This is a genomic window from Pantoea sp. YR525 (genome assembly GCF_900116775.1).
Lineage (GTDB): Bacteria > Pseudomonadota > Gammaproteobacteria > Enterobacterales > Enterobacteriaceae > Pantoea > Pantoea symbiotica.
Map to the genome: position 1 here is coordinate 115343 of NZ_FPBU01000004.1, position 56900 is coordinate 172242.

General features: G+C 56.1%; 56 protein-coding genes (1 of these 56 cut by a window edge). 35 read left to right on the forward strand and 21 right to left on the reverse strand.

The window, feature by feature from the left end; all coding sequences use genetic code 11:
• Positions 1–53 precede the first annotated feature (53 nt).
• Both guaA and BM323_RS09405 read left to right on the forward strand, forming a co-directional pair.
• On the forward strand, positions 54–1634 hold the full coding sequence (gene guaA / locus BM323_RS09400) for a glutamine-hydrolyzing GMP synthase (protein WP_008108317.1): 1581 nt from the start codon (positions 54–56) through the stop codon (positions 1632–1634).
• Between the two features lie 169 nt (positions 1635–1803).
• Positions 1804–2580: a DUF3750 domain-containing protein gene (locus BM323_RS09405; protein WP_008108318.1), complete on the forward strand. Its 777-nt coding sequence runs from the start codon at positions 1804–1806 to the stop codon at positions 2578–2580.
• A 26-nt stretch (positions 2581–2606) separates the two neighbouring features.
• On the opposite strand, the gene BM323_RS09410 is transcribed toward BM323_RS09405, so the two are convergent.
• Together BM323_RS09410 and BM323_RS24480 are read right to left on the reverse strand one after the other, a co-directional pair.
• Entirely contained in the window at positions 2607–2786 is a 180-nt protein-coding gene (locus BM323_RS09410) for a hypothetical protein (protein ID WP_008108319.1), read from the reverse strand.
• A 47-nt stretch (positions 2787–2833) separates the two neighbouring features.
• Complete coding sequence (locus BM323_RS24480; RefSeq protein ID WP_154190488.1) at positions 2834–2989, reverse strand: hypothetical protein; 156 nt, start codon at positions 2987–2989, stop codon at positions 2834–2836.
• A 13-nt stretch (positions 2990–3002) separates the two neighbouring features.
• Between BM323_RS24480 and BM323_RS24630 the strand changes: the two genes are divergently transcribed.
• The gene (locus tag BM323_RS24630; protein ID WP_071531665.1) at positions 3003–3260 is read left to right on the forward strand and encodes a hypothetical protein; all 258 of its coding nucleotides are present in this window, start codon (positions 3003–3005) and stop codon (positions 3258–3260) included.
• 13 nt (positions 3261–3273) lie between these two features.
• Positions 3274–3774, forward strand: coding sequence for a helix-turn-helix transcriptional regulator (locus BM323_RS09420; RefSeq protein ID WP_008108320.1), 501 nt, complete (start codon positions 3274–3276; stop codon positions 3772–3774).
• Here the strand turns inward: BM323_RS09420 and mgtE are convergent.
• The 5 genes from mgtE to ppk1 all read right to left on the reverse strand — a co-directional run bounded on the left by mgtE (position 3771) and on the right by ppk1 (position 9883).
• Positions 3771–5204 (reverse strand): magnesium transporter, encoded by a 1434-nt coding sequence (gene mgtE, locus BM323_RS09425; protein WP_008108321.1) that lies wholly within the window; start codon positions 5202–5204, stop codon positions 3771–3773. The two genes, BM323_RS09420 and mgtE, sit on opposite strands and share 4 nt — an antisense overlap.
• A gap of 119 nt (positions 5205–5323) precedes the next feature.
• On the reverse strand, positions 5324–5509 hold the full coding sequence (locus BM323_RS09430) for a YfgG family protein (RefSeq protein WP_008108322.1): 186 nt from the start codon (positions 5507–5509) through the stop codon (positions 5324–5326).
• A 154-nt stretch (positions 5510–5663) separates the two neighbouring features.
• Positions 5664–6269, reverse strand: a complete 606-nt coding sequence (tehB, locus tag BM323_RS09435; protein ID WP_071531666.1) for a tellurite resistance methyltransferase TehB — start codon at positions 6267–6269, stop codon at positions 5664–5666.
• Positions 6270–6290: 21 nt separating this feature from the next.
• A complete protein-coding gene (ppx, locus tag BM323_RS09440) occupies positions 6291–7817 on the reverse strand; it encodes an exopolyphosphatase (protein WP_008108324.1) in 1527 nt (508 codons plus the stop codon).
• A 5-nt stretch (positions 7818–7822) separates the two neighbouring features.
• Positions 7823–9883, reverse strand: a complete 2061-nt coding sequence (ppk1, locus tag BM323_RS09445; protein WP_008108325.1) for a polyphosphate kinase 1 — start codon at positions 9881–9883, stop codon at positions 7823–7825.
• A gap of 182 nt (positions 9884–10065) precedes the next feature.
• On the opposite strand from ppk1, the gene BM323_RS09450 reads away from it, so the two are divergent.
• From BM323_RS09450 to pstB, 3 genes are read left to right on the forward strand one after another with little or no spacing between them, the layout of a single operon-like run.
• Complete coding sequence (locus BM323_RS09450) at positions 10066–12159, forward strand: ABC transporter permease subunit (RefSeq protein ID WP_008108326.1); 2094 nt, start codon at positions 10066–10068, stop codon at positions 12157–12159.
• Complete coding sequence (gene pstA, locus BM323_RS09455; protein WP_008108327.1) at positions 12156–13754, forward strand: phosphate ABC transporter permease PstA; 1599 nt, start codon at positions 12156–12158, stop codon at positions 13752–13754. The genes BM323_RS09450 and pstA overlap by 4 nt, the downstream gene beginning before the upstream one ends.
• An 11-nt stretch (positions 13755–13765) precedes the next feature.
• Entirely contained in the window at positions 13766–14533 is a 768-nt protein-coding gene (gene pstB / locus BM323_RS09460) for a phosphate ABC transporter ATP-binding protein PstB (RefSeq protein WP_008108328.1), read from the forward strand.
• A gap of 43 nt (positions 14534–14576) precedes the next feature.
• On the opposite strand, the gene purN is transcribed toward pstB, so the two are convergent.
• Both purN and purM read right to left on the reverse strand, forming a co-directional pair.
• Complete coding sequence (gene purN / locus BM323_RS09465; protein WP_008108329.1) at positions 14577–15215, reverse strand: phosphoribosylglycinamide formyltransferase; 639 nt, start codon at positions 15213–15215, stop codon at positions 14577–14579.
• A complete protein-coding gene (gene purM, locus BM323_RS09470; RefSeq protein WP_008108330.1) occupies positions 15212–16252 on the reverse strand; it encodes a phosphoribosylformylglycinamidine cyclo-ligase in 1041 nt (346 codons plus the stop codon). The genes purN and purM overlap by 4 nt, the downstream gene beginning before the upstream one ends.
• 229 nt (positions 16253–16481) lie before the next feature.
• Here purM and upp point away from each other — a divergent pair, with 229 nt between their 5' ends.
• The 3 genes from upp to hda all read left to right on the forward strand — a co-directional run bounded on the left by upp (position 16482) and on the right by hda (position 19377).
• Positions 16482–17108 (forward strand): uracil phosphoribosyltransferase, encoded by a 627-nt coding sequence (gene upp, locus BM323_RS09475; protein ID WP_008108331.1) that lies wholly within the window; start codon positions 16482–16484, stop codon positions 17106–17108.
• 190 nt (positions 17109–17298) lie between these two features.
• On the forward strand, positions 17299–18582 hold the full coding sequence (gene uraA, locus BM323_RS09480) for a uracil permease (protein ID WP_008108332.1): 1284 nt from the start codon (positions 17299–17301) through the stop codon (positions 18580–18582).
• Between the two features lie 93 nt (positions 18583–18675).
• Positions 18676–19377, forward strand: coding sequence for a DnaA inactivator Hda (gene hda, locus BM323_RS09485; protein ID WP_036649513.1), 702 nt, complete (start codon positions 18676–18678; stop codon positions 19375–19377).
• On the opposite strand, the gene arsC is transcribed toward hda, so the two are convergent.
• Entirely contained in the window at positions 19374–19721 is a 348-nt protein-coding gene (gene arsC, locus BM323_RS09490; RefSeq protein WP_008108334.1) for an arsenate reductase (glutaredoxin), read from the reverse strand. The genes hda and arsC overlap by 4 nt on opposite strands.
• 63 nt (positions 19722–19784) lie before the next feature.
• Positions 19785–21248: a beta-barrel assembly-enhancing protease gene (locus BM323_RS09495; RefSeq protein ID WP_008108335.1), complete on the reverse strand. Its 1464-nt coding sequence runs from the start codon at positions 21246–21248 to the stop codon at positions 19785–19787.
• A 640-nt stretch (positions 21249–21888) separates the two neighbouring features.
• Here BM323_RS09495 and BM323_RS09500 point away from each other — a divergent pair.
• The 10 genes from BM323_RS09500 (at position 21889) to BM323_RS09545 (ending at position 31766) form a co-directional block, all read left to right on the forward strand.
• A complete protein-coding gene (locus tag BM323_RS09500; protein ID WP_008108336.1) occupies positions 21889–22494 on the forward strand; it encodes a DsrE family protein in 606 nt (201 codons plus the stop codon).
• Between the two features lie 23 nt (positions 22495–22517).
• Complete coding sequence (locus BM323_RS09505; protein WP_008108337.1) at positions 22518–23126, forward strand: DsrE family protein; 609 nt, start codon at positions 22518–22520, stop codon at positions 23124–23126.
• 126 nt (positions 23127–23252) lie between these two features.
• Positions 23253–24278, forward strand: a complete 1026-nt coding sequence (locus BM323_RS09510; protein WP_008108339.1) for a substrate-binding domain-containing protein — start codon at positions 23253–23255, stop codon at positions 24276–24278.
• Positions 24275–25288 carry an ABC transporter substrate-binding protein gene (locus tag BM323_RS09515; RefSeq protein ID WP_008108341.1) on the forward strand — a complete coding sequence of 338 codons (1014 nt, stop codon included), beginning with the start codon at positions 24275–24277 and terminating at the stop codon, positions 25286–25288. Before BM323_RS09510 ends, BM323_RS09515 begins: the two co-directional genes overlap by 4 nt.
• The gene (locus BM323_RS09520; RefSeq protein ID WP_008108342.1) at positions 25288–26151 is read left to right on the forward strand and encodes an ABC transporter permease; all 864 of its coding nucleotides are present in this window, start codon (positions 25288–25290) and stop codon (positions 26149–26151) included. The genes BM323_RS09515 and BM323_RS09520 overlap by 1 nt, the downstream gene beginning before the upstream one ends.
• Positions 26148–26960 (forward strand): ABC transporter permease, encoded by an 813-nt coding sequence (locus BM323_RS09525; protein ID WP_008108344.1) that lies wholly within the window; start codon positions 26148–26150, stop codon positions 26958–26960. The genes BM323_RS09520 and BM323_RS09525 overlap by 4 nt, the downstream gene beginning before the upstream one ends.
• Positions 26957–27940, forward strand: a complete 984-nt coding sequence (locus BM323_RS09530) for an ABC transporter ATP-binding protein (RefSeq protein WP_008108346.1) — start codon at positions 26957–26959, stop codon at positions 27938–27940. The genes BM323_RS09525 and BM323_RS09530 overlap by 4 nt, the downstream gene beginning before the upstream one ends.
• A 118-nt stretch (positions 27941–28058) precedes the next feature.
• Complete coding sequence (locus BM323_RS09535; RefSeq protein WP_139221413.1) at positions 28059–28877, forward strand: phosphodiesterase; 819 nt, start codon at positions 28059–28061, stop codon at positions 28875–28877.
• Positions 28878–29042: 165 nt separating this feature from the next.
• Positions 29043–30635, forward strand: coding sequence for a sensor domain-containing diguanylate cyclase (locus BM323_RS09540; protein WP_008108348.1), 1593 nt, complete (start codon positions 29043–29045; stop codon positions 30633–30635).
• A 57-nt stretch (positions 30636–30692) separates the two neighbouring features.
• The gene (locus tag BM323_RS09545) at positions 30693–31766 is read left to right on the forward strand and encodes an AI-2E family transporter (RefSeq protein ID WP_008108349.1); all 1074 of its coding nucleotides are present in this window, start codon (positions 30693–30695) and stop codon (positions 31764–31766) included.
• Between the two features lie 34 nt (positions 31767–31800).
• Here BM323_RS09545 and bcp read toward each other — a convergent pair whose 3' ends face one another.
• Both bcp and BM323_RS09555 read right to left on the reverse strand, forming a co-directional pair.
• The gene (gene bcp / locus BM323_RS09550) at positions 31801–32268 is read right to left on the reverse strand and encodes a thioredoxin-dependent thiol peroxidase (protein WP_008108351.1); all 468 of its coding nucleotides are present in this window, start codon (positions 32266–32268) and stop codon (positions 31801–31803) included.
• 141 nt (positions 32269–32409) lie between these two features.
• Positions 32410–32976, reverse strand: coding sequence for a glycine cleavage system transcriptional repressor (locus BM323_RS09555; RefSeq protein WP_036649519.1), 567 nt, complete (start codon positions 32974–32976; stop codon positions 32410–32412).
• 143 nt (positions 32977–33119) lie between these two features.
• On the opposite strand from BM323_RS09555, the gene dapA reads away from it, so the two are divergent.
• The 6 genes from dapA to ypfH all read left to right on the forward strand — a co-directional run bounded on the left by dapA (position 33120) and on the right by ypfH (position 39787).
• Positions 33120–33998, forward strand: coding sequence for a 4-hydroxy-tetrahydrodipicolinate synthase (dapA, locus tag BM323_RS09560; RefSeq protein ID WP_007884824.1), 879 nt, complete (start codon positions 33120–33122; stop codon positions 33996–33998).
• Positions 33999–34012: 14 nt separating this feature from the next.
• Positions 34013–35041 carry an outer membrane protein assembly factor BamC gene (gene bamC, locus BM323_RS09565; protein WP_008108357.1) on the forward strand — a complete coding sequence of 343 codons (1029 nt, stop codon included), beginning with the start codon at positions 34013–34015 and terminating at the stop codon, positions 35039–35041.
• Between the two features lie 266 nt (positions 35042–35307).
• Complete coding sequence (purC, locus tag BM323_RS09570) at positions 35308–36021, forward strand: phosphoribosylaminoimidazolesuccinocarboxamide synthase (protein ID WP_061718438.1); 714 nt, start codon at positions 35308–35310, stop codon at positions 36019–36021.
• 166 nt (positions 36022–36187) lie between these two features.
• Positions 36188–37060, forward strand: a complete 873-nt coding sequence (locus tag BM323_RS09575; protein WP_008108361.1) for a KPN_02809 family neutral zinc metallopeptidase — start codon at positions 36188–36190, stop codon at positions 37058–37060.
• A complete protein-coding gene (locus tag BM323_RS09580) occupies positions 37060–39018 on the forward strand; it encodes a tRNA(Met) cytidine acetyltransferase TmcA (protein WP_036649523.1) in 1959 nt (652 codons plus the stop codon). The genes BM323_RS09575 and BM323_RS09580 overlap by 1 nt, the downstream gene beginning before the upstream one ends.
• A gap of 73 nt (positions 39019–39091) precedes the next feature.
• Positions 39092–39787: an esterase gene (gene ypfH, locus BM323_RS09585; RefSeq protein ID WP_008108366.1), complete on the forward strand. Its 696-nt coding sequence runs from the start codon at positions 39092–39094 to the stop codon at positions 39785–39787.
• Positions 39788–39833: 46 nt separating this feature from the next.
• Here ypfH and BM323_RS09590 read toward each other — a convergent pair whose 3' ends face one another.
• The 3 genes from BM323_RS09590 to BM323_RS09600 are packed head-to-tail and all read right to left on the reverse strand — an operon-like array spanning position 39834 to position 41541.
• Positions 39834–40022 carry a YpfN family protein gene (locus BM323_RS09590; RefSeq protein ID WP_008108368.1) on the reverse strand — a complete coding sequence of 63 codons (189 nt, stop codon included), beginning with the start codon at positions 40020–40022 and terminating at the stop codon, positions 39834–39836.
• Positions 40023–40043: 21 nt separating this feature from the next.
• A complete protein-coding gene (gene dapE, locus BM323_RS09595; RefSeq protein WP_091003710.1) occupies positions 40044–41171 on the reverse strand; it encodes a succinyl-diaminopimelate desuccinylase in 1128 nt (375 codons plus the stop codon).
• Between the two features lies 1 nt (position 41172).
• Entirely contained in the window at positions 41173–41541 is a 369-nt protein-coding gene (locus BM323_RS09600) for an ArsC family reductase (RefSeq protein WP_008108371.1), read from the reverse strand.
• 405 nt (positions 41542–41946) lie between these two features.
• Here BM323_RS09600 and ypfM point away from each other — a divergent pair, with 405 nt between their 5' ends.
• Positions 41947–42009, forward strand: coding sequence for a protein YpfM (gene ypfM / locus BM323_RS24715; RefSeq protein WP_139221414.1), 63 nt, complete (start codon positions 41947–41949; stop codon positions 42007–42009).
• A gap of 194 nt (positions 42010–42203) precedes the next feature.
• On the opposite strand, the gene acrD is transcribed toward ypfM, so the two are convergent.
• The 3 genes from acrD to narQ form a co-directional block, all read right to left on the reverse strand.
• The gene (gene acrD, locus BM323_RS09605) at positions 42204–45320 is read right to left on the reverse strand and encodes a multidrug efflux RND transporter permease AcrD (RefSeq protein ID WP_061717936.1); all 3117 of its coding nucleotides are present in this window, start codon (positions 45318–45320) and stop codon (positions 42204–42206) included.
• Positions 45321–45514: 194 nt separating this feature from the next.
• Positions 45515–46147: a response regulator gene (locus tag BM323_RS09610; protein WP_008108375.1), complete on the reverse strand. Its 633-nt coding sequence runs from the start codon at positions 46145–46147 to the stop codon at positions 45515–45517.
• A gap of 456 nt (positions 46148–46603) precedes the next feature.
• Positions 46604–48292 (reverse strand): nitrate/nitrite two-component system sensor histidine kinase NarQ, encoded by a 1689-nt coding sequence (gene narQ / locus BM323_RS09615; RefSeq protein WP_008107877.1) that lies wholly within the window; start codon positions 48290–48292, stop codon positions 46604–46606.
• A 237-nt stretch (positions 48293–48529) separates the two neighbouring features.
• Between narQ and BM323_RS09620 the strand changes: the two genes are divergently transcribed.
• The 8 genes from BM323_RS09620 to nudK all read left to right on the forward strand — a co-directional run bounded on the left by BM323_RS09620 (position 48530) and on the right by nudK (position 55756).
• Positions 48530–48802 (forward strand): YdgH/BhsA/McbA-like domain containing protein, encoded by a 273-nt coding sequence (locus BM323_RS09620; protein ID WP_008107875.1) that lies wholly within the window; start codon positions 48530–48532, stop codon positions 48800–48802.
• Between the two features lie 296 nt (positions 48803–49098).
• The gene (gene ansP, locus BM323_RS09625; protein ID WP_008107869.1) at positions 49099–50589 is read left to right on the forward strand and encodes an L-asparagine permease; all 1491 of its coding nucleotides are present in this window, start codon (positions 49099–49101) and stop codon (positions 50587–50589) included.
• Positions 50590–50753: 164 nt separating this feature from the next.
• Positions 50754–51224 carry a ferredoxin-type protein NapF gene (gene napF, locus BM323_RS09630; RefSeq protein ID WP_008107867.1) on the forward strand — a complete coding sequence of 157 codons (471 nt, stop codon included), beginning with the start codon at positions 50754–50756 and terminating at the stop codon, positions 51222–51224.
• Complete coding sequence (locus BM323_RS09635; protein ID WP_008107865.1) at positions 51214–51492, forward strand: chaperone NapD; 279 nt, start codon at positions 51214–51216, stop codon at positions 51490–51492. The genes napF and BM323_RS09635 overlap by 11 nt, the downstream gene beginning before the upstream one ends.
• Positions 51489–53975, forward strand: a complete 2487-nt coding sequence (gene napA / locus BM323_RS09640) for a nitrate reductase catalytic subunit NapA (protein ID WP_008107862.1) — start codon at positions 51489–51491, stop codon at positions 53973–53975. Before BM323_RS09635 ends, napA begins: the two co-directional genes overlap by 4 nt.
• 11 nt (positions 53976–53986) lie before the next feature.
• Positions 53987–54418 (forward strand): nitrate reductase cytochrome c-type subunit, encoded by a 432-nt coding sequence (napB, locus tag BM323_RS09645; protein ID WP_007890846.1) that lies wholly within the window; start codon positions 53987–53989, stop codon positions 54416–54418.
• Between the two features lie 7 nt (positions 54419–54425).
• Positions 54426–55010, forward strand: coding sequence for a cytochrome c-type protein NapC (napC, locus tag BM323_RS09650; RefSeq protein WP_008107860.1), 585 nt, complete (start codon positions 54426–54428; stop codon positions 55008–55010).
• A 167-nt stretch (positions 55011–55177) separates the two neighbouring features.
• Positions 55178–55756: a GDP-mannose pyrophosphatase NudK gene (gene nudK / locus BM323_RS09655; protein ID WP_008107859.1), complete on the forward strand. Its 579-nt coding sequence runs from the start codon at positions 55178–55180 to the stop codon at positions 55754–55756.
• 83 nt (positions 55757–55839) lie between these two features.
• On the opposite strand, the gene BM323_RS09660 is transcribed toward nudK, so the two are convergent.
• Both BM323_RS09660 and alsK read right to left on the reverse strand, forming a co-directional pair.
• A complete protein-coding gene (locus BM323_RS09660) occupies positions 55840–56802 on the reverse strand; it encodes a ribokinase (RefSeq protein WP_008107858.1) in 963 nt (320 codons plus the stop codon).
• Positions 56802–56900, reverse strand: the 3' end of a protein-coding gene (gene alsK / locus BM323_RS09665; protein WP_008107857.1) for an allose kinase. Its footprint extends 795 nt past the window's final position; the window shows 99 of its 894 coding nt (coding positions 796–894); its start codon lies off the right edge, out of view; it ends in the stop codon at positions 56802–56804. Before alsK ends, BM323_RS09660 begins: the two co-directional genes overlap by 1 nt.

Consider the following 56900-nt stretch of genomic DNA (forward strand, 5'->3'; position numbering starts at 1 on the left):
CGGCACCCGCCGGGCGCTTTTATTATTAAGTCCATCCCAATGGAAACGCCTCAATGACGACTGAAAATATTCATAAACATCGTATTTTGATCCTCGATTTTGGTTCTCAGTATACGCAGCTGGTTGCGCGCCGCGTGCGCGAACTGGGTGTTTACTGCGAGCTCTGGGCGTGGGATGTCACCGAAGAGCAAATTCGCCAGTTCAACCCGAACGGCATCATTCTCTCTGGCGGTCCGGAGAGCACCACCGAGCTGAACAGCCCGCGTGCCCCGGAATACGTGTTTAACGCCGGCGTGCCTGTGTTGGGCGTTTGCTACGGCATGCAGACCATGGCGATGCAACTGGGCGGCAAAGTAGAAGGCTCTAACGAGCGTGAATTTGGTTATGCGCAGGTTGAAGTGCTGACCCAGAGCGCGCTGGTGCGTGACATCGAAGATGCGATTAGCGCAGCAGGTAAACCGCTGCTGGATGTGTGGATGAGCCACGGCGACAAAGTCACCGCCATCCCAGCCGGTTTCGAAACCGTAGCCAGCACCGAAACCTGCCCGTTCGCCATCATGGCCAACGAAGAGAAGAAATTCTATGGCGTGCAGTTCCACCCGGAAGTGACGCACACGCGTCAGGGCCTGCGCATGCTTGAGCGTTTCATTCGTGATATCTGCGGCTGCGAAGCGCTGTGGACACCAGCCAAAATCATCGAAGATGCGGTTGAGCGTATTCGTCAGCAGGTTGGCGAAGACAAAGTGATCCTCGGCCTGTCTGGCGGCGTAGACTCTTCTGTGACCGCGATGCTGCTGCACCGCGCCATCGGCGAGCGTCTGACCTGCGTGTTCGTCGACAACGGTTTGCTGCGTCTGAATGAAGCTGAGCAGGTGCTCGACATGTTTGGCGACCACTTCGGCCTGAACATCGTGCACGTTGCCGCTGAAGCGCGCTTCCTTGATGCGCTGGCGGGCGAGAACGATCCAGAAGCCAAACGTAAAATCATTGGCCGTGTATTCGTTGAAGTCTTCGATGAGCAGGCACTGCGTCTGGAAGACGTGAAGTGGCTAGCGCAGGGCACCATCTATCCTGACGTGATCGAGTCGGCGGCTTCTGCCACCGGTAAAGCGCACGTGATCAAATCGCACCACAACGTGGGCGGTTTGCCGAAAGAGATGAAGATGGGCCTGGTTGAGCCGCTGAAAGAGCTGTTCAAAGACGAAGTGCGTAAAATCGGTCTGGAACTCGGCTTGCCATACGACATGCTGTATCGTCACCCGTTCCCAGGTCCAGGTTTGGGCGTGCGCGTGCTGGGCGAAGTGAAGAAAGAGTACTGCGACCTGCTGCGCCGTGCTGATGCCATCTTCATCGAAGAGCTGCATAAAGCTGACCTGTACAACAAAGTCAGCCAGGCGTTCACCGTGTTCCTGCCAGTGCGTTCTGTTGGCGTGATGGGCGATGGTCGTAAATATGATTGGGTAGTTTCACTGCGTGCGGTGGAAACCATCGACTTCATGACCGCGCACTGGGCGCACCTGCCGTACGATTTCCTCGGCCGCGTCTCTAACCGCATCATCAACGAAGTGAACGGCATTTCCCGCGTGGTTTATGATATTTCAGGTAAACCACCGGCGACGATCGAGTGGGAATAAATCCTGCTTTGATTAGTGCGTAAAAACGAAGCCCGCTTAATTGCGGGCTTTTTCTTTCAAACGTTTTGATGGCAGGTAAAACGGCTAAGTGAATCGCATAGTTAGTGAATACAAACTCCCCGTTTCGTTGCAAGATAGCGAGTGATTTTTACTCATCAGGATGCCGTCGATGTTGCCTTTCAAAGCCGTACTGATCTCTTTTCTTTGCATCATCTTGCTTTCATTAGGCGCGAGTCTGGCGCAGGCAACGCGTAGCGGTGAGCTCACCTCTGAACGTGGTGGTTGGGCGTCCGCAAGGCGGGATTCAGCCGGTATCGCACCGGATCCACAGCGTTATGCGGCTGAAGCTATCGTGCAGGTTTATGCTGCGCCAACTTATGGCTGGAAGGGCGCCGTAGCGGTGCATCCGTGGATTATCTTTAAACGCGCCGGTGAAACCCGCTACAACCGCTATGAAGTGATTAGCTGGGGCAGCGGCGATAAGGTGCGGCGCAACAGCAATCTCCCGGATGGCTACTGGTACGGCGCGAAGCCGCGTCTGCTGGTTGATCATCGCGGCAGTAGCGCAGAAGCGATGATTCCGCAGATCGAAGCGGCGATAAAATCCTATCCGTGGCCGACGACCTATCACGCCTGGCCTGGACCCAACAGCAATACCTTTATGGCGCACATTGGCCGCGAGGTACCGGCGTTGAAGCTGGATCTACCGGCTAACGCGCTCGGCAAAGATTATCGCTCGCTACTCAATCCGGTGGGTTTACCGCCGTCAGGTCGTGGCGTACAGCTTTCCCTGCTGGGTGTGCTGGGCGTAACGGTTGGCGCGGAAGAGGGGCTGGAAGTGAACTTGCTGGGATTAAACATGGGGCTGGATTTCACACCGTTCAGGCTGCGTCTGCCGTTTATCGGCGGCATCGGGCAGAATAATGTGCAGCGAGACAATCCCTAAAATGGCCCCGATTTGGGGCCATTTTTTTAGCAGACGCCGAAATCGCCGTCTTCGTGATACAGATTTACGGTATCGGCTCTGACTTCAATTTCTCGCTTGATGTGATCGTCAACCCGAGCGCACCACAGCATATCGCCTTCCACGCGCAGCACCTGCATCTTTGGGCCACCGGTCTTAGACTGCACAAAATCATCCACGTTAAACATGCTTCTTCTCCGTCAGGTCAGTGATAACAATAGAGTCTATATGCACTTCAGACGCTGTGCGCTTGATTTTGTGCGCTGTCTTCCAGCACAAAAAGGAACCAAAGCGTGTTGAGACCGTTCTGGTTATTTTCTGCAGCATGCGCCGCTGAAATAGTATCGAAGTTTCTCTTGGTTGTCAGTTGACAACTCAGTGCGGTGAGCATAAGGTAACCAGCGATGTCAGACAGGAAGCGGCATCCGCATAAAGCGGTAGAAAAAGCTTTGCGATATGCAGAAGCAAGAGGTTGGAAAATTGCAGTCGGCGGCCACCATGCGTGGGGCAAGATGTACTGCCCAGATAACTCGGCAGAGTGTCGATGTGGGGATTACTGTATTACCTGCATCTGGAGCACGCCAAAAAATCCTGAAACGCATGCCAAATTACTACGGCGGGTGGTGGATAACTGCAGTGAAAGTCCTAAGCGGATTAAGTGACGAGGAGTGAAACATGGAATTTGAGTTTACGCTGCGTTTTCAGCTCAACGATGAAATCGACACTGATGAAGCGCTTGAGCGTCTCGGTTCGCAAGGTTGCACTGATGCGTTAATTGGCGCGGGTGTGGCGGGGAAATTAAGCATGACGTTCTGCCGCGAAGCCAGCACTGCACAGGACGCGGTACGCAGCGCGTTAGATGATGTTTTTCAGGCATTGCCAGATGCTGAACTGATTGAAGCCGCACCGGATTTAGTCGGGCTGACTGATATTGCAGAGTTGATAGGTGTTTCGCGGCAGAATATGCGCAAGCTAATGCTGAGCCACAGCCCGCAGTTTCCACGCCCGATTCATGATGGAAAAACAGCGTTATGGCATTTAATCGATGTACTGGAGTGGTTAAATCAGCGAGGTTCAACGCGGGTCAATCCAGCATTGAGTGAACTGGCGCGCGCAACGTTGCAACTCAATTTACAGCAGATGCTGCAACGTTACGCACACTGTTTAAAGCCTTAATGATGCAGCAAAAATATCGTCGCCAGACCGAGGAAGATAAAGAATCCGCCGGTATCGGTGATGGCGGTGATCAGCACGCTGGAGCCAACGGCGGGATCGCGTTTCATCTTAGTCATGATTAACGGAATCAGCACGCCCATCAGCGCGGCCAGCAGCAGGTTTAGCACCATCGCCAGCATCATCACGCCGCCGAGTTGCAGATTGTCATACATCAGCCAGGTGACGCCGCCCATAATCCCGCCCCAGAACAGGCCGTTTATTAATGCCACGCCGAGTTCACGCATAATCAGGAACGAGAAGTTACCCGGTTCAACCTGATGCAGCGCCAGTGCACGCACAATCATGGTGATGGTTTGATTGCCGGTATTGCCGCCGATGCCCGCAACGATTGGCATCAGCGCCGCCAGCGCAACCAGCTGAGATATGGTGGCTTCAAACAGGCCAATCACGCGTGAAGCGACAAACGCGGTGCACAGGTTAACGGCCAGCCAGGCCCAGCGTTTGCCCACCGCTTTACGCACCGGCGCAAACACGTCTTCGCCCTGGCTGATACCACCCATTTTACGGATGTTGCTTTCATTCTCTTCGTTCACCAAATCGACCACGTCTTCAATGGTGATGCGACCAATCAGCTTGCCTTGTGCATCGGTTACCGCAGCGGAGATCAGGTTATAACGTTCGAATGCACTGGCAGCGTCTTCCGCTTTATCGTTGAGTTGAAACGTAGTGGGATGCGGATTCATCACTTCGGCGACCAGCATCTTCGGTTTGTTGAGCAGAATATCCGTGAGCGTCAGCTCACCCTGCAGTTGATTCTGTTCGTCGGTGATAAAGATCTTATCGGTGCCGTCAGGCATTTTTTTGCCTTTACGCAGATAGCGCTGCACCGTGGCTAAGGTTACGTCTGAGCGTACCGTCAGGATGTTGAAATCCATGATCTGCCCAACGCGGTCGCGATCCAGTTCGATCACGCTCATGAGCCGTGCGCGCAGGCTTGGCTCGAGAGTAGTGAGCAGACGTCCGGTTAAATCGCGCGGCAAATAGCGCGCCAGATATACCTGATCGTCGATATCCAGCGGCTCGATGGCGTGCAGAATATCGCGATCAGACATTTCTTCCGTCAGGCTGGCCCAAACGGTTTCTGAAGCCTCAACCAGCACGTGACCGCGCTGCGCCGTTGGCACTAAACGCCACAGCGCCTGACGCTCTTCTTCCGGCAAGGCTTCGAGGATGTCGGCCAAATCCGCGGCGTGTAATTGCTGCAGCTCACGCTCTAATTCATGACGCCAGTCGGTGATATCACGCAGTTCACCCGCATTAAGATCGACGGATTTATCCAGCAGAACATCAACCAGATCATGCTCGTTAAGCAGCAGGTTGAGGATGTGATGGCGGGTTTCAGCTAATTTTTGTGAATGCGAAGCAGACATAACGCGTTCCTTGTGTCTGTAAAGTCAGCTCACAGTGTAGCGCGTTGCGGGTAACAGGACGTAAAAAGCAGCATTGTCTCAAAGGACAATGTTTAGCAGCGACAGGCGACCCGCATTATTTAGCGCGAATCACTGGTGCTCAGCGTGACCGGTTCAGGGATGGCTTTCTTTTGCTGATGATGCTCGATGGCACCGGGAATGATGAAAAGCAGGCGGCCAAACAAAATTAAGAAGCTGACCAGTAAAACAACGCGGGTCATGGTGCCGGTTTTGGGACGTCTTCGTGCAGAGATAGCGCTGTTCACGCGGGGTGGTTCCTGTAATTGCCCGGTTGGGCGGAGGTAATATTTAGTCACACTTAGATCGCTAAAGCAATCGCTGTGTGAAAAATGAGCAAAAAAGGTTCAGCACATTGATCAACATCAGACAAAGTAACGGCCGCACAAGGCGGCCGTTAGCTCAGTAGCTGGCTTTTTGCGCCAGCAGCGTGGCGAAACGGATTTTAATGCGGTTACCGTTTTCATCACGACGATGCAGTTCACCGACATCTTCGTTGTACTTCACGATGTGCCAGTTGCGGTAATAGTGGCTGAGCTCACCGGATTTAAACGCAAACGGGAAATTTTGCGTATTGGGATAATCATCGGTATCCATCGCCGCCACAATCAGGTTGTAGCCATATTTACGCGTGCTGGCCTGCATATCAGCAATCAGCTGGGGAATGGTTGCCGGTTGCAGGAACATCATCACCACGGTCGACAGCACAAATTGATAGGCGCCGTTGAACCGCACGCTATTGAGATCGCACAGCTCGGTGTGAATGTTCTGCAGATTCTCTTCCGCGATGATGCTGTTCAGGCGTTCGAGACTGGCGGGATTGCTGTCCCAGGCCGTCACCTCAAAGCCATGCTGATTGAGAAACAGGCTATTGCGGCCCTGGCCGCAGCCCAAATCCAGCGCTTTCCCCACCTCAAGATGAGGCAGGGCGGCCAGCACTTCAGAATGGGTCGGCGTGAGACCGTATTTTTCAGCGTAATAGTTATCGGGGCGTGTAGTCATAACCAGATTGCGGGCCAACTGCCCGCTTTACTCCTCTTCTTCCAGCATCAGTTTCCAGCCGGTGACATCATTCCAGTAAGCTTGCTCACGCTCCAGATCCAGCTGCACCAGCGTATTCTGGCTCAGGAAGCCGGCAGGGAAGGTCAGCGTCCAGTGGCCGTCGTCGGTGCTGAGCTTGAGCGAATCCGGTTTGGTAGTCGCCTGGCGCTGATTATTCAGCAGCGTGCCAAGACGCAGCAGGAATACCATCGGCAGAAACTGTTTCTTTTTAAACAAGGTGAAACGCGGCATCTCATCCTGCTTCACCGCTTTGCGGTGATAACGTACCAGCGTCGCCAACAGCATCTGTTGATCCTGATTAAAGCCCGGCATGTTGGAGTTTTGCAGGATGTAGGCCGAATGGCGCTGCATGCCGCTGTGATTGATGGTCAATCCCACTTCATGCAGCAGCGCGGCCCACTTCAGCAGCGCCGACAGTTGTGGATTGGCTTGCTTCGGATTCTGCTCCTGCCACTGGAGATAAAGCTTCTCGGTGGTTTCCAGCACCCGGCGCGCCTGATCGCTATCAATTGCGTAGTGATTTGCCAGACTTTGCGCGGTGCGGCTGCGAATATCCTGATGGCGGAAACGGCCTTCCATCTCATACAGCACGCCTTCACGCAGTGCGCCGTCAGAGAGACGCAGCTCGCGAATCGCTAACGCATCAAACACGCCACACAAAATCGCTAAGCCCGGCACAAACACCGCTTTACGCTCTTCCGACAAGCCCGGCAGGCTCAGCGCATTGAACGACTTATGCTTCAGCACTTCGGTGGTCAGCAACTCCAGCGTTTCCGGCGTAATCAGCTTCTCTTTTTCACCCATCGCCAGCAGCACTTCACAGGCCGCTTTGATGGAACCCGAAGCGCCCAGCGCATATTGCCAGCCGTGCAGACGATATTGCCACGCCATGGTTTCCAGCTTTTGTGCAGCGGAGAGGCGCGCACGGCGGAAGTTTTCGGGCGTGATTTCTCCTTTCGGGAAGAACAGATTGGCGAAGCTGACGCAGCCCATGCGACGGCTTTCTACCAACTGCGGCTCAAAATCTTCACCAATCACCAGTTCAGTTGAACCGCCGCCGATATCAATCACCAGCTTGCGACCTTTTTCCGGCTGCGTGTGTTCCACGCCCATGAAGATCAAACGCGCTTCTTCGTTGCCGGAAATCACTTCGATTGGATAGGGAATTACTTCAGCCGCGCGCTGCAGAAACTCTTCGGCGTTGCTGGCGATACGCAGCGTGTGCGTACCGACGATCGTCACGTTGGCGGCACTGAAGCCCTGCAAACGTTCGGCGAACAACGCCAGACAGCTTAGCCCGCGCTCAATCGCTTCTTCGCTCAGGCGATTGTGCGCATCCAGCCCATCGGCCAGATGCACGCGCTGTTTCAGGCGTCCCAGCACTTGCAAAGCGCCATCCACCACGCGGGCAATGACCATATGGAAGCTGTTCGAGCCGAGGTCGATTGCCGCGAATTCTTGAGGTTTCGGCGTACTTTTATGTGAGATTGGCATAGGCGTTATTCGGGTTGTTCCAGTTTCTTGATGTAGTCATAAATGGCCAGCTGCGAACGCACCTTTTTACGGTTGCCGCGCGGCACATAACGATTACTCAGCTCTTTATCGACGATGCGGGCTTTCACCGTATCACTAAACAGAATGGCGATAATGTCCAGAATGCGTTGCTTCACGCGTGGATCAAGAATCGCCACGGCAACTTCAATGCGGTGATCAATGTTACGCGTCATCCAGTCCGCGGAAGAGAGGAACACCTTTTTCTCGCCGCCGTTCTCAAAAATATAGACGCGGTCGTGCTCGAGATAGCGGTCAACGATGCTGGTAATGCGAATATTTTCACTGATGCCCGGTAAATCGGGGATCAGCGAACACATACCGCGCACCAGCAGATTCACTTTCACGCCTGCCGACGAGGCGGCATACAGCCGATCAACTAAACCATTATCCACCAGGTTGTTGATCTTCAACGTAATGCCGGCAGGATTGCCTTGCTGCGCGTTGGCGATCTCGGCATCAATGAACTTATACAACATGTCGCGCGAGTTCTGCGGTGACACCAGCAGATGCTCGAAGGTGACCGGGCGATACGGATTCTCAATGAAGTTGAACACGCGGCGCACTTCATTGGTGATGCGCGCATCGGCGGTCAGCAATGAATAGTCAGTATAAATGCGCGCGGTTTTTTCGTTGAAGTTCCCGGTACCGATATGCGCATAACGCACTATTTCTTCACCTTCACGGCGCGAAATCAGGAACAACTTGGCGTGAATTTTCAGACCTGGCGCGGAGAAGATCACATGCACGCCCGCTTCGGTCAGACGTTTCGCCCAGCGGATGTTGGCCTCTTCATCGAAGCGCGCCTGCAGTTCCACCACGACCGTGACTTTCTTGCCGTTATAGGCGGCGTGAATCATCGCATCCATGATGCGCGAGTTTTTCGCTACGCGGTAAATGTTGATCTTAATCGCCAGAACGTTCGGGTCGAACGAGGCCTGACGCAGCAGCTCCAGCACATGCTCAAAGGTGTGATACGGATAGTAGAGCAGCACATCGCGATTACGGATGGCGTCGAAACCGTTGCGGAAGCCGTCAAAACCGATGTGACGAATCTGCGGCAGCGGACGGTTTTCCAGATTGCTTTTGCCAACGTTCGGGAAGCCGATGAAATCTTTGAAGTTATGATAACGGCCGCCGGGCACAATCGAATCGTAGTTTGAAATCGACAGCTTATGGCGCAGCATTTCGACCATCGCATCCGGCATATCGCGCTGATAAACGAAACGTACCGGCTCGGCATTGAGACGCTGCTTCAGGCTCGAGGACATCAGCTCCAGCAGGCTCGATTCCATCTCCGTTACCAGATCGTATTCGGCATCGCGCGTCATCTTCATCGAATAAGCATTCAGCGTATCGTAATCGAAGAAGCCTTTGAAAATTTCATCGAGGCAATAGCGCAGGATGTTATCTAGCAGAATCATTGGTTTGCGGCGACGTGGCGACTCAGCCGGCAGGTTAATAAAACGCGGCACTTTATCCGACGGGATCTCGAGCAGCGCATAACGAATATCGTCGCCGCGAATGATCTCCACCGCCAGATAGGTGTAATCGTCTTTCAGGAATTCGATCAGATCGGTGTCATGGTTAATCAGAATCGGCGTGACGTGCTGGCGTAATTGATGTTTGAAGTAGTAGCGCAGCCACTCTTGCTGATTCGGTGATAGCTGACGTTCGTTAATCAGGAAGATCTGATTACGCGCCATTTCCAGCAGCAGATCGTTATAAAGCGCATCAAACTCCTGATCCGACTTCTGTACCCGCAGCTGAATTTTCTTTAACAGATGTCGCAAAGAGGTCGGTTTGCCTTGCTCTTCGCTGATCAGAATCCGCCGCTTGAGATCGGCAAAGCGGACTTTATAGAACTCTTCGAGGTTATTGGAATAAATTCCCAGAAAGCGCATGCGCTCAATCAGCGGATTACTTTTATCCGAGGCTTCCTGTAACACACGTTCATTAAAGCTTAACCAGCTTAATTCTTTTTCTATATACAGCTTATCCTGACCCATTCTGACTCCGAGATGCTGATGCTGGACGGAATGTCCGGCGGAAAATGCACAAAAATGCGTTACCGCTCAGTGTCCGTCACCATTATGGCGAGAGTATGGCAGGCTTGTCCAACGTCAAAGGTTGTCTTATCAATCAGCTACGGGCAACATAGCGACTTGTTTCCACCGGTAACCTGGCCTGCATGAGCATAAATCGTATTCCCGTCCACTTTAGCGACCGTCGTCGACGCGCCACTGATAATTTAGTGCGCCGCGTTGTCACAGCTTGCGGCGTGGGAATTTTGCTGCTGATGTTACTGCTGTTCTTCTGGTTGATCTGGGTGGTGCTGCCGCTGTTTAGCGCGCCCGGGATGCATGCCACCACCAATATTCAGCTGTGGGACAAAGCCCCAATGCTGGCGATGGGCAGCGACGGCCATTTGGGCTGGCGCATTAGCCGCAACGAAGCGCGCTTTATTCCGCTCGATGGTCAACCCGCGGCACCGGCACTGGCGTTGAATGGCAAGCCTGATGCGGCGATCGCAAGCTTTGATAACCGCAGCGTGCTGCTCAATATGCAGGGCGAACTGCTGTTAATGCAACCGGTTATCCGCAACGGCAGCGGCGAATGGGGTTTCCCGCTGGGCGATCGTCCGCTGCGCTTACCGCAAGGCCCGGTCAGTAACATGGCGCTGACGTCGCTCAACGATCATCAATGGTTGATTGCCGCGCAAACCGCAGCAGGCATTAGCCTGCTCACGCTGGAAAATCAGCAAAAAGTGAATCAGATCCTGTTGCCGCAGCAGCAGGCCGATCATCTGCTGCTGTCGCCAGATGGCACCTTACTCTACGCCAGCAGCGGGCGGTTGCTGCGCGTGTGGCAAATCACGCCGGATAGCGCGCAGCTACGCGAAACCCAAACCCTCAATCTGCCGCCGCAAAGCCTGCATATGTTGGCCGGTGGACGAACTTTGCTGATTCAGGATGCACAGGGCGTGCAGCAATGGTTCGCTATCGCCAGTGATAAAGGGCCGCGTCTGCAACAGATTCACACCTTCAACGGCAGCCAGCAGGCGCGCGGCATCACGCCGGAACCGCAGCGCCGCGTGTTTGCCACTTACGATGCGCAGGGCAAGGTTCAGCTGTTCGCCAGCAAGCAGCAGGGCGCGATCTTAACCCGCCAGTTGGCGCCGGGCATTCAGGCACTGGCCTTCGCGCCGCGCGGTGATGCCTTGATCATTGAACGCGCAGGGCAATGGCAGCAGTTTGCTTTAGATAATCCGTGGCCGGACTTCACCTGGCGCAACCTGTGGCAGAAAATTTGGTACGAAAACTACCCGCATGCCGATTGGGTATGGCAATCCACCGCGGCGGGCGACAGCTATCAAGCCAAGTTCAGCCTGATGCCGCTGGTGCTGGGTACGCTGAAAGCCGCCAGTCTGGCGCTGCTGTTCGCCACGCCGCTGGCATTGGCCGCCGCGATGTACACCGCGTGGTTTATGTCGCCGGGTTTACGTCGCTGGGTGAAGCCCGCTATCGAAATGATGGGCGCGCTGCCAAGCGTGGTGATTGGTTTGATCGCTGGCGTTTGGCTGGCACCGCACACCAGCACCGCGCTGGTTGGCGTATTGCTGCTGCCGCTGGTGCTGGCGGCCACCTTATTATTGTGCGGCGTGCTGAGTCCGCGTTTGCCTGCCAGCTGGCGACGTCCCGGCTTTGAAGTGATTCTGCTGCTGCCGGTATTGCTTGTGGTTACTCTGTTAACGCTGTGGCTGCCGACGCTGTTGTGGCCAGAAATTGGCGAGCGTTTAGCCCATTACGAACAGCGCAACCTATTAGTCGCTGCGCTGGCGATGGGTTTTGCGCTGGTACCGCTGATTTTCACCTTATCGGAAGATGCGCTGTTCAGCGTGCCGGGCGCGCTCGGGCAGGGCTCGCTGGCGCTGGGTGCCACGCCGTGGCAAACCCTGACGCGCGTGGTGTTGCCGGGCGCCTCGGCGGGCATCTTCGCTGCCTTAATGATTGGCTTTGGCCGCGCCGTCGGCGAGACGATGATTGTTCTGATGGCCACCGGCAATACGCCGGTCAGCGAAGGCGGCTTATTTGCTGGTCTACGTGCGCTCTCCGCCAACATTGCCATTGAGATGCCTGAAGCCGCAGCGGGCAGCGCGCATTACCGCATTCTGTTCCTTAGTGCGTTGATACTGTTGATCTTCACGTTGGTGATCAACACCATAGCCGAGTTGATTCGTCAGCGCCTGCGTCAACGTTACAGCCAGCATGAGGGCCACGGATGACGGCGATGAAACAGAACGATCGCTGGCGCTGGCTCACCGCCGGGGCTGTCGCGGTTTGCCTGCTGGCGTTTACCTTGCTGATTGGTTTGCTCGGCTGGCAGGGCGTACGCGCCTTCTGGCCGCAACCGGTCGATCAATATCAGTTCCAGCCGCCGGAAGGCAGTGCGGTGATGGTGCTGGGCGAAACCTTGCAAAAGCAGCAGCAGGGCGAACAGTGGCGCTATGTGGTGAAAACCGGTAACCGTGATTTTGCCGCGCCCGATTTCCGCGTGCTTTACAGTCAGGGCGAGGCGAAAACCCGTCGTCCTGTCGATGTGTTGGTGCTACAGCGCCGCAACGGCGGCAATGCGTATGGTTGGCTGGTGGAGCTGCGCCAGGATAATGAAGTGATGACCGCGCAAAGCCGCGATGCCTTGCTGCATCAGCGTTTGCAGCAGGTACATGAGCAACTGCGCCAGGCGAGTAGCATCCGTCGCATCAAGATGGCGCGCCTGAATGCACAGCTGGAAAGCCTGCAGCAGCAGGCCGATGAGCAGCAGCGTAACGGCAGCTTCAGCCTGGAAGTGCAGTCCGAGTTTGATGCCAATCGCACGGCATTGCAGCGCCGCTTCAACGCGCTGGCGCAGCAGTTAACCCATCTGCAGCACGAAAGTCAGCGCGATACGCTGGTGCTGCGCGATGTGAACGGCGTGGATCACACCATCCCGTTGGCGCAGGTGGTTGATGCGTGGTATCCGAATGCCATGACCTTGACCAACAAAACGCTGCACTTCTTCAGTCAGATTTGGCAATTCGTCAGCGATTCACCGACTTCTGGTGGCGGCGAGAGCGGGGCGTTTCCGGCAATTTTTGGCACCGTGCTGATGGTGCTGTTGATGTCGATCATCGTCATGCCGCTCGGCGTCATCGCTGCGGTGTGGTTGCACGAATACGCCGGACGCAATGCGCTGACGCGGCTGGTGCGCATCGCGGTGGTGAATCTCGCGGGCGTGCCATCGATTGTCTACGGCGTGTTTGGCCTCGGTTTCTTTGTCTGGCTGATTGGCGGCACCATCGACCAGCTGTTCTTCTCCAGCGCCTTACCCAATCCTACATTTGGTACGCCGGGCTTGCTGTGGGCCGCGCTGACGTTGGCGCTGCTGACGCTGCCGGTGGTGATTGTTGCCACCGAAGAAGGATTGTCGCGCATTCCGGATAATCTGCGTCAGGGATCGCTGGCGCTGGGCGCAACCCAGGCGGAAACATTGTGGCGCGTGGTGCTGCCGCTGGCGGTACCGGCGATGCTCACCGGCCTGATTCTGGCGGTGGCGCGTGCGGCTGGAGAAACCGCGCCGCTGATGCTGGTGGGCGTAGTGAAAATGGTGCCAGAGCTGCCGGTTGATGCGGTGTTCCCTTATTTGCACCTCGATCGTAAATTCATGCACCTCGGTTTTCAGATCTACGATTTGGCGTTCCAGAGTCCCAATATCGATGCTGATCGACCGCTGGTTTACGCCACCGCTTTGCTGCTGGTGGTGATCATCCTGTCGCTCAATTTGCTGGCGATGGCGCTACGCCATCGGCTGCGTGAGCGTTACCGGCTTATGACGCACTAAAAAGGTTTCTGATGACGCCCGATTACGACATTGCCCTTCGCGTTAATCAGCTGTCGCTGTGGTATGGCGAACGCCAGGCGCTGAATAACATTGATCTGCAGATCCCGAAAAACCGCATCACGGCGTTGATTGGTCCTTCCGGTTGCGGCAAATCGACGCTGCTGCGCTGCTTTAATCGCATGAATGATGTGATCGATCGCTGCCGCATTGAGGGTGAGATTCTGCTGGATGATTACGCGGTGATGCAGGCGAATCAGGATCTTCCCGCGCTGCGACGCCGCATTGGCATGGTATTCCAGCGGCCAAATCCGTTTCCTAAATCGATTTACGAAAACGTGGTTTACGGCCTGCGCTTGCAGGGCGTGCGCGACCGTCGCGTGTTGAATGAAGCCTGTGAGCGTGCGCTGCGTGCGGCGGCCTTGTGGGCCGAAGTGAAAGATCAGCTGGGGCAGAACGCGTTAACGCTCTCTAACGGCCAGCAGCAACGTTTGGTGATTGCGCGTGCCATTGCCATTGAGCCGGAAGTATTGTTGCTGGATGAGCCCACCTCGGCACTTGATCCGATCTCAACGCTGGTGATCGAAGAGTTGATGACTACGCTGAAGCAGCATTTCACGCTGGTATTGGTGACGCACAATATGCAGCAGGCGGCACGCGTGTCAGATTACACCGCGTTTATGCATAACGGACAATTAGTGGAGTTTGACGAAACCGATCGCATCTTCACGTCGCCAAAAGCGCGGCGTACCGAAGATTACATTACGGGACGGTTTGGTTGATGGTGCGGACGTGATGAAGGTCGCCATGAATGGCGACCCTACATCAGTCGTGTGCATATCCTTCAGGTGGCAACGGCTGACCATCCAGCCACGCTTTACCTTCACGCATCTGCAAACGCCCATCAACAAACCAGCTGATCACCAGCGGATAGATCGCGTGTTCCTGATGCTGCACGCGCGCGCTGATTTCGTCTTCGCTGTCGCCAGCAAACACCGGCACGCGCGCCTGTAAAATAATCGGTCCGCCATCCAGCTCGTCAGTGACAAAATGCACTGAGGTGCCATGCTCCTCGTCGCCGTTTTCAAGCGCCTGACGATGCGTGTGCAAGCCCGGATATTTCGGCAACAGCGACGGATGAATATTCACCAGACGATCGTGATAGTGCGCGACAAAAGCGCTGCTGAGGATGCGCATATAACCGGCCAGCACCACCAGATCCGGCGCGTAAGCATCAATCTCCTGCATCAGCTGGCGATCAAAGGCTTCGCGGTCGGCAAAATCACTGGCGGCTAACGCATGCGGCGGGACGTTGGCTTCCCGCGCGCGCGTTAAACCATAGGCGCTGGCTTTATTACTGAAAACGGCAGCGACGCTGCCGTTGATACGCCCGCTTGCGCAGGCGTCGAGGATGGACTGAAGATTGCTTCCGTTGCCGGAGATCAGTACAACCAGTTTCTTCATGGATTGATAACCACACGCTCTTCAGAATCAGACGCTTTAATCACACCGATTTTCCACGCTTTTTCGCCGGCGTCGGTCATCAGCTGTACCGCTTTATCGGCTTCTGCCGGGCTCAGCGCAATCACCATGCCCACGCCGCAGTTAAAGGTGCGGTACATTTCGTGACGGCTAACGTTGCCCGCCTGCTGCAACCAGCTGAACACAGACGGCCACTGCCAGCTGCTCTCTTCCAGCACCGCCTGGGTGTTGTCTGGCAGAACGCGCGGGATGTTTTCCCAGAAGCCGCCGCCGGTCAGATGCGAAATCGCATGCACATCAACCTGTTCGATCAGGCTAAGGATGTTTTTCACATAGATGCGGGTTGGCGCCAGCAGGTGATCGGCCAGTGATTTGCCATCCAGCTGTTTGGTGGCCGGATCGGTCTGGCTGACTTCAAGAATCTTGCGCACCAGAGAATAACCGTTGGAGTGTGGACCGCTGGAACCCAGCGCGATCAGCACGTCGCCGTCCTGCACTTTCGAACCGTCAATGATTTCTGATTTTTCCACCACGCCGACGCAGAAACCCGCCACGTCGTAATCTTCGCCGTGGTACATGCCTGGCATTTCAGCGGTTTCACCGCCGACCAGCGCACAACCCGACTGCAAGCAACCTTCGGCGATGCCGGTGATTACCGATGAAGCGGTATCCACATCCAGTTTGCCGGTCGCGTAATAATCGAGGAAGAACAGCGGCTCAGCACCCTGCACAATCAGGTCGTTAACACACATTGCGACCAGATCGATGCCGATGCTGTCATGGCGTTTGAGATCCATCGCCAGACGCAGCTTGGTGCCGACGCCATCGGTTCCGGAGACCAGCACAGGCTCGCGGTACTTCTGCGGCAGCGCACAGAGCGCGCCGAATCCGCCCAATCCACCCATGACTTCCGGGCGGCGGGTTTTTTTCACTACGCCTTTAATACGGTCAACCAGATCGTTACCAGCATCGATATCAACACCGGCGTCTTTGTAGCTGAGAGAGGTTTTGTCGGTCACTGCGGAATCCCCACGCGAGTTGCGGTTGGTGGCAAAAATTAAGCGCGGCAATTCTAACAGCGCAGGCAAACGTTTGCGAGTCCCATCTCATGCTGCCTTTGCATAGCCCCAGATTTTCGCCAATCCTTAGATGACGCAGGCTATTGACCGATGACATGTGGCGCAGCGGCGAAAAGGCGGTATAATCCGGCGATTTTTTTTAGCTCAACTCAATTCCGGGAGAACAATCATGAAGATCGTGGAAGTCAAACACCCGCTGGTCAAACATAAACTGGGCCTGATGCGTGAGCATGATATCAGCACCAAGCGTTTCCGCGAGCTGGCCTCGGAAGTGGGCAGCTTGCTGACCTATGAAGCCACCGCCGATCTGGAAACCGAGCGCGTCACCATCGAAGGCTGGAATGGTCCGGTTGAAATCGATCAGATCAAAGGTAAAAAAATCACTGTAGTTCCGATTCTACGTGCTGGCCTCGGCATGATGGAAGGTGTGCTCGAGCACGTGCCAAGCGCGCGCATCAGCGTGGTTGGTGTGTATCGTGATGAAGAGACGCTGGAGCCGGTGCCGTATTTCCAGAAGCTGGTGTCGAACATTGAAGAGCGCCTGGCGCTGGTGGTCGACCCGATGCTGGCAACCGGTGGTTCAATGATCGCTACTATCGATCTGCTGAAGAAAGCCGGTTGTACCAGCATTAAAGTGCTGGTGCTGGTGGCCGCACCTGAAGGTATTGCCGCGCTGGAGAAAGCGCATCCGGATGTGGAGCTTTACACCGCATCAATCGATCAGGGATTGAACGAGAAGGGCTACATCATTCCAGGCTTGGGAGATGCAGGCGACAAGATTTTCGGAACCAAATAAAAAAAACCAGCCGGCCAGAGAGTCGGCTTTTTTTTGGCAAAAACACAACATTGTCATCCTCGAGTTATTCGAGCCAGGGCAAGGCGGCAAACGAGTTCATCCCGATGAGCTTACTTAAGTAAGTGATTCGGGTGAACGAGAGCAGCCAACGCAGCCATGGCTCGAAGAACGAAGAGGATAGGGGATAATAATGACTCGTCGTGCTATTGGTGTGGGCGAACGTCCGCCACTGTTGCAAACCATTCCACTCAGCTTGCAGCATCTGTTCGCCATGTTTGGCGCAACTGTGCTGGTGCCGATTCTGTTCCACATCAACCCGGCCACGGTGTTGCTGTTTAACGGCGTTGGAACACTGCTCTATCTGTTTATCTGTAAAGGCAAAATCCCGGCTTATCTCGGTTCGAGCTTTGCCTTTATTTCGCCGGTGCTGCTGTTGTTGCCGCTGGGTTACGAAGTGGCGCTGGGCGGCTTTATTCTCTGCGGTTTTCTGTTTTGTGTGGTGGCGCTGATCGTCAAGAAAGCCGGTACCGGCTGGCTTGATGTGATGTTCCCACCGGCGGCGATGGGCGCGATTGTCGCGGTTATCGGTCTGGAACTGGCAGGCGTGGCGGCGAATATGGCCGGCTTGCTGCCCGCTGACGGCACCTCGCCAGACAGTAAAACCGTGATCATCTCAATGGTAACGCTGGCGGTGACGGTTTTTGGTTCGGTGCTGTTCCGTGGTTTCCTCGCCATCATCCCGATTTTGGTCGGCGTGTTGGTGGGCTATGCGCTCTCATACATGATGGGCATTGTGGACTGGACCGCAGTGGAAAATGCGCCGTGGTTTGCGCTGCCAACCTTCTACACGCCGCGTTTTGAGTGGGTAGCGATGCTGACCATTCTGCCAGCCGCGCTGGTGGTGATTGCCGAGCACGTGGGTCACTTAGTGGTTACCGCCAACATCGTGAAGAAAGATCTGATCCGCGATCCGGGCCTGCACCGCTCGATGTTCGCCAACGGGTTATCCACCATGATCTCCGGTTTCTTCGGCTCCACGCCGAACACCACTTACGGCGAGAACATCGGCGTGATGGCGATTACCCGCGTCTACAGCACCTGGGTAATTGGCGGCGCGGCGATCTTTGCCATTCTGCTCTCGTGCGTTGGTAAGCTTGCGGCGGCGATTCAGGCGGTTCCCGTGCCGGTGATGGGCGGCGTTTCGCTGCTGCTTTACGGCGTGATCGGCGCGTCCGGTATTCGTGTGTTGATCGAATCAAAAGTGGATTACAACAAAGCGCAGAACCTGATCCTGACCTCGGTGATCCTGATCATCGGCGTGAGCGGTGCCAAAGTGCATATCGGCGCGGCCGAGCTGAAAGGCATGGCGCTGGCGACCATTGTTGGTGTCGGCCTGGCTTTGATCTTCCGTTTAATCAGCGTATTACGCCCGGAAGAAGTGGTGCTGGACGCTGAAGAGAAGCGCGAAAGTTAAGGCTTTAAGCCGGGCAGGGAAGCCCGGTTCATCTCCGGCAAAGATCGTGATAAACTTGCGCGGTTTTCTGCCCGCTCATCCGTTGAGGTACTTCTGAACACGCCGGCACAGCTCTCATTGCCACTCTATTTACCTGATGATGAAACCTTCGCCAGTTTCTGGCCGGGGGAAAACACGTCTCTGCTGGCGGCGCTGCAAGGCGCACTCTCTCAGCAACACGGTAGCTATCTCTATTTCTGGTCGCGCGAAGGCGGTGGCCGCAGTCATCTGCTGCACGCAGCCTGTGCGGAACTCTCGGCGCGCGGCGAAGCGGTGGGCTATGTGCCGCTGGATAAGCGCACGTGGTTTGTGCCGGAAGTACTGGAAGGTATGGAGAATCTGGCGCTGGTGTGTATCGATAATATCGAGTGCATCGCGGGCGATCCGGAGTGGGAAATGGCGATCTTTGATCTCTACAACCGCATTCTGGAAATCGGCAAAACGCGTTTGCTGATTACCGGCGATCGACCGCCGCGTCAGCTGAATCTCGGCTTACCGGATTTGGCGTCACGCCTCGATTGGGGGCAGATTTACCGTTTGCAGCCGCTCTCGGACGACGACAAATTACAGGCGATGCAGCTGCGTGCTGGATTGCGTGGTTTTGAGTTGCCGGAAGATGTCGGACGCTTCCTGCTGAAACGCCTCGACCGTGAGATGCGTACGCTGTTTGATACGCTGGATCGTCTCGATCGCGCCTCCATCAGCGCCCAACGCAAACTTACCATTCCCTTTGTTAAAGAAGCGCTGGAGCTTTAGAGAATCTCCAGCACCGCTTCAGGTGGACGGCCAATACGCGCCTGTTCGCCATTAATCACGATTGGGCGTTCGATCAGTTTCGGATGTTCCACCATCGCCTGCAGCAGCTGATCCTCGCTTAACTCGCTATTCGCTAAAGCCAGCTCTTTATACAGATCCTCTTTGCGGCGCATCAGTTCGCGCGCGCTGTGCATGCCGAGTTGTTGCAGTAGGCGCTGTAGCGTTGGCACATCGGGCGGCGTCTCAAGATAGAGCACCACTTCGGGCTCAATACCTTTCTCCTGCAACAGCGCCAGCGTTTCGCGGCTTTTGCTGCAGCGCGGGTTGTGGTAAATGCTGACCATAGTTTGGGCATTCCTTTGATATGTTGAAACCGGTGGTCGCCATGAATGGCGACCCTACAAAATCTATCCTTTCTGATACACCTTAAAACGCTTCTGCAGCTGACGGAACTGGTCGATACGCGCGTCATAGCGCGCTTGTTTCAGGCTGCTGAGCGGTACTTGGGCGCTGGCGCTGCTCAAGGTAGAGATCGCCTGATCAAGCTGGCCGTTGAGCGCCAAACCTTCAGCGCGCGCTGAAAGTTCTTCATCCCGCAAACCCTGCGCCGCCGAAGCCTGCGCCAGCAGATCAAAGGCGTTCACATCGTCTGGATGGGCAAAGGTGTAGCGATTGAGGATGCGGCTGGCGTTGGCCGGCTGTTTCGCTTCGACATAGGCGTTAGCCAGGTTCAGCTGCAGTACCGGATTGGTGCTGCTGCCTTTGGCGCTGGTCAGCATGGCAATCGCCTGCTGCGGCTGATTCAGGCCGATGTCGATGTCGGTCATGATATCGAGGAACCAGACATTATCCGGCTGCTTCGCCAGCAGCGGGGCGATCACGCGTTTGGCGCTATCAAAGCTTTTAGCCTGCAGGAACTGCACCGCTTTGCCGTACTGCGCCGCCTGCTGCTCGCGCACGTTGCCTTTGGCATATTCGTTCAGCAGGTCATCGGTCAGCTGATTGCGGCCAGTAGCGTACATGCCGAGCGAACGCACTTTCGCCATGTAGAAATCCTGCGACGACTGCACCACTACCGGACGCATCTGGTTGGCGCGGTTACGCGCATCGGCCAGTCGGCTGTCGGGTAACGGGTGCGTCAGCAAAATTTCCGGTGGCTTGGAGGAGAAGCGGCTCTGATCCGCCAGCTTCTGCAGGAAAGTCGGCATCGCTTGCGGATCGAAGCCAGCACGTTGCAGCACCTGAATGCCGATGCGGTCGGCTTCCTGTTCATTGCCTTGGGTAAAGCTGATAATGCCTTGCTGCGCGCCTGCCAGCGTACCGGTCAGCGCCGCCATGCCCGCTTGCGGGCTGGCCATCGCCAGCAGAATCGATCCCAATGCGCCGACCCATGTTAGCGGCGCATTGCGTCGCTGCTCTTCCATGGCGCGCGCCAGATGGCGCTGCGTGACGTGCGAGATTTCGTGCGCCATCACCGACGCCAGCTGGCTTTCATTATCGGTGTAGCGGAACAGAGACGAATGCAGCACCACGTTGCCGCCAAAGAAGGCGAAGGCGTTGAGTTCATCGTTCTGGATCAAAAAGAAGTGGAACGGCGTGCGTACCGAGTTGGCATGTGCCACCAGACGCTGACCGAGCTCATTAATGTATTGATTCAACAGCGGATCGTTAATCAGAGGCGCACTGGCGCGCAGCTGGCGCACGTAGAAGTCGCCCATCTGCAGTTCCTGATTAATCGATAACGTCGAACCTGCCGTGGTGCCCATGTCGGGCAGCGTATCACTGACGTCAGCGCGCACACTCAGCGCAGGCGTCAGCAGCAGCGTAGGAATAAGGGCCGCCAGCAATGATTTTTTCAACCGGTTAAACATGCCTTGATCCTGTAAAAGTCACCCGAAATTGGACAGGTAAGTGGTTCAAATGTTCTGCACTATTTTCCATTTGCGTAACGCGCTCTATCTTAACCAGACTGCTGCAACAAGCAAATGACGAAGCTTGATGGGTTTTAAATGAAAAAATGGTTACAGCGCGACGAAATTGCAGCAAAAAATTGAATAGGCTGCAGCGAGATAAACAGGCTTTTTAACCGGAAAAAGTTAAAGTTACGTAAAGTTGCTCAAAATTATTGAGCCTGGCATGAACTTTTCCAGGTTTACTCTGAAAAGAAGAGGCAAATCAGCGCGGTTGGCCCGCTTTATCCATCAGTGATTTTAATCGTGATTATGGTGTTAAGGGCATTTTGCAAAGTAATTATTGGGCAGATTTTAAACGCACGTAAACTTATCCCTTCTGGATAATGGTCACAATTTCACGTCCACTCTTTTCTCAACTCCTGCCAAAGCGTCAATCGAAAGCCTTTTTCAATTAACCCTGCTAATTATTTTGCACGCAACCATTCAGCCGGACAGCCCGTCACTGCAGGACTTTTGCCATGCTCACGCTGTGGTATAGATAAGGCACTTTATTCAAACGGACTGTGAATTGACGCGCAGTGCATGCCGGAGAGTTTTTATGCGTTCTGTAGTCTCATACGCCCTTATCGCGATTGTCGGTGGCTTTGTTGGCGCCACCGTGAGCAAAGGTGATGACTTATATCAGCGTGTTGTCAGCCATTTTTCTGCCGAACCTACCGATCCCGACGGTTTCTGGAGCACGCCCGCCGTCGACGGCTACGGCAAAATACATTACGAGCCGGATGCCGCCTTCAAACCGGTGGTGGGTTTAAGCAACAAAGTGGTGTTTCAAATCACCAAAAGTGAAGGAGAGATGACGCGGCCAAATCTTGGTCTTGAACGTGTCGCGCGCGTGGTGAATCTCTATATCGCTTCGGGCGTACCGGCCGACGACCTGCACTTTGTGGTGTCAGTTACCGGCGATGCCACGCCTGCGATGCTGGATAACGCGCATTTCCAGCAGTTCTACAAAGCGGACAACCCTAATCTGGCGCTGATTGGCGCGCTGAATAAGTTGGGCGTGAAAGTTTCAGTGTGCGATCAGTCGGTGGCGTTCCATCACTTCCCGAAAGAGTGGATTGACCCATCGGTGATTCATGCACTCTCCAGCCCGACCACCGTGTCGACGCTGGAAAATCAGGGTTATGCACTCTTACAGATGTAAATCTCAGGCACAGGAGAAGTGAAATGCGTCCAGCATCCTATATCGTTATTGCGGCCCTGGCAGGTTTTGTCGGCGGCAATGTATTACAACTGCCCGATTTGGTTGACAAGGTCAGCGATAAATTCGCCGACAAGAAAACCGAACCGGCTGACTTCTGGAGCACGCCGGCGATCGACGGCTACGGCAAAATCCATTATGTGAGTGTGCCCGACTACAATCCGGCCACCACGCCGGGATTGAGCAATAAAATCGTCTTCCAGATCAACCGTAATGAAGGGGATATTCATCAGGCCAACCTCGGGCTGGAGCGCGTGGCGCGCGTCACCAACCTCTATTACGCGGCGGGCGTACCGCTTGATCAGCTGAAATTTGTGGTGTCGATCAACAGCGATGCGGTTCCTGCTGCGCTGAACAACGATCAGTTCCGCAAAGCGTACGGCACTGATAACCCGAATCTCAAGCTGATTGATGAGCTGAGAAAAGCCGGCGTGAAGGTGACTATTTGCGATCAGTCGGTGGCTTTCCATCAGCTGGAACGTGACTGGATTGATACGCGCGTCACCCACACGCTTTCAAGCGGCACCACCGTGGCGTCGTTGCAAAACGAAGGTTACGCCTTCCTGATGTTGTAATTCCTGCCTGACAGCAGTTCGCGCTGCTGTCATCTCGCTGTCATTTATCCGCGATGTTGCTGTCACAGTTCGCCGCTAGTTTAAGCGCCAATGAGATCGATCTCATTGGCACTTTACGAGGCGAACATGTCCGATTTAATCAGCGTGGCCAAACTGGCTGGCGTTTCTCGCGCCACCGCTGCACGCGCTTTCTCTGATCCGCATCTGCTACGTGCTGACACGCTGGAAAAAGTGTTGAGCGCCTCCGAGCAGCTCGGCTTTCGCCCCAATCATATTGCCCGCCAACTGCGTACCCAAAGTTCAACCACCTTCGGTGTGCTGCTGCCGTCGCTGCTCAATCCGATCTTCGCCCGCCAGTTGCAAGCGATGGAGCGGCAGGCGCGTGCCGCCGGTTACGGTCTGCTGGTGGCAACCAGTGATTATCAGCCAGAGCGCGAAGCGGCGATTGTGGAGCACATGTTGAATCAGCGCGTGGCCGGTTTGGTTCTCACCGTTGCTGACGCCGATAACAGCGCCATTCTGCATACGCTGCATCAAGCCAGCATGCCGTTTGTCCTGACGCACAATGTGCCCCAGGAAACCCATTGGCCCGCCATTTGCGTCGATAACCGTCAGGCGATGCAAGAAGCCACTCAACATCTGCTGCAGCTCGGCCATCGCCACATCGGCATGGTGGCCGGGCCGATGCTGCAATCCGATCGCGCCCGTCTGCGCTATCAGGGCTATTGCGATGCCATGCAACAAGCCGGACTCGACGCGCTGCCGGTGATCGAAATGCCCAGCCATACCCAATCTGATTTCGCGCTGCTGCAGCCGCAGCTACAAGGCGACACGCCGCTGAGCGCGGTGATTTGCACTAACGATCTGCTCGCCATCAGCCTGATTGGTGCGGCGGCGCGCGCCGGTGTGCGCATTCCGCAGCAGCTGTCGGTGATGGGTTTTGATGGCATCGATATCGGCGAGCAAATCGCGCCGTCGCTGGCGAGCGTAACGCAACCCGCCGACATGCTCGGCGCGGGTGCCATCGACATGTTGTTACAACAAGCCAGCCGCGGTACCCGCGTACTGGCGCATCGGTTGCGCAGCGGCGAAAGCATCGCTGCGCCCGCAACCGCTTTTTCTTCAATTGCCAACATCAGGGAACCATCATGAAAAAAGTCACCATCATTGCCGGGGCGCTCGCACTGACCGCCGGTTCGCTGTTCAGTAGTTTCACCCAGGCCGCAGAGACGGCGATTTGCTACAACTGTCCTCCCGAGTGGGCGGATTGGGGAACCCAGCTTAACGCCATTGCCAAAGACACCGGGATTCAGGTGCCGCAGGACAACAAAAACTCCGGCCAGGCGCTGGCGCAAATGGTGGCGGAGAAGGGCAATCCGGTGGCAGATGTGGTTTATTACGGCGTCAGTTTTGGCATCCAGGCGGACAGCGCCGGTGTCATCAGCAGCTACAAGCCCGCGCATTGGGACGAAATCCCAGCCGGAATGAAAGATCCCGATGGCAAATGGGTGGCGCTGCACTCCGGCACCATGGGCTTTATGGTTAATGTCGATGCGCTGGGCGGCGCGCCGGTGCCGCAATCCTGGGACGATCTGCTGAAGCCGGAATACAAAGGGATGATCGGCTACCTCGATCCGGCCAGTGCGTTTGTCGGTTACGTGGCGGCCGTAGCGGTCAACCAGGCGAAGGGCGGCAATATGAATGACTTCACGCCTGCGCTGACATGGTTCAAAAAATTACAGGCTAACCAGCCGATCGTACCGAAGCAGACCGCCTACGCGCGCCTGATCTCCGGTGAGATTCCAATCCTGCTCGACTACGACTTCAACGCCTATCGCGCCAAATATAAAGATCACGCCAATGTCGCCTTTGTGATTCCGAAAGAGGGCACGGTCACGGTGCCGTACGTCATCAGCCTGGTGAAGAACGCGCCGCACGCAGACAACGGCAAGAAAGTGATCGACTACGTGTTGTCGGATAAAGGTCAGGCGATTTGGGCCAATGCCTTCCTGCGTCCGGTGCGCACCTCGGCGATGTCCGCAGAGGCGAAGAAATTCTTCCTTTCAGACAGCGATTATGCGCGTGCGCAAACCGTGAACTATCAGCAGATGGCCGATGCGCAGAAAGCCTTCTCGGCGAAATACCTGAGCGAGATTCGTTAATGTCGATGGCTGACACCCTGGCGGCCTCGCGCCGCCAGATTCGTACGCAACCGGGCAGCCGCTGGCTGTGGCTGACGCTGCCCGCGCTGCTGCTCTTCTGCGCTTTCTGGCTGCTGCCGTTTGCCCGTTTGTTGCAAATCGGCATGCAGGACGATCGCAGCACCCAGCACAGCGGTTACTGGACGGTGATCACCCAGCCGCACTATCTGCTGAGCCTGCTGAACACCGTACTGCTGTCGCTGGCGGTGACGCTGGTTACGTTACTGATTGCCGCTATCGTCGGCTGCTTTCTGGCGCGCCAGCGCTTTACCGGGCGCGGCACCTTGCTGGCGTTGCTGACTTTCCCGCTGGCGTTTCCCGGTGTGGTGGTGGGTTTTCTGGTGGTGATGCTGGCGGGGCGTCAGGGATTGCTGGCGCAAATCAGCATGAGCCTGGTGCATGAGCGCTGGACGCTGGCCTATTCGCTGGCGGGGCTGTTTATCGGTTACCTCTATTTCTCGCTGCCGCGTGCCATCGTCACGCTGGTGGCGGCGAGTGAAAAACTCGATCGCTCGCTGGAAGAAGCGGCGCGTTCGCTTGGTGCCAGCCAGTGGCGCATCACCTGGGATGTGATTGTGCCCGGCCTGCAACCGGCGCTGCTCTCTACCGGCGCGCTGTGCTTCGCTACCAGCATGGGCGCTTTTGGCACCGCCTTTACGCTCGGCACCGATTTAGCGGTGCTGCCGCTGACCATTTACGGCGAGTTCACCAACTACGCCAACTTTGCCACCGCCGCCGCGCTATCAGTATTGATGGGCGGATTCGCCTGGCTGGCGCTGATGCTGGCGCGCCGTCTGGCGCAGGCTAAGGAGGCGCAATTATGAAACGTCGTGGACTGTTTAGCCTGCAACTCTTGATCACCGCCATCACCGCGCTGTTTATGATCGTGCCGGTGGTGCTGTCGATGCTGGCGGGCGTCACCAATAACTATTTTATCGGCCTGCGCAGCGGATTCACGCTGAAATGGGTGGAGCAAGTGTGGCAGATGTACGCTGATACCTTCTGGCTGTCGCTGCTGATCGCGCTGTTCTGCCTGTTGCTCACCTTGGTGATTGGCGTTCCCGCCGCGTGGGGATTGTTGAAAGCGCCGGGCCGCTGGGCGGCACGTATTGAAGAGTGTTTGATGCTACCGGTGGCGCTGCCCGGTCTGGCGACCGCGCTCGGTATCATTCTGCTCTACGGCCAGTTTTCCGGTCTGCGCGACAGCTGGCTGTTTATCCTGATTGGTCACGTGCTGTTTACCTTGCCGTTTATGATGCGGCCGGTGCTGGCGGTGATGCAGGCAGTAGATATGCCGCGCCTCGAAGAAGCCTCGGCCAGCCTTGGTGCCAGCTTGTGGCAGCGCTTCTTTACCGTGGTGGTGCCGAACTGCCGCAACGGCATTCTCGCCGGTGCTTTTATGGTGATCACGCTGTCGGTGGGCGAATTCAACATCACCTGGATGCTGCATACACCGCTGACTAAAACCTTGCCGGTTGGTCTTGCCGACAGCTACGCCTCGATGCGGCTGGAAGTGGGCTCCGCCTACACGCTGATTTTCATTCTGATGATTCTGCCGCTGCTGCTGATGCTCAATGCCGTGAATCACTGGCTTAATCGCGCGGTTTCGCGCCAACACAAGGAGGCAGCATGAATCCTGCGGCCGTTACCGTGACGCTGCGCGGCTGCGCACGTCACTTTAATCATCATCAGGCGCTGCAACCGCTCGATCTCACCGTTCATCCCGGCGAAACGCTGGTGCTGCTGGGTCCGTCTGGCTGTGGCAAAACCACCACGCTGCGCATTATCAGTGGGCTGGAGAGCTGCGACGTCGGCGGTGAAGTGTGGTTTGACGATCGCAACGTTACCGCGTTGCCGATTGAAAAACGCAACGTCGGCATGGTGTTCCAGAACTACGCGCTGTTCCCGAATCTCAATGTGGCCGAGAACGTGGCGTATGGCCTGAAAGTGCAGGGCGTGGCGCGTGCCGAACGCGAAGCGCGCGTGCAGGAGATGCTGGCGCTGGTGGATCTCACCGCGCTGGCGCAGCGTAGCATCGACAAACTCTCCGGCGGGCAGAAGCAGCGTGTGGCGCTGGCGCGCGCATTAGCTGCGCGGCCCAAAGTGCTGCTGTTTGATGAACCGCTGGCGGCATTGGATGCGCGCCTGCGCGATCGTCTGCGTCTGGAAATTGGCGCGCTGCTGAAGAAGCTGGCGATCACCGCAGTTTACGTGACGCACGATCAACAGGAAGCGATGGCGCTCGGCGACCGTATCGCGGTGATGGAGCAGGGACGTTTGGTGCAAATCGATACGCCGCAGAACATCTATCAGCATCCGGCATCAAAATTTGTCGCCGATTTTGTTGGCGCGATTAACTGCGTGGATGTGGATACGCGCGGCAATCCGCAGCGTTTCTGCCGTCCGGAAGATGTGCTGCTGGCCAGCGATGATCGCTATCAGCGTCAGGGTTTTATTGTCGCCAGCACCTTTTTGGGCGCGTCGCAGCGGCTGATGATCGATATCGGGCTGGCGACACCGATTCAGGTGGATCGCCACGCACGTGAAGCCTGGCATGCCGGACAAGCGGTGAGCTGGACGCTGGCGCAGGACGCTGCGCTGCAGTTCTCTTAATTGGCCCGGTCGCCATAAATGGCGACCCTACAAAAGCGTGCGGTGCCGTCGTAGGGTCGCCATTAATGGCGACCGGCCGGCGTTTCATATCTAAAGGAAAAAATTCGTGTCTGAAGCAATGACGCTAATCGCGCAAATTAGCGATTTACACATCAAGGCCAATGGCCGTTTGTCCTACAAAAAAGTCGATACGCAAGCCGCGCTGCTGCGGGTCATCGAGACGCTAAACCGCCTTACTCCGCGCCCGGACATAGTGGTGATCACCGGCGACCTGGTCGATTTCGGCACGGCAGAAGAGTATCAAACGTTGAAGCAGGCGCTGCGTCATTTGCAAATACCGTTTTTGCTGATGCCAGGCAACCACGACGATCGTAAGGCGCTGCGTGCGGCATTCCCGGATCATCACTATTTGCAGCACGGCGAAACCCTGAACTGGCAGATGCAGGTGAAAGGGCTGCAACTACTGGCTCTCGATTCCAGCGTGCCGCAGCAGCCGTGGGGCTATGTGGATGAAGCGCAATTGCACTGGCTTGATGAGCAGCTGCAGCGCCAGCCGCAGTTGCCGACGCTGGTGATGCTGCATCATCCGCCGTTTCTCTGCGGCATAGAACATATGGATAACCAACCGCTGCGCAATCCGGCGGCGCTGGCGGGGATTATCCAGCGCCATCCGCAGGTGGAACGCGTGCTGAGCGGCCATCTGCATCGCTCGGTGCAGGCGCGTTTTGCCGGTACGCTGGCCTGTGTTGCGCCGGGCGTATCGCATCAGGTGGCGTTTGATCTCGCCGAAAATGGCCCTGCCAATTTTGTGCTGGAACCGCCGGGTTTCCTGCTGCATCGCTGGCATGCGCAGCAGGGCATGAGCACGCATTTGTGTGCCATCGGCGATTATCCCGGTCCGTGGCCATTTTACGACGCCAACGGTTTGATCGATTAGCGCCAGCGCAGAGAAAGAAATCTGTGTGGCTGACAGGATGCTTCGTGCTCAATTTGCGTTGTGGGTGTACAATCGCCCGTTAGCTCACCAGGGCAAGTGCATCCAACAATAACAAGACTGTCAGGCACACATATTGATGAATCAATTCACTAAGGCCGGCGCGTTATGCTAATGCGCCTGCGGCCAAAAACTGACCTGCGAACGCTGATCGCGCTATTGGCGATCACCAGCATCGTCATCACGCTTGCCAACACCTTGTACGCCACCTGGCGCGTGCAACGTATGGTCCTGATCGAAAGCACCCTCGAAGCCAATCGCGCCTACGCTACCAAACTGGCGGCGACCACTGAGGTCTTCTTTCAGCTGGCTCAGTCGCAGCTGCACTTCAGTGCGACACAGTTGGGCAATGATTTTGATAATGCCGATCTGTCGCAGCAGGAAGTGAATCGCCTGCGTGAGCAAACCAACAGCTTCAACTCGGTGGCAGTTGTGGACAGCAACGGCATCGTGAAAGCCATTTCGCCCGAATCCCTGATGCTGAAAGGCATGCAGCTGACCAGCCAGGCTTCGCGTGAGGCGCTGGCGCAGCGTCAGCCGATGGTCAGCAAACCCAGCATCTCCGCCGCCAATAACCTGATTGTGTTTGTCTCCTGGCCGATCTGGAGCAAAGACGGACGCTACCTTGGCTACGTCGGCGGTACCATCTACCTGAAGAAGAAAAGCATCCTCAACGCGCTGCTCGGCGAGCAGTTCTATCGCGATGGCACCCACGTTTACGTGTTGGATCGCAATAATCAGGTGCTCTATCACCAGAACAGCCAGCTGATTGGTAAAAGCGTGCCGGGCATCGTCAGCGATCGCCAGCGCGAAGAGAAAACCAACGGTGAAGTGCAACTGACAGAAGAGAACGTGCCCAAGCTGGCCGGTTACGCCATCGTGCCGACCACCGGCTGGATGGTGGTGGCGCTGAAACCCACCGATGTCACGCTGGCGCCGCTCACCGGATTACTGCTGAAAGTGTTGAAAAACTCGGTGCCGTTTGCGCTGCTGACCTTGCTGGTGGCGGTGATTCTGGCGCGACTGATTGCGCTGCCGCTGTGGCAACTGGCGCGCAAAGCCAGCCAAATGGATTCACAAGGCGTATCGAGCGAGATTGGCGGTATTCGCGCCTGGTATTTCGAAGCGGCGCAGGTCAAACGTGCGCTGCTTACCGGCATTGGTTTAGTACAGGACAAAATTGGTCGCCTGAAATCGGAAGTGCAGAGCGATCCCATGACCAATCTGCTCAACCGCCGTGGCCTGAGCGCGGTGCTCGACTACTTCGCCACCATGCGTCAACCCTTCTCGGTGCTGGCGCTGGATATCGATCACTTCAAACGCGTCAACGATACCTTTGGTCATGACGTCGGTGATGAGGTAATTAAACATGTGGCGCGAACCTTACGCAGCAGCGCACGTCAAACCGATGTGGTGTGCCGTAACGGCGGGGAAGAGTTCCTGATGCTGCTGCCTGCGACCTCGGTTGAGGATGCGCGCATTCTGGCTGAACGTGTGCGCATCAGCATTGCGGAAAACTGGATCGATCAGGTCGGCAATGTCACGCTGTCAGTGGGCATTGCCGACTGGCAGCCGGAAAGTGGTTCGCAGGAGCAGAGTCTCAAGCAGGCCGATGCCGCGCTCTATCAGGCGAAAAATGCCGGACGCAACTGCGTGATGATCTCCGGCCAGGATGCGTTGGTCAGTAGCATTACACACTAAGTTTTTTGTAGGGTCGCCATTCATGGCGACCACATTTTTAGTATCAAGGATGTTTTAATGCTCGTTCTGCTTTATCAATGGTACAAACGCCGCTTCAGCGATCCGCAGGCCATCGGGCTGCTGGTGATTCTGCTGGCGGCGTTTTGCATTCTGTTCTTCCTCAGCGGTTTGCTGGCTCCGCTGTTAGTGGCGTTGGTGCTGGCTTATCTGCTGGAGTGGCCAACGGTGCGCTTGCAGCGCGTTGGCTGTAGCCGAACCTGGGCAACCAGCGCAGTGCTGGTGGTGTTTGCCGGCATCTTGCTGGTGATGGTGCTGATTGTCGCGCCGGTGGCGTGGCAGCAGGGCATCAACCTGACGCGTGACCTGCCAAACATGCTGAATAAGCTCTATGTGTTTGCTGCTGGCCTGCCGAAGCGTTATCCGGCGCTGGTCGATGCGGGCATCATCGATATCATCGTTGAGAACCTGCGCAGCCGTCTCACCGGCCTGGGCGAATCGCTGGTGAAGTATTCGCTGGCATCACTGGTCGGTTTGATGACGCTGATGATCTATCTGGTGCTGGTGCCGCTGATGGTGTTCTTCCTGCTGAAAGATAAAGAGCAGATGCTGAATGCGGTACGTCGCGTGCTGCCGCGCAATCGCGGTTTGGCGGGCGTGGTGTGGCAAGAGATGAATCAACAGATCACCAACTATATTCGCGGCAAAGTGCTGGAAATGGTGGCGGTGGGATTTGTCACCTGGCTGGCGTTCCTGCTGCTGGGCCTCAACTACTCGCTGCTGCTGGCGGTGCTGGTGGGTATTTCGGTGCTGATTCCCTATATCGGCGCAATGGTGGTGACCATTCCGGTGATTGGCGTTGGCCTGTTCCAGTGGGGATTGGGCAGCGATTTCTGGACCATGATCGCCATTTATCTGGTGATTCAGGCGCTGGATGGCAACGTGCTGGTGCCGATTCTGTTCTCTGAAGCGGTCAACCTGCATCCGTTGGTGATCATTCTTTCGGTGGTGATTTTCGGCGGGATGTGGGGATTCTGGGGCGTGTTCTTTGCGATTCCGCTGGCGACGCTGGTGAAAGCGGTGGTGCGTGCGTGGCCAGAAACCCCGGCGCTCGACGAGCCGCGCGCTGAGTAAAAGAAAACGGGTGCGACCTGCGCACCCGTTTACATCAGGCTGACTTCAGATAATCCAGCACAATGTCGTGATGGTTGGAGGTTTTGAAATCGTCGAACACTTTCTCAACTTTGCCGTTGGCATCAATCAGGAAACTGATGCGGTGAATGCCGTCATAGGTTTTGCCCATAAAGGTTTTTTCACCCCAAACGCCAAACTGCTCACACACCTGATGATCTTCATCCGATAACAGCGTGAAGTTCAGCAACTCTTTATCGGCAAAGCGCGACAGTTTCTCTGGCTTGTCGGTGCTGATACCCAGAATCTCAACGCTAATTTTTTTCAACTCATCCATGTTGTCGCGCAGTCCGCAAGCCTGCACGGTGCAACCCGGCGTCATGGCTTTCGGATAGAAATAGACCAGAACGCGCTGTCCCTGGAAGTCGGCCAAATTTACTTGTTCGCCGTCCTGATCGGGCAAGCTAAATTTCGGTGCAGTATCACCGGCTTTCAGTGGATTCATCACAACTCTCCATTTTTTCTACATGCTGTGGGTAATACACCATCAAGAGCAAAAGTGCCAGGTGGTGTTTACCGTCAGGGTTATTTCACAACACGGTTTGCCGCAGCGGCAGAGTGTGTGGCGAAATAACCCGGAGCCTGATTAAACGGTGCTGTCAGCATCGTCGGTGACACTATAAAGACGAATTGAGCCTTGTGCATGCAGTTCTTCGCACAGCTGATTGAAAGCCTGTTCGATGGGCGCACTGAACTGATTGGCCGGGCTGTGCGCCGTCATTTGAATATAGAGCGTGGGCGCAACGTCGTCCTGAGCAGGTTGAATCCGCGAGACCAGTTCGGCGATGTTCATTTGATGTTTATCGAACAGATCGGTAAAGCGTTCAATGATGTGTGGTGAATCCGGCACTTCAACCTGCACCCATACGGTGGCGGGCATCGGTGGCGTGACGCGTGCATTGGTGCGCTTCATCACAATCAGCAGTTCCAGCTCGGCCCCTTTCATCGGCAGCGTTGATTCAATCAGGGTTATCGCGTTCCAGCTACCGGAAAGCAGCATGATAAAGGTGAACTCATCGCCCAGCATCGCCAAACGGCTGTCTTCGATATTACAGCCGCAGCTGCTGACGTGGCGGGTGATGGTATTGACGATACCCGGACGATCAACGCCCAGTGCGGTGATCACCAGATGGTGAGGCTGTGACTGCGACAAAATGGCATTTCCTGTACGTTCGCTAATAACTATAAGGTAAACATAAAAAAAACTGCTGACAAGCGCGGGAATGGCGTGGCTCGCTTGCTTTTCTTTCAATGTAAAACGTAACATGAGGCACTTGTTTGTCGAGGGGATAGCCCATGTTCACCGGAAGTATTGTTGCGCTCATTACGCCAATGAATGAAAAAGGTAATGTCTGCCGCGAAAGTTTGAAAAAACTGATTGATTATCATGTTGCCAGCGGCACCGCGGCGATTGTTTCTGTTGGCACCACCGGCGAATCTGCCACGCTCAGCCATGACGAGCACGGTGATGTAGTTATGCAAACGCTGGAACTGGCGGATGGCCGTATTCCGGTTATCGCTGGCACCGGCGCAAATGCTACTGCTGAAGGCATCTCTCTGACCAAACGCTTTACCGGCAGCGGTGTCGTGGGCTGTTTGACGGTCACGCCTTATTACAACCGTCCGACGCAGGAAGGCTTGTTCCAGCACTTTAAAGCCATTGCTGAAAGTACCGATCTGCCGCAGATGCTGTATAACGTTCCTTCGCGTACCGGTTGCGACATGCTGCCGGAAACCGTCGCGCGTCTGGCCGAAATTAAAAATATTATCGGAATCAAAGAAGCCACCGGGAACTTATCACGTATCTCACAGATCCAAGAGCTGGTTAATGATGAGTTCATCATCGTCAGCGGCGATGACGCGACGGCGCTGGACTCCATGCAACTGGGCGGCAAAGGCGTAATTTCGGTCACGGCTAACATTGCAGCGCGTGAAATGGTTGAACTCTGTGCCTTGGCGCAACAGGGCAAATTCGCCGAAGCGCGTCGCCTGAATCAGCGTCTGATGCATCTGCACCAGACGCTTTTCTGTGAACCCAATCCAATCCCGGTGAAATGGGCAGCAAAACAGCTAGGATTAATCGCGGATGACACGCTGCGTTTGCCAATGACGCCACTGACCGAAGCCGGTCAGGCGAAAACGGCGCAAGCGCTGATTAAAGCGGGTCTGCGATAATTTAGGGAGAATCAATGAGTTATTCAGTTAAGCGCTCGACGCTGGCAACGGTAGTGGGCCTTTCCACCCTGATGCTGCTAACAGCGTGTTCCAACGATCAGCGTTATAAGCGCCAGGTCAGCGGTGATGAATCTTACCTGCAGGCGCCTGAGCTGCACGATTTAAAAGCCCCAGCGGGCATGATTCTGCCGTTGCAGAATGGTGATTACGATGTACCGCATAGCGTGGCGAAGGGCGCGGTTGGCAAAGAGCTGGATATTCGTCCGCCAGCCCAGCCGCTGGCGCTGTTGAACGGCACGCGTGCACAGTTCACCGGTAATACCGGCGTGCTGGCAGTAGAAAGCAGCCGTGGTTCGATCTGGTCGCAAGTGGTTGGTGTGGTTCAGTCGTACAAGTTCCCGATCGCTCAACGTGATGATGCTGGCCAACAGCTGACCACCGATTGGGTGCAGTGGAACCGTGCTGATGAAGATAACCAGTATCGCGGTCGCTATCAGATCAGCGTGCAGAATCAGAGCTATCAGCAAGTGCTGACCGTTCGTCTGCTTGAACTGCAGCAGTCTGGTCAGGCGGTGACGTCTCCGGCACAGATTCAACGCTATACCGGCCAGATGTTGAACGACATCAGCACCGGTCTGGATAAAGTGGATTCTGCCAGCCAGGATGCGGCGGCAAACCGTGCCACCGGACAGATTGATGTCCAGAGCGGCGCGGATGACACCGGTTTACCGCTGTTGATTCTGCGTGCACCGTTTAACGTCACCTGGCAGCGTTTGCCAGCGGCGCTGAAACGCGTGGGCATGGAAGTCACTGATGACAACCGTTCACAGGGCAGCCTGAAAGTGACCTACAAACAGCCGGGTAGCGGCGTGTGGGATCAGATCGGCGCCAAAGATCCAGAACTACCAAACGGCGATTACAAATTGCAGGTTGGCGATCTGGATAACCGCAGCAGTCTGCAGTTCATCGATCCGAAAGGTCACGTGCTAACCCAGGCGCAGAACGACGCGCTGGTGCAGGTGATTCAAGGCGCGCTGAAATAAATTGCCAAAGGGCCGGAGATTTCCGGCCTTTTTGTTTTGATTTGGCATATACACAAATCCTTCGAGCTGCAGATGCGTTGGTTGCTCTCATTCACCCGAATCACTTACTTGAGTAAGCTCATCGGGATTCATTCGTTTGCCGCCTTCCTGCATCTCGAATTATTTTGTGTATAATAGCGCCCGGCGAAGTAAACGATTGCGTCACGCAATCGGCGCGCGGTGAAACACCGCTGAACACGGGTTCTTTCATGTTTGGAGTTAACAAGATGCAAAAGCGAGCTGAGTTGTATCGCGGTAAAGCGAAAACCGTATACAGCACCGATAATCCGGATCTGCTGGTACTTGAATTCCGCAACGATACGTCAGCAGGAGACGGTGCACGAATCGAGCAGTTTGATCGCAAAGGAATGGTAAACAACAAGTTTAACCATTTCATCATGACCAAATTGCAGGAAGCGGGCATTCCGACCCAGATGGAAGCGCTGCTGTCGGATAACGAAGCGCTGGTAAAAAAGCTGGAGATGGTGCCGGTAGAGTGCGTGGTACGCAACCGTGCGGCAGGATCGCTGGTAAAACGTCTGGGCGTGGAAGAGGGCATTGTGCTCAATCCACCGCTGTTTGATCTCTTCCTGAAAGATGACGCCAAACACGACCCGATGGTCAACGAATCCTACTGCGAAACCTTCGGCTGGGTGAGCAAAGCGAACCTGGCACGCATGCAAGAGCTGACCTTCAAAGCCAACGAAGTGCTGAGCAAACTGTTTGATGACGCAGGTTTGATCCTGGTCGACTTCAAGCTGGAGTTTGGTCTGTTCAACGGCGAAGTGGTGCTGGGCGATGAGTTCTCCCCAGATGGCGCGCGTCTTTGGGACAAAAACACCATGGACAAAATGGATAAAGACCGTTTCCGTCAGAGCCTCGGCGGCCTGGTTGAAGCGTACGAAGAAGTTGCACACCGTTTAGGTGTCAAGCTGGACTAAGTTCGTCCACCTCTCCCGTAGGGTCGTCATTTATGACGACCTTTTTTTATGCCCGCCATTAAGGTCGTCATAAATCACGGCCCAACGGTGTTCTGCAACGACAACACTGGTGCTTCCCGCTGCCGCCAACTAAAATCATGCCAAACATGTTTAAAGGAGTTAGACCATGCGCTGGCAAGGGCGTCGTGAGAGCGACAACGTAGAAGATCGACGCAATGATTCACCTGGCCTTGGCGGCGGCGGTGGACGACAAATCCGCATTCCACGCGGCAAAGGCGGCCTTATCTTGCTGGTGGTGGTGGCCGTTGCCGGCTATTACGGCTACGACCTCACCGCGCTATTAGAAGGTGGCGGCGGTAATGTCGCGCCAACTTCGCAGCAGCGGCAGGTAAACAGCGCGCAGAGTAACGAAGATGCAAAATTCACCTCGGTAATTCTGGCGACCACCGAAGATACCTGGAGCAAGCTGTTCCAGCAGATGAACAAGCAATACGTGCCGCCGAAGCTGGTGATGTATCGCGGGGCGACGCGCACCAACTGCGGAACCGGACAATCGGCGATGGGGCCGTTTTACTGTCCTGCCGACCAAACCGTGTATATCGATTTGTCATTCTACGATGATATGAAAACCAAACTCGGTGCTGGTGGCGATTTTGCGCAAGGCTATGTGATCGCCCATGAAGTCGGCCATCACGTACAAAAACTGCTGGGCATTGAGCCGAAAGTGCGTCAGATGCAGCAAGGCGCGAGCCAGGCGCAGGCGAACCAGTTGTCGGTGAAAATGGAGCTGCAGGCGGACTGCTTTGCCGGCGTTTGGGGCCATTACATGCAGCAGCAAAACATTCTCGAAGTGGGCGATTTGCAGGAAGCGCTTAACGCCGCTGAAGCGATTGGTGACGATCGTCTGCAGCAGAAAGGTCAGGGCCGCGTGGTACCGGACAGCTTCACGCACGGCACCTCTCAGCAGCGTTACACCTGGCTGAAACGCGGTTTCGATAGCGGCGATCCTGGCCAGTGCAACACCTTCGCTAGCAAGTGATCTCCTTGAATGAACAAACGGCGGCGATGCAGCGTGCAGGCATTCGCCGCCTTTGCGTTATAGCGGGTGATGCGGATTGGGCGCAGCAGCAAGCCACAGGTTGGCACAGCGCGCTGCAAGGCGACTGGCTAACGGTGAGCGACAGCGCTGATTTCCCGCAGGCCGTCGCGCCCGCTGCTTTACGTACCTTGCTGGGACGTGAATTCCAGCACGCAATATTCGATGCGCGCAGCGGTTTTCACGCCGAAGCCTTCGCGGCGCTGGCCGGAACCTTACGCGCAGGCAGCTGGTTGTTACTGTTAACGCCTGCCTGGGAAAGCTGGCCCAACCAAACCGATGCCGACAGCCTGCGCTGGGCGGATGTCGCCGAGCCGATTGCCACGCCGCACTTTATCCACCATCTGCAATTCCTCATGCTCAACGATGCTCAGGTGATGTTGCAACGCCAGCATCAAGCGGTGCGTTATCCCGTGGAAACGCATCTGCCCGACTGGCGCTGTCAGGCACCGCAGCTGCAGGCGCAAATCCTCGAACAGCTTGAAGCGATGCCGCAAGGCGTTGCGGTGATCACCGCCGCGCGCGGTCGCGGCAAATCCGCGTTGGCCGGCATGCTGGCGCAGCGCAATCAACACTGTTTAGTCACGGCGCCAGCCAAAGTCTCCACTGATGTGCTGGCAGAGTTTGCCGGTGAGTATTTCAGTTTCATGGCGCCTGATGCCATCCTCGCGCAGGAAAATCCGCCTCAGGCGCAGTGGCTGATTGTCGACGAAGCTGCCGCCATTCCCGCGCCGATCCTGCAGCAACTGGTGCAACGTTTCCCGCGCGTGCTGCTTATTACCACTGTGCAAGGTTACGAAGGCACCGGACGCGGCTTTATGCTGCGCTTCTGCGCCACCTTGCCGGATGTGCGCCTCTTCCAGCTCGACGAGCCGTTGCGCTGGTCGCCAAACGATCCGCTGGAACAGTGGCTCAGCCAGGCATTGCTGTTTGAAGATGCGCAGGAGAGCAATGTAAGCGGTGAGATCGCGATTTATCCGGCAACGCCAGACCACAACGTAACGGCGCTGGAAGCAGGATATCGCCTGCTTGCCAGCGCGCACTATCGCACTTCGCCACTGGATTTGCGGCGCATGCTGGATGCGCCCGGCATGCGCTTTTGGTTGGCAGGTGAAGCCGACCAGGTAACTGGCGCGCTGTGGCTGGTGGAAGAGGGCGGATTGGATCAGCCATTGGCCGATGCGGTGTGGGCCGGTTATCGTCGGCCGCGCGGTAATCTGGTGGCACAATCGCTGGCGGCCCATGCCGGTTTCGCGCAGGCGGCGACGCTGCGCTCACAGCGCATTAGCCGGATTGCGGTGCAGGCATCACAACGTCAGCGTGGGATTGGCAAAGCGCTGGTGGCCACCGCACGTCAGCAGGCGCAGAGCTGTGATTATCTCTCCGTAAGTTTCGGCTACACCGAATCCTTGTGGCACTTCTGGCGCGCCTGCGGTTTTACGCTGGTGCGTATTGGCTCGCAGCGCGAAGCGAGCAGCGGTTGCTATGCGGCGATGGCGATGCTGGCAACATCTGCGGCAGGTGAAGTTCTACAACAGCAGGCAGCGCAGCGGCTGGCGCGAGATTGGCCGTGGCTGCGAGATATCATCGAACTGCCGTTAGCGCTGGCAAACGATGCAAGCCAGCAACTCAACGAAGATGACTGGGCGTTGTTAGCCGGTTTTGCCTGGGCGCAGCGCCCGTTCGAAGCCAGTTACGCGGCGCTACAGCGGCTGGTGCGCCAGTCTCCTTCACCGCTGTTGAATGCCATCCTGCTGCAAAAACAGACGCTAACCCAAGCCGCGCAACATGCCGGTCTCAGCGGGCGTAAAGCCCTGATAAACCAGCTGCGATCGGAAGCTGCCGCAGCACTGATTCACCTCAATCCCGATGCCGCGCAGCGGCTGCGTTCATTGCAATAAATCCATTATCTCATTCAAATTTTCCCGATATCTCTGTGCCAGCAGCGGCGTATAGTGATTTGAGGAGGATCTTATGGCACTACGATATGTAATTGTTCAGCAACCCAGCAGTGCAGCGCAGCTGTTTCTGCTTTATCACGGCATCAACGACAACCCGGATTCAATGGCGCAGATTGGCAGCTGGTTCGCGAAAGCGTTCCCGCAGGCGCTGGTGGTGTCGGTCGGCGCACCTTACGCAGGCAGCGTGCCGCAAGGGCGCCAATGGTTTGCCGATATTCCGCCGCACGATCGTTCGGAGCAGCAGGGCGTGGATGCGATCATGCCAGAATTCGTGGGATCGGTGCGTCACTGGCAGCAGGAGAGCGGCGTGCGTGCCGAAGCAACGGCGCTGGTGGGCTTTTCACAGGGCGGCATCATGGTGCTGGAAGGCATAAAAGCGCAGCCGGATTTAGCCGGACGCGCGATTGTGTTCAGCGGTCGCTATGCCACGCTGCCGCTGCGGGCCAGCACGCGTAACACCATTCATCTGATTCACGGTGATTACGACGAACAGATCCCGCTGCAACGCGCCGAAGAGGCGAAGCAACGTCTGATGTCCTTGGGCGGCGATGTCACGCTGGATGTGGTGGAAGATTTACCGCACGCGATTAACGATCGCAGCATGGAGCTGGCGCTGAATCATTTGCGTTATACCGTGCCGCGTCGTTACTTCGATGAGGCGCTCAGCGGTGCCAAGCCGGGCGATGATGATGTGGTGATGATGATGTAGCAGAAAGCGTAACGGCGCGATTTTCGCGCCGTTAGCGATATGGAGGTTATTTCTTTTTCGGCCAGTCGTCTTCGTCGTCCCATTTATCGTTGAAATCACGATGTGGCGGCAACGTCGGTTTGTTATCCATGAATTTTTTATGATCGATACGTTTTAGGTCTTTGTAAACGTTCATCAAAATACCAACCATCAGCAGGATCACCAGGATCCACCAGTACTCTTTAAAGAATTCCATCCCCTTTCTCCTTCTGCGCGCTTAGGCGATCAGCTGTTCCATGATGCGCTGATACATACGGCTCAGCATCTGCAAATCTGACGCTTTCACGCACTCATTGATCTTATGAATGGTGGCGTTCACCGGGCCCAGTTCCACCACCTGCGCACCCATGCGCGCGATAAAGCGCCCATCGGAGGTGCCGCCGGTCGTCAGTAACTGCGGCTTAATCTCATTATAGTGCGCCACAGCGTTTACCACGGCATCCACCAGCTTGCCGCGTGAGGTCAGGAACGGCTGACCGGAAACATTCCACTCCAGCGTGTAGCGCAGCTGATGGCGATCAAGCAGTTGCGCCACGCGATCTTTGATCATCTGATCGGTCAATTGGGTGCTGAAACGGAAGTTAAACTGCACAAAGAATTCGCCAGGAATCACGTTATTGCTGCCGGTGCCGGCCTGCACGTTGGCGATCTGCATGCTGGTCGGCGGGAAGAATTCGTTGCCTTCATCCCAAACTGTCTCCACCAGCTCATTCAGCGCAGGCATGGCGCGATGCACCGGATTATCCGCCAAATGCGGGTAGGCCACGTGGCCCTGCACGCCATGAATGGTGAGATTCGCGGTCATCGAGCCGCGGCGGCCATTCTTCACCACGTCACCTACGATCTCGGTGCTTGACGGTTCGCCGACCAGGCAATAATCCATACGTTCGTTGCGCGCCATCAGGCGTTCAACCACTTTTACCGTGCCGTTAACCGCGCTGGCTTCTTCATCGGAGGTAATCAGAAACGCCAGACGGCCTTTATGCTGCGGATTAGCGGCAACAAAGCGTTCCGCTGCCACCACCATCGCTGCCAGCGAGCCTTTCATATCTGCCGCGCCACGACCAAACAGCATGCCGTCGCGGATGCTTGGTTCAAACGGCGGGCTGATCCAGCGGTTGGCGTCACCCGGCGGCACCACATCGGTATGACCGGCAAACGCCAGCGTTTCGCCCTGGCCGCGCGTCGCCCAAAAGTTCAGCGTATCGCCAATGTGCATCGGCTCAACGGTGAAGCCGATGGCTTCCAGACGCGCAATCAGCAGCGCCTGACAACCGGCATCATCCGGGCTGAGAGACGGGCGACGGATAAGCTGCTGAGCCAGCTCAATAACCGGACAGAACATGTTATGACTTCTCCTGGATAAAGGCGGAATAAAGGGAATCGTTGAAGCCGACCAGCAGATCGCCATTCGGCGCGGCTAACACCGGACGCTTGATGATGGCAGGCTGCGCCAGCATCACCGCTTTGGCGCTGGCGGCATCGTTAACCGCGTCGCGTTCGGCTTCCGGCAGCTTGCGCCACGTGGTACCGCGCGTGTTGAGCAGCGCCTCATAACCGAGCTGATCGATAAACGATTGCAGCAGCGCGTCATCAATGCCATCCACGCGATAGTCATGAAAACAGTAGTCGATACCGGAAGACGCCAAATAGTTGCGTGCTTTTTTAATCGTGTCGCAATTTTTAATTCCGTACATCACCCACTGCGCTGTCATCGCTTATTCCCGTTTAGTAAAAAATAATGCGCGAGTTTACCACAGCGCTCTAAGGGCTGTGAGCGCTGACGGCGAAAGCCTGCCTGATTCACGTTTTTTTCATGACCATTTTGCCGTTATAAATTTTATTACTTAGGGCCGGGAAGCGCTTTCACTTACGCACTTAATAATTGCCTGTGACATCATTAAGCCACTAAGGATTATCCTAATCGCCATTTTCTGCTACGCGATTTAAGTCAGGCATTTTTCCTGACGCATTATAGAGTTGCTGAAATGTGCGTCAGTACGCAATTTCAACAGATTGCAGCTTTTCTACGCTTTTGCCGATAGTGATAACAGGTGGAAACGTATTCACCTGTAGAAAAAAACGGCGTAGAATTGCCGCTACAATAAGAGAGGATTTTTATGGTCGACACCGAAATGGGAAACTGGAAAGAATTCATCGAAGCGATGTTACGTAACAAGTAACGCGTGAAGAGAAAAGCAGGGCATTTCCCCACTTGCTGTAATTCTTACCACACACAACAATAAAGCCGCCATGACGTTCATGGCGGCTTTTTTTGTACGGTCGCCATAAATGGCGCCCCTACGGGTGAGGTATGCACGGATGTAGGGTCGCCATTCATGGCGACCGAATAAATACACGCAGCGGAATGGCATGCTTAATCGTGCGGCTTCTCTTTCAGCGGGAAGCGGCGGCGCACCACCACAAAGAACAGCGGCACAAAGAAAATCGCCAGCACGGTAGCGGAAATCATCCCGCCCATTACGCCGGTACCCACCGCGTGCTGGCTGCCGGAACCGGCACCGCTGCTGATGGCCATCGGCAGCACGCCGAAGATAAACGCCAGCGAAGTCATCAGGATCGGACGCAGACGCTGACGCGAGGCTTCCAGCGTCGACTCCATCAGTTCGCGCCCTTTGCTGTTGATCTCATTGGCGAACTCGACAATCAAAATGGCATTCTTCGCCGATAAGCCGATCACCGTGAGCAAGCCTACCTGGAAATAGACATCGTTCTCCAGCCCGCGCATCCAGGTTGCCACCAACGCACCGACCACGCCGAGCGGTACCACCAGCATCACCGAGAACGGAATTGACCAGCTCTCATACAGCGCCGCCAGACACAGGAACACCACCAGCAGCGAAATCGCATACAGCGCTGGCGCCTGCGAACCGGACAAGCGTTCCTGATAGGATGCGCCGGTCCACTGGAAGCCGACGCCGAGCGGCAGCTGCCCAACCAGTTTTTCCATCACGTCCATCGCTGTACCGCTACTGACGCCGTTCGCCGCTTCACCGACAATCTCCAGTGCGGAGTAACCGTTGTAACGCTCCAGACGCGGTGAACCGGTTTGCCAGTGGCTGGTGGCGAAGGCGGAGAAGGGCACCATGCCGCCGCTGCTGTTACGCACGTACCACTTATTCACATCTTCCGGCAGCATGCGGAACTCTGCCGCTGCCTGTACGTAGACTTTCTTCACGCGACCGCGATCGAGGAAGTCATTGACGTAAGTTGAGCCCCACGCGGTGGTTAAGGTGTCATTGATGGTATCCAGCGACACGCCCAGCGCCTGCGCTTTGCGCTGATCGACATCAATCTGCAACTGCGGGCTGTCGTCGAGGCCGTTGTGACGCACGCGTGACAGCGCCGGATTGCTGTCGGCCAGCTCGAGCAACTTATCGCGCATCGCCATTAACTGCGTATGACCGATGCCGCCGTGATCCTGCAGCTCCATATCGAAGCCCGACGAACTGCCCATGCCGGTAATCGCTGGCGGACTGCTGGCGATTACGCGCGCTTCGTTAATCTTATGGAAGGCCTTAGTTGCGCGCTCAATGATGGCGAAAGAGGTGCGATCGCTGCCCGGACGCTCTTCCCAATCTTTCAAACGAACGAACAGGCGCGCCACGTTCTGACCGTTACCGCCGGGACCCGCACCAATAGTGGAGAACACCGAGACCACATTGTCTTTCTCCTGGGTCATGTAGTAGTTCTCGACCTTCGCCACCACGTTTGAGGTTTGCTCCAGCGTTGCACCGGCGGGCAATTGCACCTGCGTCAGGAACACGCCGCGATCTTCCAGCGGCAGGAACGAGGTGGGCAGACGGATAAACAGGAACGCCATCAGGCCGATAATCGCGAGATAGAGCAGCAGCCAGCGGCCGCCTTTGCGCAGAATTTTGGCGACGCCGCGTTCATAGCGTTCCGCGCTGGCGTTGAAGGTGCGGTTAAACCAACCAAAGAAGCCACGGCGGCCGTGATGATGGCCTTGCTCCAATGGTTTCAGCAGCGTGGAACAGAGCGCGGGCGTCAGAATCATCGCCACCAATACCGACAGCACCATCGCCGAAACGATAGTGATCGAGAACTGGCGATAGATGGCGCCGACGGTGCCGCCAAAGAACGCCATCGGCACAAACACCGCCGACAGCACCAGCGCAATACCGACCAGCGCGCCCTGAATCTGCCCCATCGATTTACGCGTGGCGGCGCGCGGCGACAGACCTTCCTCGCTCATGATGCGCTCGACGTTTTCCACCACCACAATGGCGTCATCCACCAGCAGCCCGATGGCGAGCACCATGGCAAACATCGTTAGGGTGTTGATGCTGTAACCAAAGGCGTAGAGCACCGCAAAGGTGCCGAGCAGCACCACCGGCACTGCGATGGTTGGGATCAGCGTGGCGCGGAAGTTTTGCAGGAACAGGTACATCACGAGGAACACCAGCAGGATCGCTTCCAGCAGGGTTTTTACCACGTCTTTAATTGAGGCCTTAACGAACGGCGTGGTTTCGTAGGCGACTTTGGCTTCCAGCCCGTGTGGGAAGTAGTGCGATAACTCAGCAATGCGCGCACGCACCAGTTTGTCGGTGTTCATCTCATTGGCACCGGAGGCCAGCTTAATGCCGAGCCCCGAAGCCGCCTGACCATTGTAGCGGCTGAGGAAGTCATATTTTTCCGCGCCCATCGCCACATCCGCCACATCGCCGAGCGTCACTACCGAGCCGTCGCTGTTGGTTTTCAGCGTCACCGCTTTGAACTGCTCAGGCGTTTGCAGCATCGACTGCGCATTTACCGTGGCGTTGAGTGCTTGCTTGTCCACCGACGGCAATCCGCCGACCTGACCCACCGCCACCTGCGCGTTCTGCGATTCAATCGCGCTCACCACGTCTTCGGTGGTCAGCGCGTAGGCAATCAGTTTGTTGGGATCGAGCCAGATGCGCATCGCATATTGCGAGCCGTAAGCATCAACCTGGCCGACGCCATCGATACGGCTGAGCGGATCCTGAATGTTACTGGCGACATAATCTGAAATATCCTGTTTGTCCATACTTCCGTCGGTAGAGACGAAGGCAATCATCAGGATGTTGCTATCACCGGTTTTATTCACCGTCACGCCTTGTGACTGTACCGCTGCGGGCAATTTGCGTAGCGCACTCTGCAGCTGGTTTTGTACCTGCTGACGCGCTTCATCGGGATTGGTGCCGGCGGTGAAGGTAAGGGTGATTTGGGCCTGGCCGGTGTTGCTGCTGTTGGAGGACATGTACATCAAATTATCGATGCCGGTCATGTTCTGTTCGATAACTTGCGTGACGGTGTTTTCCAGCGTTTCTGCGGATGCGCCGGGATAGTTGGCGGTGATACGCACGTTGGGTGGCGCAAGGTCGGGATATTGTTCAATCGGTAGCGAGATGATCGCCAGCGTGCCGCACAGGCAGAGCAAAATAGACAGAACCCAGGCAAAAATGGGGCGGTCGATAAAAAAATTCGACATGTAACCGACACTCCTCAACTGCGTATTTTTTACTTTTATTATGATGAGCGCGATGCGCGGATGGCGTCACGCTGGCGGAGTGCAAGGTCCTCTAACGAAAACGCCTGCTGATAGTACTTTACGCTGAGCAAATTAGAGAATCGTGAGTAAATTATGGAGAAAGTGTGAATGTAGTGACGATTTTATGTGCGCGATTACACATGTCGGCTCTCCAGCCACAGCACCGTCGCAGCAACGCGCGAACGGACATCCAGCTTGCGCAGCAGGTTGCGAATGTGCACTTTTACCGTCTCTTCGGAGATGTGCAAGGTGGCGGCGATCTCCTTATTTGATAATCCGCGCGCCACTTCCTGCAGCACATCCAACTCGCGTTCCGTCAGCTGTTTGAACGGATTCGACGTTGGCTGACGCGTCGCAAGATAATCGGCCACCGCATCGCTAAACACGTTTTCACCCTTCGCACCGCGCATCACCTGCGCCAGCAGCAGTTCAGGTTCGCTGTCTTTCAGCAAATAGCCGTCGGCACCGGCATCCACCATCGCGTAGATATCATTGCGTGCATCGGAAACCGTCAGCACCAAAATGCGTGCGGCGATGCCTTCGTTACGCAGCGCTTTCAGCGTATCCAGCCCGGACATGCCTTTCATGTTGAGATCGAGCAGGATGACATCCGGCGACAAACGCCGCGCTTCGGCCAGCGCTTCAGTGCCGTTATTGGCTTCTGCCACCACTTCCAGCCGTGGCTCCAGCGCCAGCAGCTGGCGAATACCACGGCGCATCAGCGGATGATCGTCAACGATCATAATTGTCAGGGAAGGGTTAGCCATAATCTCTCCAATATTTAATTTTGTAGTGTCGCCATTCATGGCGTAATGCTGCTCTGTTAAGCACAAAGCGTCTTTCGTTCGCCTCTTGCTGAGGCAGTTGCAGCACCGTCGTGCGGCGACCGAGCAGAGAGCGCCTGGCCGCGCCCTCTGCACTCCCGGGCCCTGCGCCAGCCCAACCCGCCGCTGCGCGGTACCTTCACTCATTCACGATTCCTGACGGACCGGTGCCGATTCGCTCCTGCTCAGCGCCACCTCTCGCCGCATCCATGCGGCTCACCCTGGAATCCCTCAATCGTTCAGCGGGTTAGGATGTCGCCTCAACACCCGCGCTGCCAGAATCGCTGCAATCCTGTAGGGGCGCCATTTATGGCAACCAGGTGCGCATGAATGCGCACCTTACGAAAACCTTTCCAAACGACTGTAGGGTCGCCATTCATGGCGACCTCATGCTCATTGTTAACTTAGCCGATGCGCCGGGCGCGGCGGGAAACGCAGCGTAACGCGCGTGCCTTGTGCCTGCGGGGTAATCATCAGCGTGCCGGATAAGCGCGCGGCACGCTCCGCCATAATCGTTAATCCATAATGTCCCGGCGGTTCTTCAAGGCTGCTGATGCCGCAGCCATCGTCTTCAATCGTCAGCAGGTGGTCCTCATCAGCGACACGCTGATAATGAATCTGAATATTCTGCGCCTGCGCATGGCGAATCGCGTTGAGCAGCGCTTCGCGCGCAATCTGCAGCACATGCACTTGCTGCTGGGCATCCAGCGTCTGCAAGCCGGGCTGATAATCGAAGTCGATTGCCGCCTGCGATTGCTCCTGCAGCGGCGCAATCATCGCCTGCATCGCCTGCACCAAATCAGCCTGTTCGATGGTCAGGCGGAAAGTGGTCAGCAGTTCGCGCAATTGCTGATAGGCTTCGGCCAGCGCGCGATCAAAGTCAGCGATAATCGCCAGCGCCTGCGGTTGCGACTCATCGACATTACGCCGCAGCAGCGCCAGCTGGATGCGCAGGAAAGAGAGCGACTGCGCCAGCGAATCGTGCAATTCACGCGCAATGGTGGCGCGCTCTTCTATTAATAGCATCTGCTGATACTGTTTTTGCGTCTGCCAAATCCACAGCGCGCGCGCCAGCATGTTCGCCAGGCTCTGCATCAGTTCGTCAGCGGGCGGTGCGCGGCGGGTTTGCCAGCACAGCTCGCCGAGCCGCTGCTCTTCCTGCATTAACGGTAATCGCTGCCAGCTTAAATCATCCGCCGCCACGCCGGCCTGAAACTCAATCCCCTCGCTGACAATTTGCAGCACCGTTAATGCTTCACGCCGCTGCACCAGACGCAGCAATCCCTGAAACAGTTCGGGATTGGGTGGGCTGCTGGTGAGAATTTGTGAGCTTTCATACAGCAGGGAAAGCGTGCGATTGGCTTGCGTGAGATCTTCGGTTTTATCCCGCACCGCGCACTCCAGCAGGCGATAGTGCGAATGCAGCCGTTCCGCCATGGTGGTGAAGGCCTGCGCCAGCACGCCCAGTTCATTCGGCTGTTGCACCGGCAGCGGTGGAAAAGCGAAATTCGCCTGCTCAACATATTGGCTGGCGGTCACCAGCGCGTTGAGCGGTCGCACCACGTTGCGGCGGATAAAGCGAATCGTCCACAGCGCCAGCGCCACAATCGCCAGAAAACCAAACAGGCTGCTGGCGGCCACCAGATGCATTTTCAGTTCAGCGTAATGCTGCAATGCCAGCACGAAGCGGTCGATCTCACTGACGTAGCCCGCGACACGCTGCTGGTAGATTTGCGCCCGCTCGGGCTGCAACGTCTCTTGCAACATCGGCCAGCTGTCACGCAGATAGCGATAGCGGCTGCTCACTTCAAGCGGCACCCACGCGCGATCCAGATGTTGTAGTGCCGGGGATTCCAGCGTTTGCCGGTAGAGTTGAATGTGATGTTCCAGCTGCTGCGGATCGCGCGTGCTGTCCCACGCCAGGCGGTAAATCTGCATACGCAGCGATCCGGCGACATTAACCGCTTCGGCATCGCGCAGGCTGCTGGAGAGCGTCATCAGCGCCAGCCCGGTGGTCAACAGCGACAGCAGCACAATCACGCTGAGTGCGCGGGCAATGGTTCGAGTAACGGGACGTTTCACAATCACAGTAATAACCCTTGTAAGAGCGGGGGATTATAGGGCAGCCGTGCGGTAACGGCGAGTTCGATCTCGTCACATCAGGTTACTTTTAACAGATAAAACCCTTTCTCTTTACCTTTCCCTAAATAACCCGCGCTAAGCTGGCGAATTATTAAACGGCTTTACCGCTTGCTCAACCTGGTTTTCATTCCCTGCGTGATAATGAGTCCTGTAACCCTTAACGGAAGACAACAGGAGCATCACATGAAGAGACGTTATGCCGTTCTGACTGCTGCACTGCTTGCCACCGCAAGTTTCTCGACGCTGGCAGCCCAGCCCGTAAGCGCCACACAAGCGCAAAACCTGCAAAGCGCGGGCACCGTTTCCATCAGCGGCGTACGCGGTACGCTGGATGATGCAACGCGCCATCTGTCGCAAAAAGCGCAGGAGGAAGGAGCCAGCGGCTATCGCGTTATTGGTGTACAAACTCCAGGCGATTCCAGCCTGTGGAGCGGCACCGCAGAGATTTACCGTTAATTCCCTCCAGTAGTATCCCTGTAGTAGTAGTTATCCCTGTAGCCATCCCTTTTACCGGTCAGCCCTCTGACCGGTTTTTTTGTGCACCGCGACGGATTATTACAATTCATCTTGTGCAGCCTGGCGGTATTTTTTGCTTCGTTCTTGCAGAACGGGTAGGATTCATCGCCGTAAATTCCCACCCCGCCACGCGACATCGTTCCGCCGCGTGACACCGGGTTTTTACCCCATTTCGCACCGCCATACGCAATCGTTTGGTTCAGCGGTGATTGATGGTCAGGACAAACAGGATAGCTATGAAATCAACTAAAAAAACCGCAGCCGAACAACGCGCTGCGAAAAGACGCTGGCTCAACTCGCATGACAGCGGTTACCACAAAGCAATGGGTAATCGTCAGGTACAAATGATCGCCATCGGCGGTGCAATCGGTACCGGTCTGTTCCTCGGTGCTGGCGCGCGCCTGCAAATGGCCGGTCCTGCACTGGCGCTGGTTTATCTGGTGTGCGGTATCTTCTCCTTCTTTATCCTCCGTGCGTTGGGCGAACTGGTATTACACCGTCCTTCCAGCGGTAGCTTTGTTTCTTATGCACGTGAATTCCTTGGGGAAAAAGCGTCTTACGTTGCGGGCTGGATGTACTTCGTTAACTGGGCGATGACCGGTATCGTCGATATCACCGCCGTCGCGCTTTACATGCACTATTGGGGCGCGTTTGGCGATGTGCCGCAGTGGGTGTTTGCGCTCGGCGCGCTGGCGATTGTCGGCACCATGAACATGATTGGCGTGAAGTGGTTCGCCGAGATGGAGTTCTGGTTCGCGCTGGTGAAAGTGCTGGCGATTGTGGCGTTCCTGATTGTGGGAACGATATTCCTGGGCAGCGGTAAGCCGCTCGACGGCAACACCACAGGATTCCACTTGATCACCGATAACGGCGGCTTCTTCCCGCACGGTTTGCTGCCAGCGCTGGTGTTGGTGCAGGGCGTAGTATTCGCCTTCGCCTCGATTGAGCTGGTGGGAACTGCAGCAGGCGAATGTAAAGATCCCAAAACCATGCTGCCGAAAGCCATCAACAGCGTGATCTGGCGTATCGGCCTGTTCTACGTCGGTTCCGTGGTGCTGCTGGTGCTGCTGCTGCCGTGGAACGCCTATCAGGCGGGGCAAAGCCCGTTCGTGACCTTCTTCTCTAAACTTGGTGTGCCTTACATCGGTAGCGTGATGAACATCGTGGTGCTGAGCGCCGCGCTGTCGAGCCTCAACTCGGGGCTTTATTCTACCGGTCGTATCCTGCGTTCGATGTCGATGGGCGGTTCTGCACCGCAGTTCATGTCGAAGATGAGCAAACAGCAGGTGCCGTATGCCGGTATTTTAGTGACCATCGGTGTATACATATTTGGTGTGGTACTCAACTACTACGTGCCTTCTCAGGTATTTGAAATCGTTCTGAACTTTGCTTCGCTCGGCATCATTTCGTCGTGGGGCTTTATCGTGGTGTGTCAGATGCGTCTGCGCAAAGCGATTAAAGAAGGCAAGGCAGACGATGTCAGCTTCAAACTGCCGTGGGCGCCGTTTACTTCATGGTTGACGCTGCTATTCCTGGCGAGCGTGCTGGTGTTGATGGCGTTTGACTATCCAAACGGCACCTACACCATAGCCTCAATTCCGTTAATTGCCGTGATTCTGGTGCTGGGCTGGTTTGGCGTGCGCAAACGCGTGCATGCTGAAGCGCAGAAAGAGCATGAACATCATGCTGAGAATCACGATACGCTGGCGGAAGATTCACCGCGCTAATCACAGCGATTCTCATCTGCGGGGGCCTTTTGGCCCCCCGTTTTTATTTCAATTCCCCTTCACTTGATCCCACGTCGGGATTTACCCCTTTGGGGTGATATAGCCCTCATTAGCGTCAGGTTATTTTACGCACCATCTCTCTTTCCCCCGTTTAAGGTGAACCGATGGCGCTGTCGCGACGTGAACTCTTTACCGGGCAGCGCGTAGCGTCTGCTGACGGCATCGCTTTGCCGTGGTGGCGTGGAGAGAACGGTTGTGATGGTTGCGGTAAATGCGCGGCGGCCTGCGAAACCCACATCATCCGTCTCGCTGCCGGTGAAGTACCGCATCTCGATTTTCTGCAGGGCGAATGCACGTTCTGCGCCGCCTGCGTAGACGTTTGCCCGCAGCCGCTGTTCTACGCGCGTGAAACCGAACCGTTTCCGCAACGCATTCGCATCGACAACCGCTGCATCACCTTTCTTGGCGTGAATTGCCGCAGCTGTCAGGAGAGTTGCGAACAGCAAGCCATCCGTTTCCATTTGATGCCAAACGGCATCGCACAGCCTGAAACCCTTCCGCAGCATTGTACCGGTTGCGGCGCCTGCATCGCGCCTTGCCCGGTCTCAGCCACAGGATTACATCATGAACCATGAACACAGTTGGCACGTCTGCGGCCTGGTGATTCAGGCGCGCCCGGCGTCGATTCCCGCCGTGAAAAGTGCGCTGTTGGCCTTTGACGATTGCGATATCGCTGCTGAAGACGCCGCGCGCGGCACGCTGGCGGTGACGCTGGGTGCGGCAGATAGCGCCGCGCTGCTGCGCAATATTGAAGAGAGTCGCAACATCGCTGGCGTGTTGGCGGTATCGCTGGTGTATCACCAGCAAGACGAAATTGAAGAACCTTGTAAGGAAGCATCATGAGTATAAGTCGTCGTGATTTTATGAAGGCCAATGCGGCGGCGGCTGCTGCCACGGCTGCAGGACTCACCATTCCTACCGTGACCAAAGCCGCGACCTCGCTGGCTGCGCCGATTCGCTGGGAAAAAGCGCCGTGCCGATTCTGCGGCACCGGCTGTGGCGTGCTGGTCGGCACCCAGGATGGCCGAGTAGTGGCTTCGCAGGGCGATCCGCAGGCAGAAGTGAACCGCGGTCTGAACTGTATCAAAGGCTACTTCCTGCCGAAGATCATGTATGGAAAAGATCGTCTGACCCAGCCGCTGCTGCGCATGACCGACGGCAAATATGCCAAAGAGGGCGAGTTCACGCCGGTCAGTTGGGATCAAGCCTTCGACATCATGGAAGAGAAGTTCAAAGCGGCGCTGAAAGCCAACGGCCCGGATTCGGTCGGCATGTTCGGTTCCGGTCAGTGGACGGTCTGGGAAGGTTATGCGGCCTCCAAGCTGATGAAAGCCGGTTTCCGCACCAACAACCTCGATCCCAATGCGCGTCACTGCATGGCTTCGGCGGTGGTCGGCTTTATGCGCACCTTCGGCATGGATGAGCCGATGGGCTGCTACGATGACATCGAGCAGGCCGACGCCTTTGTGCTGTGGGGCTCGAACATGGCGGAGATGCACCCGATTCTCTGGTCACGTATCACCGCGCGTCGTCTCAGCAATGACAACGTCAAAGTGGCGGTGCTTTCCACCTATCGTCATCGCAGCTTTGAGCTGGCCGATAACGCGATAGTGTTCACGCCGCAGAGCGATTTGGTGATCCTCAACTTCATCGCCAACTACATTATTCAGAACAATAAGGTCGATAAAACCTTCCTGCAGAACCACGTGACGCTGCGTAAAGGCGTGACTGACATCGGTTACGGCTTGCGTCCCACCGATCCGCGTCAGGCTGCGGCGAAGAACCCGGACAGCGGCGAATCCACGCCAATGAGCTTCGACGAGTTTGCGAAGTTTGTTTCCGAGTACACGGTGGAAAAAACCAGCGAAATGAGCGGCGTGGAGAAAGATCAGCTGAACGCCCTCGCCGAACTGTATGCCGACCCGAAAGTGAACGTGGTGTCGTACTGGACCATGGGCTTCAACCAGCATACGCGCGGCGTGTGGGCCAATAACCTGTGCTACAACCTGCACTTGTTGACCGGCAAAATCTCGCGTCCGGGCACCGGTCCGTTCTCGCTCACCGGTCAGCCGTCGGCGTGCGGCACGGCGCGTGAAGTCGGTACTTTTGCCCACCGTTTACCGGCGGATATGGTGGTCAACAATGATAAACACCGCGCTACCGCCGAGAAGCTGTGGAAGCTGCCGCAGGGCACGGTGCCAGCCAAAATTGGTTTGCACGCCGTGGCGCAGGATCGCGCGTTGAAAGATGGCAAGCTCAACGCCTATTGGGTGATGTGTAACAATAATATGCAGGCCGGTCCGAACCTGACGCAGGAGCGTATGCCGGGCTGGCGCGATGAGCGCAACTTCATCGTGGTTTCCGATCCCTATCCCACCGTCAGCGCCTTGTCGGCTGACCTGATTCTGCCTACCGCGATGTGGGTGGAGAAAGAGGGCGCTTACGGCAACGCTGAACGTCGCACCCAGTTCTGGCATCAGCAGGTCAAAGCGCCAGGCGATGCGAAATCCGATCTGTGGCAGCTGGTGAACTTCTCCAAACGTTTCAAAGTGGCTGAAGTGTGGCCGGAAGCGCTGCTGGCGCAGAATCCTGAGCTGCGCGACAAAACGCTGTTTGATGTGCTTTATGCCAACGGCCAGGTCAATCAATTCCCGCTGAGTGAAGTGGCAGATGACCAGCTGAATGATGAAGCGCGCGAGTTTGGCTTCTACATCCAGAAAGGCTTGTTCGAGGAGTACGCCAGCTTTGGTCGCGGTCACGGCCACGATCTCGCGCCGTTCGATGTTTACCATCAGGCGCGCGGTCTGCGCTGGCCGGTTGTCGATGGCAAAGAGACGCGCTGGCGCTATCGCGAAGGTTACGACAGCTACGTTAAAGCCGGTGAAGGCGTGCGTTTCTACGGCAAGCCGGATGGCAAAGCCACCATTTTCGCGCTGCCCTACGAAGCGCCAGCGGAATCGCCGGATGAAGAGTACGACCTGTGGTTCTGTACCGGTCGCGTACTGGAACACTGGCATACCGGCACCATGACGCGTCGCGTGCCGGAACTGCACCGCGCGGTGCCGCAGGCGCTACTCTATATACATCCGCTGGATGCCAAAGAGCGCAATTTCCGTCGCGGCGAGAAAGTTCGCGTGGTATCGCGTCGTGGCGAAACCCTTGCCACCGTGGAAACGCGCGGTCGCAATCAGCCGCCTAAAGGTCTGGTATTTATGCCGTTCTTTGATGCGGGCGTGCTGGCCAACAACGTCACGCTGGACGCCACCGATCCGCTGTCGAAGCAGACCGATTACAAAAAATGCGCCGTCAAGCTGGTTAAAATTTAAGGCAGGATGCAATGAAACCCTTAATCACACTCGTTACTTTGGCCGCCCTGATGCTGGGCGGCACGGTTTACGCCAATAACGGCGTCGATCTCAACCAGTCACCGGAAGTGACGGCCACGCAGCAGGGCACTATTCATCAGCCTAAAGAGCAGAGCCGCAAGCCGTTGAACTACGTGAATCAGCCGCCGGTGATCCCGCACAGCGTGGATGGCTATCAGGTGACGAAAAACGTTAACCGTTGCCTGCAGTGTCACGGCACGCAGAGCTATCTCACCACCGGCGCGCCGCGCGTCAGCCCAACGCACTTCACCGATCGCGATGGTCTGGTGAGCAGCACCGTGTCGCCGCGCCGCTACTTCTGCCTGCAGTGTCACGTACCGCAAACCGATGCCAAACCGGTGGTGGAAAACACCTTCAAACCGGCTGACGGCTTCGGTAAGTGAGGAAATGATGAAAGAGAAACTTCTGCGCATCTGGCGCTGGTGGCGACGTCCAAGTCGTCTGGCGCTCGGCACCTTGCTGATTCTGGGCTTTGCTGGCGGGATTATTTTCTGGGGCGGATTCAACACCGCGATGGAGATGACCAACCGCGAGCAGTTCTGTATCGGCTGCCATGAAATGCGCAATAACGTCTATCAGGAATATATGCAGACGGTGCACTACAATAACCGCAGCGGCGTGCGCGCCACCTGTCCGGATTGTCACGTGCCGCACGAGTGGGGCCCGAAAATGCTGCGTAAGATCCAGGCGAGCAAAGAGGTGTATGCCAAGATTTTCGGCATCATTGATACGCCGCAAAAGTTTGAGGATCACCGCATTGAGCTGGCGCAAAACGAGTGGCGCAGGATGAAAAACAACAATTCGCAGGAGTGTCGTAACTGCCACAACTTCGATTATATGGATTTCACCGCGCAGAAAACCGTGGCCGCGAAGATGCATAGCAAAGCGATTGAGGAAGGGAAAACCTGTATCGATTGCCACAAAGGCATCGCGCACCATCTGCCGGATATGAAAGACCAGCCAAACGGCTTTTGAACCGGTTGCCATAAATGGCAACCCTACGTTCGAGCGTGTTTCCCCCGTAGGGTCGCCATTTATGGCGACCTCCTTTTTATACCTCCTCCATCCTCACAATTCAGATAGTTTTCCCCGCCGCTTCGGCCTATTATCTCAGGCTCCCTCAATTTAGCAGTGGAGCGGTTATGTCGTTAAAGATCAACATCATCAAAGACAAGTTGCTGTCAGAAAACTGGTTTGTGCTGCGCAACTTCACCTACGAACTCACCCGCAACAATGGCGAAGTCGTGCGTCACAAGCGCGAAGTTTACGATCGCGGTAACGGCGCCACCATCCTGCTGTATAACACTGAAAAAAATAGCGTTCTGCTGGTGCGTCAGTTCCGCATTGCCACTTATGTGAATGGCAACGAAAGCGGCGAGCTGATTGAGACCTGCGCGGGGCTACTGGATGACGACACGCCGGAAGAGTGCATTCGCAAAGAAGCAATTGAAGAGACCGGCTATCAGGTGGGCAAGGTGGAGAAACTCTACGAAGTCTATATGTCGCCGGGCGGCGTCACCGAATTGATCCACTTCTTCGCCGCGCAATACAGCGATGCGCAGCGCGCCAACAATGGCGGTGGTGTTGAGGATGAAGAGATTACCGTACTGGAGCTGAGTTTCCCGGAAGCGCTGGCGATGGTAAAAGATGGCCGTATTCGTGACGGTAAAGCCATTATGTTGTTGCAGCATGCCCAGATCGCCGGGTGGTTGAAGCCGTAATTTGGCCAGGTCGCCATAAATGGCGACCCTACAACACCCGTAGGGGCGGCATTCATGCCGACCTTGTCCATTACCGCACAGGATTATACCAACTCACCCAACGCTTCCGGCACGCACTCGGGATACGCCTGCAAACGCGCCAGCGCTTCGGCGTAAGAGGGCATCGAATGTGCCGCACCGGATCGCTCCACGCACAGCGAAGCATAAGCCGAAGCAAACAGCGCCGCCTGTGGCAATTCATCGCCCGAAGCCAGCCGCGCCGCCAGTGCGCCGTTAAATGCATCACCCGCGCCGGTGGTATCCAGTGGCTGAGCCGGGAACAGCGGAATACGCAGCGGCGGCTGTTCGGCTACTGAAAGCAACGCGCCGGAAACCCCCAAGGTAATAATCACCTGACGCGCGCCTTTGCGGTGCAGTTTTTCTGCCGCTTGCTGCGCGCTGGCGAAGTCGGTGACCTTCACGCCGGTCAGCTGCATCGCTTCGGTGCTGTTCGGCGTCAACAAGTCCACTTTCGCCAGCAGCGCATCAGTGACTTTCTGCCACGGCGCGGGATTCATAATCACAAAGGTGCCGCCAGCGCGCGCGTTGTCGATCATGCGCTGAATGGCGCTGAGATTATTCTCCAGCTGCACCAGCAAAATATCGGCGGCTGCAACGGTGGGTTGGCAGCGCGTCACTTCGGCGGCAGTTACCGTGGTGTTCGCGCCGGGATAGACCGAAATCATGTTCTCGGCATCGTCACCGGCAACGTAAATCAGCGCATTGCCGGTCGGTTTCTCCTTGCAGGTGAACAAGGTAATGGCATCGAAACCGGTCTTTTCCAGATGACGACGCGCAAACATGCCGAAGTCATCATTACCAATCTTTCCGATATAGTGCACGCGCGCTCCGGCACGCAGCGCAGCCGTGGCTTGGTTGGCGCCTTTGCCGCCCGGTCCCATCATGCTGGTATGGGCGGTGAGCGATTCGCCCGGCATCGGAAAACGGTTCATCACCGCGACCACGTCGAGGTTGAACGAGCCAAACACACACACTTTTCCTTTCATCATGCACTCCTGAACAGACGTTCGGCGGCTAAACAGGCACCGCGACAACCGGTGTGATCGGTGGATTGGCTAAACACGATCTTCAAACCGTCGCGCGT

What these genes read in the sequence shown, in the direction of transcription:
- guaA (WP_008108317.1), top strand. Translation starts at nt 54, where the DNA reads ATGACGACTGAAAATATTCATAAACATCGTATTTTGATCCTCGATTTT.
- BM323_RS09405 (WP_008108318.1), top strand. Translation starts at nt 1,804, where the DNA reads ATGTTGCCTTTCAAAGCCGTACTGATCTCTTTTCTTTGCATCATCTTG.
- BM323_RS09410 (WP_008108319.1), bottom strand. Translation starts at nt 2,786, where the DNA reads ATGTTTAACGTGGATGATTTTGTGCAGTCTAAGACCGGTGGCCCAAAG.
- BM323_RS24480 (WP_154190488.1), bottom strand. Translation starts at nt 2,989, where the DNA reads ATGCTCACCGCACTGAGTTGTCAACTGACAACCAAGAGAAACTTCGAT.
- BM323_RS24630 (WP_071531665.1), top strand. Translation starts at nt 3,003, where the DNA reads ATGTCAGACAGGAAGCGGCATCCGCATAAAGCGGTAGAAAAAGCTTTG.
- BM323_RS09420 (WP_008108320.1), top strand. Translation starts at nt 3,274, where the DNA reads ATGGAATTTGAGTTTACGCTGCGTTTTCAGCTCAACGATGAAATCGAC.
- mgtE (WP_008108321.1), bottom strand. Translation starts at nt 5,204, where the DNA reads ATGTCTGCTTCGCATTCACAAAAATTAGCTGAAACCCGCCATCACATC.
- ppx (WP_008108324.1), bottom strand. Translation starts at nt 7,817, where the DNA reads ATGCCAATCTCACATAAAAGTACGCCGAAACCTCAAGAATTCGCGGCA.
- ppk1 (WP_008108325.1), bottom strand. Translation starts at nt 9,883, where the DNA reads ATGGGTCAGGATAAGCTGTATATAGAAAAAGAATTAAGCTGGTTAAGC.
- BM323_RS09450 (WP_008108326.1), top strand. Translation starts at nt 10,066, where the DNA reads ATGAGCATAAATCGTATTCCCGTCCACTTTAGCGACCGTCGTCGACGC.
- pstA (WP_008108327.1), top strand. Translation starts at nt 12,156, where the DNA reads ATGACGGCGATGAAACAGAACGATCGCTGGCGCTGGCTCACCGCCGGG.
- pstB (WP_008108328.1), top strand. Translation starts at nt 13,766, where the DNA reads ATGACGCCCGATTACGACATTGCCCTTCGCGTTAATCAGCTGTCGCTG.
- purN (WP_008108329.1), bottom strand. Translation starts at nt 15,215, where the DNA reads ATGAAGAAACTGGTTGTACTGATCTCCGGCAACGGAAGCAATCTTCAG.
- upp (WP_008108331.1), top strand. Translation starts at nt 16,482, where the DNA reads ATGAAGATCGTGGAAGTCAAACACCCGCTGGTCAAACATAAACTGGGC.
- uraA (WP_008108332.1), top strand. Translation starts at nt 17,299, where the DNA reads ATGACTCGTCGTGCTATTGGTGTGGGCGAACGTCCGCCACTGTTGCAA.
- arsC (WP_008108334.1), bottom strand. Translation starts at nt 19,721, where the DNA reads ATGGTCAGCATTTACCACAACCCGCGCTGCAGCAAAAGCCGCGAAACG.
- BM323_RS09495 (WP_008108335.1), bottom strand. Translation starts at nt 21,248, where the DNA reads ATGTTTAACCGGTTGAAAAAATCATTGCTGGCGGCCCTTATTCCTACG.
- BM323_RS09500 (WP_008108336.1), top strand. Translation starts at nt 21,889, where the DNA reads ATGCGTTCTGTAGTCTCATACGCCCTTATCGCGATTGTCGGTGGCTTT.
- BM323_RS09505 (WP_008108337.1), top strand. Translation starts at nt 22,518, where the DNA reads ATGCGTCCAGCATCCTATATCGTTATTGCGGCCCTGGCAGGTTTTGTC.
- BM323_RS09510 (WP_008108339.1), top strand. Translation starts at nt 23,253, where the DNA reads ATGTCCGATTTAATCAGCGTGGCCAAACTGGCTGGCGTTTCTCGCGCC.
- BM323_RS09515 (WP_008108341.1), top strand. Translation starts at nt 24,275, where the DNA reads ATGAAAAAAGTCACCATCATTGCCGGGGCGCTCGCACTGACCGCCGGT.
- BM323_RS09520 (WP_008108342.1), top strand. Translation starts at nt 25,288, where the DNA reads ATGTCGATGGCTGACACCCTGGCGGCCTCGCGCCGCCAGATTCGTACG.
- BM323_RS09525 (WP_008108344.1), top strand. Translation starts at nt 26,148, where the DNA reads ATGAAACGTCGTGGACTGTTTAGCCTGCAACTCTTGATCACCGCCATC.
- BM323_RS09530 (WP_008108346.1), top strand. Translation starts at nt 26,957, where the DNA reads ATGAATCCTGCGGCCGTTACCGTGACGCTGCGCGGCTGCGCACGTCAC.
- BM323_RS09535 (WP_139221413.1), top strand. Translation starts at nt 28,059, where the DNA reads ATGACGCTAATCGCGCAAATTAGCGATTTACACATCAAGGCCAATGGC.
- BM323_RS09540 (WP_008108348.1), top strand. Translation starts at nt 29,043, where the DNA reads ATGCTAATGCGCCTGCGGCCAAAAACTGACCTGCGAACGCTGATCGCG.
- BM323_RS09545 (WP_008108349.1), top strand. Translation starts at nt 30,693, where the DNA reads ATGCTCGTTCTGCTTTATCAATGGTACAAACGCCGCTTCAGCGATCCG.
- bcp (WP_008108351.1), bottom strand. Translation starts at nt 32,268, where the DNA reads ATGAATCCACTGAAAGCCGGTGATACTGCACCGAAATTTAGCTTGCCC.
- dapA (WP_007884824.1), top strand. Translation starts at nt 33,120, where the DNA reads ATGTTCACCGGAAGTATTGTTGCGCTCATTACGCCAATGAATGAAAAA.
- bamC (WP_008108357.1), top strand. Translation starts at nt 34,013, where the DNA reads ATGAGTTATTCAGTTAAGCGCTCGACGCTGGCAACGGTAGTGGGCCTT.
- purC (WP_061718438.1), top strand. Translation starts at nt 35,308, where the DNA reads ATGCAAAAGCGAGCTGAGTTGTATCGCGGTAAAGCGAAAACCGTATAC.
- BM323_RS09575 (WP_008108361.1), top strand. Translation starts at nt 36,188, where the DNA reads ATGCGCTGGCAAGGGCGTCGTGAGAGCGACAACGTAGAAGATCGACGC.
- ypfH (WP_008108366.1), top strand. Translation starts at nt 39,092, where the DNA reads ATGGCACTACGATATGTAATTGTTCAGCAACCCAGCAGTGCAGCGCAG.
- BM323_RS09590 (WP_008108368.1), bottom strand. Translation starts at nt 40,022, where the DNA reads ATGGAATTCTTTAAAGAGTACTGGTGGATCCTGGTGATCCTGCTGATG.
- dapE (WP_091003710.1), bottom strand. Translation starts at nt 41,171, where the DNA reads ATGTTCTGTCCGGTTATTGAGCTGGCTCAGCAGCTTATCCGTCGCCCG.
- BM323_RS09600 (WP_008108371.1), bottom strand. Translation starts at nt 41,541, where the DNA reads ATGACAGCGCAGTGGGTGATGTACGGAATTAAAAATTGCGACACGATT.
- acrD (WP_061717936.1), bottom strand. Translation starts at nt 45,320, where the DNA reads ATGTCGAATTTTTTTATCGACCGCCCCATTTTTGCCTGGGTTCTGTCT.
- BM323_RS09610 (WP_008108375.1), bottom strand. Translation starts at nt 46,147, where the DNA reads ATGGCTAACCCTTCCCTGACAATTATGATCGTTGACGATCATCCGCTG.
- BM323_RS09620 (WP_008107875.1), top strand. Translation starts at nt 48,530, where the DNA reads ATGAAGAGACGTTATGCCGTTCTGACTGCTGCACTGCTTGCCACCGCA.
- ansP (WP_008107869.1), top strand. Translation starts at nt 49,099, where the DNA reads ATGAAATCAACTAAAAAAACCGCAGCCGAACAACGCGCTGCGAAAAGA.
- napF (WP_008107867.1), top strand. Translation starts at nt 50,754, where the DNA reads ATGGCGCTGTCGCGACGTGAACTCTTTACCGGGCAGCGCGTAGCGTCT.
- BM323_RS09635 (WP_008107865.1), top strand. Translation starts at nt 51,214, where the DNA reads ATGAACCATGAACACAGTTGGCACGTCTGCGGCCTGGTGATTCAGGCG.
- napA (WP_008107862.1), top strand. Translation starts at nt 51,489, where the DNA reads ATGAGTATAAGTCGTCGTGATTTTATGAAGGCCAATGCGGCGGCGGCT.
- napB (WP_007890846.1), top strand. Translation starts at nt 53,987, where the DNA reads ATGAAACCCTTAATCACACTCGTTACTTTGGCCGCCCTGATGCTGGGC.
- napC (WP_008107860.1), top strand. Translation starts at nt 54,426, where the DNA reads ATGAAAGAGAAACTTCTGCGCATCTGGCGCTGGTGGCGACGTCCAAGT.
- nudK (WP_008107859.1), top strand. Translation starts at nt 55,178, where the DNA reads ATGTCGTTAAAGATCAACATCATCAAAGACAAGTTGCTGTCAGAAAAC.
- BM323_RS09660 (WP_008107858.1), bottom strand. Translation starts at nt 56,802, where the DNA reads ATGAAAGGAAAAGTGTGTGTGTTTGGCTCGTTCAACCTCGACGTGGTC.